Origin of the sequence: Pseudomonas reactans (assembly GCF_013387025.1) — a bacterium.
GTDB classification, from domain to species: Bacteria; Pseudomonadota; Gammaproteobacteria; order Pseudomonadales; family Pseudomonadaceae; genus Aquipseudomonas; species Aquipseudomonas reactans.
The window spans coordinates 176,447-220,343 of sequence record NZ_JACAQP010000027.1; the positions used below are offsets into that span (position 1 = coordinate 176,447).

General features: G+C 59.7%; 36 protein-coding genes, 4 tRNA genes and 1 riboswitch. Of the genes, 14 read left to right on the forward strand and 26 right to left on the reverse strand.

The window, feature by feature from the left end:
- Nucleotides 1-35 precede the first annotated feature (35 nt).
- Nucleotides 36-863, reverse strand: coding sequence for a protein-glutamate O-methyltransferase CheR (cheR, locus tag HX793_RS22675; RefSeq protein WP_016979774.1), 828 nt, complete (start codon nt 861-863; stop codon nt 36-38).
- A gap of 43 nt (nt 864-906) precedes the next feature.
- Nucleotides 907-1,839 (reverse strand): chemotaxis protein CheV, encoded by a 933-nt coding sequence (locus HX793_RS22680; protein ID WP_177052384.1) that lies wholly within the window; start codon nt 1,837-1,839, stop codon nt 907-909.
- 94 nt (nt 1,840-1,933) lie between these two features.
- On the opposite strand from HX793_RS22680, the gene flgA reads away from it, so the two are divergent.
- The 4 genes from flgA (at nt 1,934) to HX793_RS22700 (ending at nt 4,527) form a co-directional block, all read left to right on the forward strand.
- Entirely contained in the window at nt 1,934-2,698 is a 765-nt protein-coding gene (gene flgA / locus HX793_RS22685; RefSeq protein WP_095017310.1) for a flagellar basal body P-ring formation chaperone FlgA, read from the forward strand.
- Nucleotides 2,699-2,839: 141 nt separating this feature from the next.
- Nucleotides 2,840-3,163, forward strand: a complete 324-nt coding sequence (gene flgM / locus HX793_RS22690) for a flagellar biosynthesis anti-sigma factor FlgM (protein ID WP_016979779.1) — start codon at nt 2,840-2,842, stop codon at nt 3,161-3,163.
- Nucleotides 3,164-3,211: 48 nt separating this feature from the next.
- Nucleotides 3,212-3,682, forward strand: coding sequence for a flagella synthesis protein FlgN (locus HX793_RS22695; RefSeq protein WP_177095796.1), 471 nt, complete (start codon nt 3,212-3,214; stop codon nt 3,680-3,682).
- A gap of 95 nt (nt 3,683-3,777) precedes the next feature.
- On the forward strand, nt 3,778-4,527 hold the full coding sequence (locus HX793_RS22700; protein ID WP_016979782.1) for a flagellar brake protein: 750 nt from the start codon (nt 3,778-3,780) through the stop codon (nt 4,525-4,527).
- Between the two features lie 60 nt (nt 4,528-4,587).
- On the opposite strand, the gene HX793_RS22705 is transcribed toward HX793_RS22700, so the two are convergent.
- Nucleotides 4,588-5,973: an MFS transporter gene (locus tag HX793_RS22705; RefSeq protein ID WP_177052385.1), complete on the reverse strand. Its 1,386-nt coding sequence runs from the start codon at nt 5,971-5,973 to the stop codon at nt 4,588-4,590.
- Nucleotides 5,974-6,242: 269 nt separating this feature from the next.
- Nucleotides 6,243-6,319: transfer RNA gene (locus tag HX793_RS22710), tRNA-Arg, on the reverse strand.
- A gap of 325 nt (nt 6,320-6,644) precedes the next feature.
- Here HX793_RS22710 and HX793_RS22715 point away from each other — a divergent pair.
- The 3 genes from HX793_RS22715 (at nt 6,645) to HX793_RS22725 (ending at nt 7,769) form a co-directional block, all read left to right on the forward strand.
- Nucleotides 6,645-6,872, forward strand: a complete 228-nt coding sequence (locus HX793_RS22715; protein WP_016979784.1) for a hypothetical protein — start codon at nt 6,645-6,647, stop codon at nt 6,870-6,872.
- 10 nt (nt 6,873-6,882) lie between these two features.
- Nucleotides 6,883-7,062, forward strand: coding sequence for a PA3371 family protein (locus HX793_RS22720; RefSeq protein ID WP_016979785.1), 180 nt, complete (start codon nt 6,883-6,885; stop codon nt 7,060-7,062).
- 380 nt (nt 7,063-7,442) lie between these two features.
- Nucleotides 7,443-7,769: an Arc family DNA-binding protein gene (locus tag HX793_RS22725; protein ID WP_003175643.1), complete on the forward strand. Its 327-nt coding sequence runs from the start codon at nt 7,443-7,445 to the stop codon at nt 7,767-7,769.
- 169 nt (nt 7,770-7,938) lie between these two features.
- On the opposite strand, the gene mgtE is transcribed toward HX793_RS22725, so the two are convergent.
- The 8 genes from mgtE to ltaE form a co-directional block, all read right to left on the reverse strand.
- Complete coding sequence (gene mgtE, locus HX793_RS22730) at nt 7,939-9,381, reverse strand: magnesium transporter (protein ID WP_016979786.1); 1,443 nt, start codon at nt 9,379-9,381, stop codon at nt 7,939-7,941.
- 340 nt (nt 9,382-9,721) lie between these two features.
- Nucleotides 9,722-9,798: transfer RNA gene (locus HX793_RS22735), tRNA-Arg, on the reverse strand.
- A gap of 72 nt (nt 9,799-9,870) precedes the next feature.
- Nucleotides 9,871-9,947: transfer RNA gene (locus tag HX793_RS22740), tRNA-Arg, on the reverse strand.
- Nucleotides 9,948-10,055: 108 nt separating this feature from the next.
- A tRNA-Ser gene (locus HX793_RS22745) sits at nt 10,056-10,146 on the reverse strand.
- Between the two features lie 62 nt (nt 10,147-10,208).
- Nucleotides 10,209-10,397, reverse strand: coding sequence for a carbon storage regulator CsrA (gene csrA, locus HX793_RS22750; protein ID WP_003175645.1), 189 nt, complete (start codon nt 10,395-10,397; stop codon nt 10,209-10,211).
- A 175-nt stretch (nt 10,398-10,572) separates the two neighbouring features.
- Nucleotides 10,573-11,814 carry an aspartate kinase gene (locus HX793_RS22755; protein ID WP_010208327.1) on the reverse strand — a complete coding sequence of 414 codons (1,242 nt, stop codon included), beginning with the start codon at nt 11,812-11,814 and terminating at the stop codon, nt 10,573-10,575.
- Between the two features lie 95 nt (nt 11,815-11,909).
- Nucleotides 11,910-14,528 carry an alanine--tRNA ligase gene (gene alaS / locus HX793_RS22760; RefSeq protein WP_016979787.1) on the reverse strand — a complete coding sequence of 873 codons (2,619 nt, stop codon included), beginning with the start codon at nt 14,526-14,528 and terminating at the stop codon, nt 11,910-11,912.
- A gap of 146 nt (nt 14,529-14,674) precedes the next feature.
- On the reverse strand, nt 14,675-15,679 hold the full coding sequence (gene ltaE / locus HX793_RS22765) for a low-specificity L-threonine aldolase (RefSeq protein WP_177052386.1): 1,005 nt from the start codon (nt 15,677-15,679) through the stop codon (nt 14,675-14,677).
- 191 nt (nt 15,680-15,870) lie between these two features.
- Nucleotides 15,871-16,040: riboswitch (FMN riboswitch) on the forward strand.
- A gap of 96 nt (nt 16,041-16,136) precedes the next feature.
- On the opposite strand from ltaE, the gene HX793_RS22770 reads away from it, so the two are divergent.
- The gene (locus HX793_RS22770; protein WP_016979790.1) at nt 16,137-16,646 is read left to right on the forward strand and encodes a 6,7-dimethyl-8-ribityllumazine synthase; all 510 of its coding nucleotides are present in this window, start codon (nt 16,137-16,139) and stop codon (nt 16,644-16,646) included.
- A 41-nt stretch (nt 16,647-16,687) separates the two neighbouring features.
- Here the strand turns inward: HX793_RS22770 and astE are convergent, their stop codons facing one another.
- The 7 genes from astE to HX793_RS22805 form a co-directional block, all read right to left on the reverse strand.
- Entirely contained in the window at nt 16,688-17,692 is a 1,005-nt protein-coding gene (astE, locus tag HX793_RS22775; RefSeq protein WP_177052387.1) for a succinylglutamate desuccinylase, read from the reverse strand.
- Nucleotides 17,693-17,703: 11 nt separating this feature from the next.
- Nucleotides 17,704-17,994 (reverse strand): hypothetical protein, encoded by a 291-nt coding sequence (locus tag HX793_RS22780; protein WP_003214319.1) that lies wholly within the window; start codon nt 17,992-17,994, stop codon nt 17,704-17,706.
- A gap of 24 nt (nt 17,995-18,018) precedes the next feature.
- On the reverse strand, nt 18,019-19,365 hold the full coding sequence (gene astB / locus HX793_RS22785) for an N-succinylarginine dihydrolase (protein ID WP_177095798.1): 1,347 nt from the start codon (nt 19,363-19,365) through the stop codon (nt 18,019-18,021).
- Nucleotides 19,366-19,412: 47 nt separating this feature from the next.
- Nucleotides 19,413-20,882, reverse strand: a complete 1,470-nt coding sequence (astD, locus tag HX793_RS22790) for a succinylglutamate-semialdehyde dehydrogenase (protein WP_177060166.1) — start codon at nt 20,880-20,882, stop codon at nt 19,413-19,415.
- The gene (gene astA, locus HX793_RS22795; protein WP_016979796.1) at nt 20,879-21,904 is read right to left on the reverse strand and encodes an arginine N-succinyltransferase; all 1,026 of its coding nucleotides are present in this window, start codon (nt 21,902-21,904) and stop codon (nt 20,879-20,881) included. Before astA ends, astD begins: the two co-directional genes overlap by 4 nt.
- A 51-nt stretch (nt 21,905-21,955) precedes the next feature.
- Nucleotides 21,956-22,975, reverse strand: a complete 1,020-nt coding sequence (gene aruF, locus HX793_RS22800) for an arginine/ornithine succinyltransferase subunit alpha (protein ID WP_003175655.1) — start codon at nt 22,973-22,975, stop codon at nt 21,956-21,958.
- A 200-nt stretch (nt 22,976-23,175) separates the two neighbouring features.
- Nucleotides 23,176-24,396, reverse strand: a complete 1,221-nt coding sequence (locus tag HX793_RS22805; RefSeq protein ID WP_016979798.1) for an aspartate aminotransferase family protein — start codon at nt 24,394-24,396, stop codon at nt 23,176-23,178.
- Nucleotides 24,397-24,682: 286 nt separating this feature from the next.
- On the opposite strand from HX793_RS22805, the gene HX793_RS22810 reads away from it, so the two are divergent.
- Nucleotides 24,683-30,601: a dermonecrotic toxin domain-containing protein gene (locus HX793_RS22810; protein ID WP_177095800.1), complete on the forward strand. Its 5,919-nt coding sequence runs from the start codon at nt 24,683-24,685 to the stop codon at nt 30,599-30,601.
- Nucleotides 30,602-30,607: 6 nt separating this feature from the next.
- Here the strand turns inward: HX793_RS22810 and HX793_RS22815 are convergent, their stop codons facing one another.
- The 7 genes from HX793_RS22815 to acs form a co-directional block, all read right to left on the reverse strand.
- Nucleotides 30,608-31,588, reverse strand: a complete 981-nt coding sequence (locus tag HX793_RS22815) for a GlxA family transcriptional regulator (protein WP_016979802.1) — start codon at nt 31,586-31,588, stop codon at nt 30,608-30,610.
- 216 nt (nt 31,589-31,804) lie between these two features.
- Nucleotides 31,805-32,569 (reverse strand): ABC transporter ATP-binding protein, encoded by a 765-nt coding sequence (locus tag HX793_RS22820; RefSeq protein ID WP_016973723.1) that lies wholly within the window; start codon nt 32,567-32,569, stop codon nt 31,805-31,807.
- A 27-nt stretch (nt 32,570-32,596) separates the two neighbouring features.
- On the reverse strand, nt 32,597-33,709 hold the full coding sequence (locus HX793_RS22825) for a succinylglutamate desuccinylase/aspartoacylase family protein (protein WP_177052392.1): 1,113 nt from the start codon (nt 33,707-33,709) through the stop codon (nt 32,597-32,599).
- A 1-nt stretch (nt 33,710) separates the two neighbouring features.
- The gene (locus HX793_RS22830; protein ID WP_016979807.1) at nt 33,711-34,409 is read right to left on the reverse strand and encodes an ABC transporter permease; all 699 of its coding nucleotides are present in this window, start codon (nt 34,407-34,409) and stop codon (nt 33,711-33,713) included.
- Nucleotides 34,406-35,095 (reverse strand): ABC transporter permease, encoded by a 690-nt coding sequence (locus HX793_RS22835; RefSeq protein ID WP_010208305.1) that lies wholly within the window; start codon nt 35,093-35,095, stop codon nt 34,406-34,408. Before HX793_RS22835 ends, HX793_RS22830 begins: the two co-directional genes overlap by 4 nt.
- Nucleotides 35,096-35,186: 91 nt before the next feature.
- The gene (locus HX793_RS22840) at nt 35,187-35,972 is read right to left on the reverse strand and encodes an ABC transporter substrate-binding protein (RefSeq protein ID WP_033901307.1); all 786 of its coding nucleotides are present in this window, start codon (nt 35,970-35,972) and stop codon (nt 35,187-35,189) included.
- A 696-nt stretch (nt 35,973-36,668) separates the two neighbouring features.
- On the reverse strand, nt 36,669-38,624 hold the full coding sequence (acs, locus tag HX793_RS22845; protein WP_028617621.1) for an acetate--CoA ligase: 1,956 nt from the start codon (nt 38,622-38,624) through the stop codon (nt 36,669-36,671).
- A 417-nt stretch (nt 38,625-39,041) separates the two neighbouring features.
- Between acs and HX793_RS22850 the strand changes: the two genes are divergently transcribed.
- From HX793_RS22850 to HX793_RS22870, 5 genes are all read left to right on the forward strand, one after another.
- A complete protein-coding gene (locus HX793_RS22850; protein ID WP_177097469.1) occupies nt 39,042-39,311 on the forward strand; it encodes a DUF2790 domain-containing protein in 270 nt (89 codons plus the stop codon).
- A 140-nt stretch (nt 39,312-39,451) separates the two neighbouring features.
- Nucleotides 39,452-40,315, forward strand: a complete 864-nt coding sequence (locus HX793_RS22855; RefSeq protein ID WP_177052393.1) for a helix-turn-helix domain-containing protein — start codon at nt 39,452-39,454, stop codon at nt 40,313-40,315.
- Between the two features lie 132 nt (nt 40,316-40,447).
- Nucleotides 40,448-41,704 carry a DUF1479 domain-containing protein gene (locus tag HX793_RS22860; RefSeq protein ID WP_177052394.1) on the forward strand — a complete coding sequence of 419 codons (1,257 nt, stop codon included), beginning with the start codon at nt 40,448-40,450 and terminating at the stop codon, nt 41,702-41,704.
- A 51-nt stretch (nt 41,705-41,755) separates the two neighbouring features.
- Nucleotides 41,756-43,039: an ABC transporter substrate-binding protein gene (locus tag HX793_RS22865; protein WP_177052395.1), complete on the forward strand. Its 1,284-nt coding sequence runs from the start codon at nt 41,756-41,758 to the stop codon at nt 43,037-43,039.
- A 446-nt stretch (nt 43,040-43,485) separates the two neighbouring features.
- On the forward strand, nt 43,486-43,897 hold a 412-nt coding region (locus HX793_RS22870; protein WP_177052396.1), incomplete at its 3' end, for a ribonucleotide-diphosphate reductase subunit beta.

Sequence of the window (43,897 nt, forward strand, 5' to 3'; positions counted from 1 at the left end):
GCAAGCCCCCTCCCACATTTTTGACCACGTAAGCCTTATTTGGCCTGGTAGATGATCCCCGGACTGCACTGCACCATCTGATAGTGATCCGGCAGGCCGTTCAGCGCTTCCGAAGCACCGAGGAACAGGTAGCCGCCACGCTTGAGCGTGCCATGGATGCGCAACAGGATGTCTTTCTTCACTTCGGCCGAGAAGTAGATCAGCACGTTGCGGCAGAACACCATGTCGAACTTGCCCAGGCTGGCGTAGCTGTCGAGCAGGTTGAACGAGCGGAATTCCACGCGGCTCTTGATCGGCGCCTTGACCGCCCAACGCCCCGCCCCTTTCGGGTCGAAGTAACGTTGCAGGCGCTCTTGGGACAAACCACGACCCAAGGCCAGGCTGTCGTACTCGCCAGTCTTGCAGTTGGTGAGCATGGTGCCGGACAGGTCGGTGGCGACGATTTGCGCACCGGCCTTCAACTGGCCCATGTTGGTCCGCTCGAACTCATCGATGGACATCGAAATCGAGTACGGTTCCTGCCCCGAAGAGCAAGCGGCCGACCAGATGCGCAGGCGCTGGCCAGGGCTGGCCTTGATGGCCTCCGGCAACACTTTGCTCTTGAGCACTTCAAACGGGTAGGTGTCGCGAAACCACAGGGTTTCGTTGGTGGTCATGGCATCGACCACCATCTCCTTGAGCCCGCTGCGCGGCTGCCCCTGGATGCGCTGGACCAGCTCGCCCAACGACTTGATGCCCTGCTGCTCCATCAGTTTGTTGAGACGGCTGGATACCAGGTACTGCTTGTTTTCACCGAGCAATATGCCACAGGCCTTTTCCAGGAAGACCCGGAACTGTTCGAAATCCAAATTACCCGTAGACAATGATACCGCCTCTTAAATCGTGTGACCGCCAGGGGAAATCCCCCTAGCCGTGATCTGCTGCCTTGATCCGGTCGACTACCCGGGATGCCAGGTCATCAGGACGGAATTTGGCCAGGAAGTCATCGGCACCGACCTTCTTGACCATCGCCTGATTGAATACACCCGACAACGAAGTATGCAGGATGATATGCAATTTTTGCATGCGTGGATCGTTGCGTATCTCGGCCGTGAGGGTGTAGCCGTCCATTTCCGGCATCTCGATGTCGGAGATCATCATCAAGAATTCTTCTTCCGGCTTCTTGCCGTCGTCCACCAGCTTGCGCAGGTAATCCAGCGCCTGGCGACCATCGTTGAGGGCCACCACTTCCACGCCGACCGTTTGCAGGCAACGGGTCACCTGCTTGCGCGCCACCGAGGAGTCGTCCACGGTCAGCACGCGCAGGGAGACCGCCTTGTGCGCGGTTTCGGCGTCTACCACCCCCACGGAAATCGATTCCGAGGTGGGGGCCACTTCGGCGAGGATCTTCTCCACGTCGATGATTTCCACCAACTGATTATCCACCCGCGTCACCGCCGTGAGGTAGTGATCGCGACCAGTGCCCTTGGGCGGCGGATGGATCTCTTCCCAGTTCATGTTGACGATGCGCTCCACCGAGCGCACCAGAAAACCCTGGGTCTTGGTGTTGTACTCGGTAATGATGACGAACGGGTTCTCGCGGTCCTGTAAACCCGCCGAACCGGTGGCCAGGGCCAGGTCAAGAATCGGTATCGTCGCGCCACGGATGTTGGCGACGCCACACACCACCGGGCTGGACTTGGGCATGATCGTCAGCTTGGGGCATTGCAGCACTTCCCGCACTTTGAACACGTTGATGCCATACAACTGCTTGCCATCCAGGCGAAAAAGCAACAACTCCAGGCGATTCTGCCCTACCAGCTGTGTGCGCTGGTTTACTGAATCCATTACTCCTGCCATGCCTTGACTCCCACGCTAAAACCTTTGGCCATACCTATAAGGGCAGTGACGCGCACCCAATGCTAAACGGCACGGCCTTTGCTATTTATTGGTCATGGATATTAAAACGACAGTTTCCCGACGCCCCGTCCTGACACGGTTTCGCAGATCGCTCTGCGCACCGCTGGTGTTGCTTGCCCTGGGCCTGGGCGCCACGGCCCGCGCAGACAACGTCACCTTGCCTGATCTACTTATCGGCGTCACCCAAGGCTTTCTTGAGTTCACTGTAGAAGATTATCTGGCGACCACCCAGACGCCGGGGCGCTATGAAATCCAGGTCAACCAATTGGACCCGCGCTTGCGCATGCCCATGTGCGACAAGGAATTGACAGCCACCCTGGAAAGCCCCGCCCAGCCGATCGGCCGTGTGACGGTCAAGGTCCGCTGCGATGGCGCCTCGCCCTGGACCGTGTTCGTGCCGGCCCAGGTCAAGCTCTTCCGTGATGTGGTGGTGGTTGCCCGCCCCCTCAAACGTACCGGGATCATCGGTTTCGAGGACGTGGTCCTTCGCGAACGCGACATCAGCATGATCAGTCAGGGCTACCTGACCTCTCTCGACCAGGCGGTCGGACAGAAGTTGACCCGACCAGTGGTCACGGACCAAGTCATCACCCTGGTGCATCTGGAGCAAGCCGAAGTGATTCGCAAGGGCGACCAAGTGGTGATTTCCGCCAGCAGCGGTGCGCTGCAGGTGAAAATGCCGGGGGAAGCGTTGTCCAACGGCGGCATGAGCGAACAGATACGCGTGAAGAACCTTAATTCCAACCGGGTGATCAAGGCGCGAGTCACCGCACCGGGCCAGGTAGAGGTGGCTCTATAGATTACTGGTATCAAGCGCCTGCTTTTCCTACACTGTTGGCTGGATGCCGGCCTGTAGGTTTTATTGTCAATCGAGCCTAAAGTTTGTCCGGGTATGGCCGAAAACATGGCAAGCGTCCAAATACCCAGAGGTTTTTTGATCATGGTCATCGATTTCAGTCGTTTAAATAACACCCCGACCCCGTCGGCCCCTACGCGAGCCACTGGCACCAAAGACAGCGTAGAAGCCAAGGCCCAGCCACTGCCCGCCAAGGCAGAACAGGCCAGCGTCAGCCAGAGCGGGGAATCCGTACACCTGAGCAACGAGGCTCAACAGTTGCAGAAGGTCACTGACTCGCTGCGCGATCAACCGGTAGTCAATAAAGCCCGCGTGGCCGAATTGAAACAGGCAATCGCCGATGGCAGCTATAAAGTCGACAGCAACCGTGTAGCCAGCAAGCTGCTTAATTTCGAAGCCGAGCGCTAGGCAAAGGCCTGCGCAGGGCTTTTGGACGCTTAAACCCCAAGGCCAGCCATGCATCACGACGAAAATCTGCTTCAACTGATCATTGATGATCTAGCCCCGACCCAACAGCTGCTTGAGCTGCTTCGGGAAGAAACCCTGGCCCTCTTCGGTCGGGACATGCCCCTGCTCGAAGAAATTCTGGCGCGCAAGCAGTCGCTGATTATCCTGCTGGAACAGCACGGCAAAAAACGCAGCGAGATCCTCATCAACCTGGGCCTGCCGGCGGACCATGATGGCCTGGCGCAACTGGCCAGCCACTCCACGGTCGGCGATCAGTTACTGGCGCAGAGTAAGGAGCTCAATCAGTTGCTCAGCCAGTGCCAGGAAACCAACCTGCTCAACGGTCAGTCGATCCAGCTTCAGCAAGCCACGACCGCCAACCAGTTGCGTATACTTCACGGCGGAGAGCCTCCGGCGCTTTACAACGCCCAGGGTTCCACCTCGCGCCTGGTCAAGCCAAGCACCCGCAGCCAAGCCTGACGCCTGTTTACAGCGCACCTATCCAAGGCGCGCCACATACTGGCAGAATGCCTGCTCTTGCGTGTTGTCGTATTTTGTCTGGAGATGGAAGAACCGTGTTCAACGCCCTTAATGCGGAAGATGCCCCGCAGCCACCCAAGGTCCTCACCACGCCTCTGGAAATCGCCAGCACCTTGCGGATGCTGCAAGACAGCCATGACCCGCTGATCATCACCTTTCATGAGCGAAGCCAGCGCTTCCAGAGCTACCTGGTGGACGTCAATCGCGACAGCGGCACCCTGGCCCTGGATGAAATGATCCCCCGCGACGGCGAACGCTACCTGGAAAACGGCGAACCCTTCCGCATCGAAGGCTTCCACGAAGGCGTACGCGTTGCCTGGGAAAGCAACGGCAGCCTGAGCATCAGCGAACAGGACGGCCACCGCATCTACACCGGCAGCCTGCCCGACGAAGTGGTCTACCATCAGCGCCGCAATGCCTTCCGCGCCGCCTTGAAGCTGGCCCAACTGGTCAACATCGAGCTGGGTGGCGAGAAGCTCAAGGCGCCTATCAGCGGCAAGCTGCTGGATATTTCCGCCACCGGCTGCAAACTGCGTTTTGAAGGCGATATCTCCGAGCGCTTGCAACTGGGCCAGGTCTACGACCGCTTTATCGCTGCCCTGCCCTTTGGCAGCATGACCACCTCGGTCGAACTGCGCTACTTGCACTTCGAAGAGAAGATCAACACCACCTTCGCCGGCGTGCGCTTCCATAACATGAGTGGCTTGGTGCAGCGCCAGGTCGAGCGCTTTGTGTACCAGTTGCAACGCGAAGCACGACGCTTCGACAAAGACGACGATTTTTAAAGCTTAAAGATCTCGGCAAAAAAAACGGGCAGATCCTGATGGAATCTGCCCGTTTTGCATTCAGGGGCGCGCCCTGCTCAAGTCGTGAGGGTGCTCGTCCGGCCCCGCGGGCGCAGGCGGTCCTACAAAGGGCGGCTCGTCCGCTTCGGGGCTCAACGCCGCTTCCGGTTCAGGTTCAGGGGCGGCGGTTTGCATTTGTTCCTGCACCACGGCCTCGTCTACCCGCGGATCGAGACAAGCCACCAGCGGCGAACTGGACATGCTGTCGGGCATTGCCACGTGGTGCAACGGTGCATCATCCACCTGATGCAGGTTGGTCACCGCTTTCGGTCGGATGCGCCATACCAGGATCAACGCACACAGGCTGAAAAACGCATACAGCATGTGGCTGCCGAACAGCTTCATCACCACGCCGGCGAGCAACGGCCCGACACTGGCGCCGACGCCGTAGGTCACCAACAGCATGGCCGTCAGCGACACGCGTCGATCGCCTTCCACGTGGTCGTTGGAGAACGCCACCGCCAGCGGATACAGACAGAACTGCACCAGAGAGCAGACAAAACCTGCCACGAACAACACTTCCAGCGGCACCTGGGTCAGTATCGCCAACGGCAACGCCGCCACGGCCAGGCACAGCGCGAAGCAGCGGATCAGCAGCGCGCGATCATAGCGGTCAGACAGCCAGCCCAATGGCCACTGCACCACTAGCCCGGCAAAAATGCAGCTACCCATGAACAGACCCACTTGCTCGGTGGTCAAGCCCTGCTGAGAGGCATACAACGGCGCCAGACCGTAGAACGAGCCGACGATCAGCCCCGCGCCAAGCACGGTACTCAGGGACTGCGGCACGCGTTTGATAAAGAAGCGCGGCTCCATCGGGGCAGGATGCAGAGGCGCCGGGTGAATGCGCCGCGTCATGGCCACCGGCACCAGGCACAGCGCAAAACACAGCGCGACCAGCATCAGCAACTCAAGACCCAATTGAGGGTGCATGACCAGAATCAGTTGGCCGAGCACCAGGCCCAGGTAAGACGCAATCATATAGCCGCTGAACACCACGCCACGCTGCTTGGCATCGGCCTGCTCATTGAGCCAGCTCTCGATGACCATGTACTGGCACATCATGCCCAGGCCGACGATCATCCGCAGCACGATCCACGCCGGCAGCCAATCGATCAGCCCGTGGCCCAACACCGCCGCGCCGACGATCCCGGCGCAGGTCGCATAGGCGCGAATATGCCCGACCCGGGCAATCAGGCGATGCCCGATCTTGCCACCCAGCACCAGGCCAAAATAGTTGGCCGCCATCAACGCGCCGACCCACAGGCTGTCGACATGATCGGCCGCCAGGCGCAGGGCCAGGTAAGTACTGAGCAGGCCGGAGCCGATCAGCATCATCAAGGAGGCGAAATAAAGGGCTCGAAAAGATTTCCAGATCTGGCGCATCGGCGTTCCGAGCGGCTCCTTGCGGTGAGAGACAGGGCTATCGGCATGATAGTCCGGGGTGGCCGGGTCCGGACAGGCGGTATGCGCTGTTTCCGGGGATTATTTTGCTTAAAGGTTCAGACGCTGTCCGGCTGCTCGCGGGATACACGAATCGCTATAAATACACGATGCCAGGGCTGTGAACCCATAACCCCGGCAAGGTTCGACCCATCTTCGGAAAACACCCACAAAAAAGCCCCGCCAGACGGATCTGTGCGGGGCTTTGGATCTGGTGTCCCAGGGCCGGTTCGAACGGCCAACCTTCCCCTTAGGAGGGGGATGCTCTATCCAATTGAGCTACTGGGACAAATGACAGCCGCTACGCTAAAGGCGCGGCGACGGACGGCGTGCATGTTAACGGCCGAGGTGGGTTTTGTCATGTCGTCCGTGGGCTTTTTGAGTGTAGGTCGATGCCGGCCTTATTTATCCTACCTTGAGCCCGCAAACACGGGCTAGTGAGGCTATCGTGCAAAATGCACTCCCCCAAAACGCCATCATTGCAAATTGCAACCTTGCAGCACCTTAAATCATACTCAACTTGTTGATTTTATTGAATTAATAGATTGGCACGACACCTGCAATACTTCTCCTACAAACCCAATAAGCCACGGCGTTAAGCGGAGAACATAACCATGAACAGTGCCCTTCTGTTAGCCCTCAACACCGTAGCCTTTGCTGCACTGCTGATGTTTCATTTTCAATCGACCGGCAGCAATGACCCTGCGCAGATCAGCCAGGCTGTGCCACATCACCTGCAACAACGCCCGCAACTGGCGGTGATGAACCCAAACGCGCAATCGCCGGTACGCGTGACCCAAGAGGCTCAGTCCACTTCTGCTTCTGAACATTGGGTTTTCTGAGGACATTCTGATGAACAAATTTGCCTGGCTGTTTTTGTGCCTGACCGCGCTGGCTGCTGTCCTGGGCATGAGCACCGAATCCTATGACGGCCAGACCACCGCATTTGTTAGCAGCGGCGTGTTCGCCTGTCTATTGCTGCTCACGTTGATCGTCGGTCGACGCATCAAATTCGACCCCATCCTGCGCTAATCTCCTCTCCCTACCTTATGTCGCCTCCCCCTCGCTAATCGGCAAATTGCCACTAGTCTTAAACTTAAGGGCAAAAGGCCACTTTGCTATAGGATGTGCGGCCTCAAACCCTGTGGTGGCCTGGACTGACGGGAAGTTCCATCGCGGATTTACGCGTTGAAAAGTTTTCCAACCAGTCCGCAAAAATGCAAATGAGTGCTGGCATAAAGCCTTTAGGCAGTTCAATATTTGTCACAGAATTGACGCCAAGGAAATGTCAAATCTGAGGCATGATGCGGCCTCTTTGCAATTCAGGTTGAACTTTGGTCGTGAGCCTTGTCTTAACACTCATCTTGCGGCCAATTCCAAAAACCGCTCCCCTGAACTAACCGGTTAAATATATGCGCCCATTGAAACAGGCAATTTATTCCAGCCGTACGGCTGACAAGTTCGTCGTACGTCTGCCAGACGGAATGCGGGAACGCATTGCCGAGGTGGCTCGCAATCATCACCGCAGCATGAACTCCGAAATCATCGCGCGCCTGGAACAAAGCCTCATTCAGGAAGGTGCGCTGGGCGACGAGTTGAGCATGCGCCTGGACAGCCCCGAGCTGTCGCTGCACGAACGCGAACTGCTGCAGCGTTTTCGTCAGCTCTCCCATCGCCAGCAAAATGCTCTCGTCTCGCTTATCGCGCACGACGTTGAGGCGGCCGCAGAAGCCAATTGATCTGCTACTGAAAGCCGAAGCCAGCCATGTGCTGGCTTTTTTTTGCGCGGGATTTTTTGTAGGAGCCGGCTTGCCGGCGATCCGAGCGATGCGGTCTATCAGTTAAACCGAGGGGATACAATCGCTGGCAAGCCAACTCCCACAGAGGGAGCCGGCGCGCCATGCAAGATCAGAGCAGGAAGATCGTTGCCAAGCCCAGGAAGATGAAAAAGCCACCGCTGTCGGTCATGGCCGTGATCATCACACTGGCGCCCATCGCAGGGTCACGCCCGAGGCGAGCCAGAGTCATCGGGATCAACACCCCCATCAACGCCGCCAGCAGCAGATTAAGGGTCATTGCGGCGGTCATCACCACACCGAGCGACCAACTGCCATACAGCAAGTAGGCCACCACACCGATCACCCCACCCCACACCAGGCCGTTTATAAGGCCTACCGCCAACTCTTTGCGCAGCAGGCGCGACGAGTTCGCTGTACTCACCTGGTCCAGCGCCATGGCGCGCACGATCATGGTAATCGTCTGGTTACCCGAGTTGCCGCCGATCCCGGCCACGATCGGCATCAGTGCGGCGAGCGCCACCAGCTTCTCGATCGACCCTTCGAACAATCCAATCACACGCGACGCGATAAAAGCGGTGATCAGGTTAATGGCCAGCCACGCCCAACGGTTATGCAGTGAACGCCAAACCGAGGCAAAGATATCTTCCTCTTCACGCAAACCCGCCATGTTGAGGACTTCGGTCTCACTCTCTTCACGAATCAGGTCGACCATTTCATCGATGGTCAAACGACCGATCAGCTTGCCGTTCTTGTCGACCACCGGCGCCGAGATCAAGTCATAACGCTCAAACGCCTGGGCAGCCTCGTAGGCGTCTTCATCTGGGTGAAAGCTCACCGGGTCACTGGCCATGACGTCGGCAACTTTCTTCTCTGGGTCGTTGACCAGCAGGCGCTTGATCGGCAGCACACCCTTGAGAATGCCCTCGTAATCGACCACAAACAGCTTGTCGGTATGGCCTGGCAGCTCTTTGAGACGACGCAGGTAACGCAAGACCACTTCCAAACTGACGTCTTCGCGGATGGTGACCATCTCGAAGTCCATCAGGGCGCCGACCTGATCCTCGTCATAGGACAGCGCGGAGCGCACACGCTCACGCTGCTGGCCGTCGAGAGCCTCCATCAGCTCATGGACAACATCACGGGGCAGCTCGGGGGCCAGGTCGGCCAGTTCGTCGGCGTCCATCTCCTTGGCCGCAGCCAGGAGCTCGTGATCGTCCATGTCGGCGATCAGGGTTTCACGGACCGAGTCGGACACTTCGAGCAGGATGTCGCCGTCGCGGTCAGCCTTGACCAACTGCCAGAGGGTCAGTCGATCGTCCAGCGGCAAGGCTTCAAGAATGTAGGCGACGTCGGCGGAGTGAAGGTCGTCGAGCTTGCGTTGCAGCTCAACGAGGTTTTGCCGGTGAACCAGGTTTTCGACCAGATTGTTATTCGGACCATCCTGGCGGTGCGTGAGGTCTTCGACCACACGTTGGCGCTGCAGCAGCTCGATGACTTGAGCCAGGCGATCCTGCAGGCTTTCCTGTGTTTTCTTTACTTCTACTTCGGTCATAGGCGAACTCCACTCCCAGCAGCGGGGCACGCCGGAAGGATCAATCAGTCAATTCATGATTGGTAAAACGGGGTACTGAGCAACTACTGGGTAAGTCCATGGAGGTATTCCACAAGCCCCGGCGGGGCTGACGGGCGCAATGATACACCGCCCGGCCACTTTAAACGTCAAAAAACTGGGAAGAACAAGTGCTTGCGAGCCAAAGCTGAGTATTGGCTGCATCTATGAACTGCGACGCCGCAGTGGGGAAGGAAAACACATGGAGGCGAGAGAAAAAGAAAAAATCCTACACAAACCCCAGACGGCAAAAAGCCCGCACTAGGCGGGCTTTTTGTTTGTATGGTGCACTCGACAGGATTCGAACCTGTGACCGCTCGGTTCGTAGCCGAGTACTCTATCCAGCTGAGCTACGAGTGCAGATTGTGTTTTTAGACCAGATCACAACTGGTTGTAACCGAATCACCTGCATTACTGCAACTGACTCTTAAATGGTGCACTCGACAGGATTCGAACCTGTGACCGCTCGGTTCGTAGCCGAGTACTCTATCCAGCTGAGCTACGAGTGCATTTGTTGCCGCGCATTATAGGCCGTTCAATCTCTATGTAAAGCTATTTTTTCGTTAATTTTCAACAACTTAGCGAAAAAACCAGATTGCAACGTACTAAGCAAATAATGGCGGAGAACGGGGGATTCGAACCCCCGACACCCTTTTGAGGTGTACTCCCTTAGCAGGGGAGCGCCTTCGGCCACTCGGCCAGCTCTCCGCAACACGGGGCGTATATTAACCACGTTCATCCCCGTTTGCAAACATAAAAAACGATAAAAATTAAAGGCTTGGTTCTTCGTCCTTCTCTTTCTTGATCCGCAGGTAGATTTCCTCGCGGTGTACCGCTACCTCTTTCGGAGCGTTAACCCCGATACGCACTTGATTGCCTTTGACGCCGAGCACGGTCACGGTGATTTCGCCATCACCGATAATCAGGCTTTCTGCGCAACGACGAGTCAGAATCAGCATACCTTTCTCCTCACGCATTTCAGTTCAGGAACAACAGTCTGCAAAAAAAAGGCCTTCGACCTACAACCCAAAGGCCATAGCCCTACCCGCCTAAGTATTGTCGAGCGCACGCAAAAGAACATGCGCCCTACAAAAAAAGGAAAGGCGCGGTAAACCGCGCCTTCCTGGCACTACGTCACTCGCCCTGTCGGGCCGGAGCGTCCAGCTCAAAAGCGGTATGCAGCGCGCGTACAGCCAGTTCCAGGTACTTCTCTTCGATCACCACCGAGACCTTGATTTCCGAGGTGGAGATCATCTGGATGTTGATGCTTTCCTTGGCCAGGGCCTCGAACATGCGGCTGGCAACGCCCGCATGAGAGCGCATGCCCACACCCACGATCGACACCTTGGCGATCTTGGTATCGCCGACCACTTCACGGGCGCCGATTTCCTTCGCCGTGTTCTGCAGGATCCGCTCCGCCGCATCGTACTCGTTGCGGTGCACGGTGAAGGTGAAATCGGTGGTGTTATCGTGCGAAACGTTCTGCACGATCATGTCGACTTCAATGTTCGCGCCGCTGATCGGGCCCAGGATCTTGAACGCCACACCCGGGGTATCCGGCACGCCACGGATAGTCAGCTTGGCTTCATCACGGTTGAAAGCGATACCGGAAATGATCGGCTGTTCCATGGATTCCTCTTCATCAATAGTAATGAGGGTGCCCGGACCCTCTTTGAAGCTGTGCAATACGCGCAGCGGAACGTTGTACTTGCCGGCGAACTCCACCGCACGAATCTGCAACACCTTGGAACCGAGGCTGGCCATTTCCAGCATCTCTTCAAAGGTGATCTTGTCCAGGCGCTGGGCCACGGACACCACACGCGGGTCAGTGGTGTAGACGCCGTCCACATCGGTGTAGATCTGGCATTCATCGGCCTTCAGCGCCGCTGCCAGCGCCACGCCGGTGGTGTCCGAACCGCCACGCCCGAGGGTAGTGATGTTGCCCTGCTCGTCCACACCCTGGAAGCCTGCTACAACTACCACGCGACCGGCCTTCAGATCCGTACGAATTTTCTGATCGTCGATCTGCAGGATGCGCGCCTTGGTGTGCGCGCTGTCGGTGAGGATGCGCACCTGACTGCCAGTGTAGGACACCGCCGGCACACCGCGCTTGTTCAGCGCCATGGCCAGCAAGGCGATGGTCACCTGCTCACCGGTGGACACGATCACATCCAGCTCACGAGGGAGCGGCTGTTGATCACCACTGATTGCCTTGGCCAGATCGATCAGGCGATTGGTCTCGCCGCTCATGGCCGACAGCACCACCACCAGGTCGTCGCCGGCATCGCGGAATTTCTTAACCTTGTCGGCCACCTGCTCGATTCTTTCGACAGAGCCGACCGAGGTGCCTCCAAATTTCTGTACGATCAAAGCCATTTCTAAGCCGCCTCAGCCCGTAAAGGGGCGCCTAATATCCAATCAACCAGCACCGAACAGGCCCGTGACTAGACCACGGGCCGGTTAACAGTGCCTTAAATACCTGCCTCGACAAACGGCACGGTCAGGGCCAGGGCTGCGTCCAGGCTGCCGGCGTCTACACCACCGCCTTGCGCCATGTCCGGACGACCACCGCCCTTCCCGCCCACTGCCGCGGCGGCTTGCTTCATCAAATCACCAGCCTTGAGTTGGCCAGTCAGGTCCTTGGTTACACCGGCAACCAGAACGACCTTTTCCTCATGGACACCGCCGAGCAGGATCACTGCGCGGCCGAGCTTGTTCTTCAACTGATCGACCAAGGCCAACAGCGCCTTGCCATCCTGACCGTCCAGGCGTGCGGCCAGAACTTTCACGTCCTTGACGTCCACCGCAGAAGCCGACAGATCGTCGCCTGCCGCGCTGGCCGCCTTGGCTTGCAACTGCTCCAGCTGTTTCTCCAGTGCGCGGTTGCGCTCCAGCACAGCGGACAGTTTGTCGATCAGGTTGTCGCGGCTGCCCTTGACCAGGCTGGCCGCTTCCTTGAGTTGTTCTTCAGCCGCATTAAGGTAGGCCAGGGCCGCAGCGCCGGTCACCGCTTCAATACGACGTACACCGGAGGCCACACCGCCTTCGCTGATGATCTTGAGCAAGGCGATGTCGCCGGTACGGTTGGCGTGGATACCGCCACACAGTTCCACCGAGAAATCGCCGCCCATGCTCAGTACGCGCACGCTGTCGCCGTACTTCTCGCCGAACAGCGCCATGGCGCCCTTGGCTTTTGCAGTCTCGATATCGGTTTCTTCAGTTTCGACGGCGGTGTTCTTGCGAATCTCGGCGTTGACGATGTCTTCCAGGGCCTTGATCTGCTCCGGCTTGATCGCTTCAAAATGGCTGAAGTCGAAACGCAGGCGCTGGCTGTCGACCAACGAACCCTTCTGCTGAACGTGCTCGCCCAGTACCTGGCGCAGGGCTGCGTGCAGCAAGTGCGTGGCCGAGTGGTTCAGCGAGGTGGCGTGGCGCACATCGGCGTCTACCTGGGCATCCACCGGCGAACCGACGGTGAGGCTGCCCGAGGCCAACACGCCGTGGTGCAGGAACGCGCCGCCGGTCTTGGTGGTGTCGCGTACATCAAAACGACCGGACGCGGCTTTCAGGAAACCGCAGTCGCCGATCTGGCCACCGGATTCGGCGTAGAACGGCGTCTGGTCCAGGACCACGACACCGTCGTCACCTTCATTCAATACGTCAACCGACTGGCCGTCCTTATAGAGGGCAACCACTTTGGCCGCACCGCTGGTGGCCTTGTAGCCGGTGAACTCGGTGGCCACGTCAACCTTGACCAGGCTGTTGTAGTCCATGCCGAACGAGCTGGCCGAACGTGCGCGCACGCGCTGGGCTTCCATCTCGCGCTCGAAACCTTCCTCGTCGAGGGTCAGGTTGCGCTCACGGGCGATGTCGCCGGTCAGGTCCATCGGGAAACCATAGGTGTCGTAGAGCTTGAACACCACGTCGCCCGGCACCACGGTGCCTTGCAGGTTGGCGAGGTCTTGTTCGAGAATTTTCAGACCCTGTTCCAGGGTCTTGGCGAACTGCTCTTCCTCAGCCTTCAGCACGCGCTCGATGTGCGCCTGATTCTGCTTGAGTTCCGGGAAGGCTTCGCCCATCTCGGCCACCAGCGCCGCAACGATCTGGTAGAAGAAGCTGCCGTTGGCGCCCAGCTTGTTACCGTGGCGGCAAGCACGACGGATGATGCGACGCAGCACATAGCCACGGCCTTCGTTGGACGGCAACACGCCATCGGCAATCAGGAAGCCGCAGGAACGGATATGGTCAGCCACCACTTTCAGCGAAGCCTGGTCTTCATTGGTGCAACCAATGGCCTTGGCTGCTGCGGCCAGCAGGCTTTGGAACAGGTCGATCTCGTAGTTGGAATGCACGTGCTGCATCACCGCACTGATCCGCTCCAGGCCCATGCCGGTGTCTACCGACGGCGCTGGCAACGGATGCAACACGCCATCAGCGGTGCGGTTGAACTGCATGAACACGTTGTTCCAGATCTCGATATAACGGTCGCCGTCTTCTTCTGGCGAGCCCGGTGGGCCACCCCAGATGTCGGCGCCGTGGTCGTAGAAGATCTCGGTGCAAGGACCGCATGGGCCGGTATCGCCCATGGTCCAGAAGTTGTCGGACGCGTACGGTGCGCCTTTGTTGTCACCGATGCGCACCATGCGCTCGGCCGGCACGCCGACTTCTTTGGTCCAGATGTCGTACGCCTCGTCATCGCTGGCGTAGACGGTGACCCAGAGTTTTTCCTTCGGCAGCTTCAGCACGCCAGTGAGGAAGGTCCAGGCGAAGTTGATCGCGTCTTGCTTGAAATAATCGCCAAAGCTGAAGTTGCCGAGCATTTCGAAAAAGGTGTGGTGACGGGCGGTGTAGCCGACGTTTTCCAGGTCGTTGTGCTTGCCACCGGCGCGCACGCACTTCTGGCTGCTGACGGCGCGGGTGTACGCGCGCTTTTCCTGGCCCAGGAAGCAGTCCTTGAACTGGTTCATCCCCGCGTTGGTGAACAGCAGGGTGGGGTCATTGCCTGGGATCAAGGAGCTGGAGGAGACACGGGTGTGACCTTGCTCTTCGAAGAAGCGAAGGAAGGCTTCACGGATTTCTGCGCTTTTCATTAGGTTCTTCCACGGAGGCTGCGGCCAAAGGCCAGTGCGCAACATCATCAGACGGAGCGACGGCAAAGGGCCGCATTATATCGGCCCTTTGCCGGTGGTACAGCGTGTTTATACGATTGAAACGTTCAATTAGACGGTCTGCACTGTCATTTCCGCGAAAATTCGACGAATGTCTGCGCGACCTGCTCGATCTGCGCCCGGCTGACATCCAAATGCGTGACCATGCGCAGGCGCGGGGCGGCGCTCAACGTGATCCCGCGCTCGGCGGCAAACGCCTTCAAGGCCTGGGCCTGGTCACCGATCTGCACGTAGACCATGTTGGTCTGCACCGACTCCACCTCATAACCGGCCTGGCGCAACGCATCGCCCAGCCATTGGGCATTGGCGTGGTCGTCAGCCAGGCGCTGCACCTGGTGATCCAGGGCATACAGCCCCGCCGCCGCTAACGAGCCGGCCTGGCGCATGCCACCGCCGACCATTTTGCGCAGGCGCCGGGCCTTGGCGATCAACGCCGTGGAGCCGCACAACACTGAGCCAATCGGCGCGCCAAGGCCTTTGGACAGGCACACCGACACCGAATCGAAATGCTGGGCAATCTCGCGTGCATCCACACCCAGCTTGACCGCTGCGTTGTAGAGCCGCGCGCCATCCAGATGCAGGGCTAGGTCATGCTCGCGGGTGAACGCCCGGGCCTTTACCAAGTAGTCCAGCGGCAATACCTTGCCTTGCATGGTGTTTTCCAGCGCCAGCAAGCGGGTGCGGGCGAAGTGGAAGTCGTCGGGCTTGATCGCCGTCAACACCTGATCCAGGTCCAGGGAACCATCGGCCTGCACTTCCAGCGGTTGCGGCTGGATCGAGCCCAACACCGCCGCGCCACCGCCTTCGTATTTGTAGGTATGGGCCTGCTGGCCGACGATGTATTCCTCGCCGCGTTCACAGTGGGCCATCAACGCCAACAGGTTGCTCATGGTACCGGTCGGCACGAACAACGCGGCGGCAAAACCCAGGCGCTTGGCCAGTTCGGCTTCCAGGCGATTGACGCTGGGGTCTTCGCCGTACACGTCATCACCGCTGGCGGCAGTGGCCATGGCGTCCCGCATGCCGGGGGTGGGTTGGGTCACGGTGTCGCTGCGCAGGTCGATCACAGACATGAAACAAGCCTCTCAAGGTTTACGTAAGTTCCTTTTGTGAGTGATTACTGCGGGCAAAGCCACGGAATATCAAGCCCCCAATGCATTCAATCGAATACCAACCAAACAAACCGATATAGCTTATCGATACGGCGGTCGTGCAGTTTTCGAAAAACCGTGTTAAAAACTCTCCGCCGCCAGGGTTCTGGTGGCAACGTTCTCAGGGCGGGGTGCAATTCCCCACCGGCGGTAATTACACGCAATGTGTATAGCCCGCGAGCGCTTGGCGCCTCGAACTGCTCCGGCAGGACGGCGACAAGGTCAGCAGACCCGGTGTGATCCCGGGGCCGACGGTCATAGTCCGGATGAAGAGAGAACGGGATTGGCACCTAAGGGCCGCGCACGAATTGTGCTTGCGTACCCTTAAATCCCATTCGATTCATATCGCCCTGTTTTTTTCTTAAACAGGAGTCAGAACATGCAACCCACCGCAATCGACAGCAAAAGCAAAAACCACCACGGCGAGCGCGTCGCGTTTATCCAGGCCTGCTGGCACAAGGATATTGTCGACCAATCGCGCAAAGGTTTCCTCGCCGAAATGATCGCCCAGGGCTACCAGGAATCGGACATCGATTTCTTCGAAGTCGGCGGCGCCTTTGAAATGCCCCTGCACGCCAAGCTGCTGGCCAAGACCGGCCGTTACGCCGGTATCGTCGCCGCCGCGCTGGTGGTGGACGGTGGCATCTATCGCCACGAATTCGTCGCCCAATCGGTGGTCAGCGGCCTGATGCAGGTTCAGCTGGAAACCGAAGTGCCGGTGTTCTCGGTGTCGCTGACACCGCATCACTTCCATGCGGGCAGCGAACACCACGCGTTCTTCCACGATCACTTTGTGCACAAGGGCCAGGAAGCCGCGCGCACCTGCGCCGACACCCTGCACAAGGTGCGTGCGATCCGTCGCAGCGAGCCACGGGCTGTAGCCGTCTAAGAGACACAAAAAACCCGGTGTAAAAACCGGGTTTTTCTTTTTCAGGCCAGGCCAGCGTCCGTGGTCGGCACAATCAGTATCCCCGCTCGCAAACCATTCTTCACCTTCGGGTTCGGGAAGATGATGCGCGCACCCTCCTCCTCAATCACCCAACGGGTCTTGGCCACATCCTCGGCCAGCAGATAGCCTTGCGCCAATGGCGAGAAGTTCTCCACATCCGCCGGCAGGTGCATCAGGAACGAATCGCTGTGCTTGATGACTTCACGGGACACGGCAAACAATTGCAGACCATCCAGGCTCTCGGTTTCCGGCTCGGAGCCTTCGATGATCTGTTTCAGGCGGGTTTCCAGCCGCGAGACGTCCACGCCTTGGTTCTGCCCGAACGGCCGCGCCTTGCCCAACTCCAGGGTGAAGGCTTCGGCCTCCAACTGCTCGTAGGTAAACGCGGTGAAGGTGATCGAGGTCTTGTTTTGCAACAGCACCGCTTCCATACCGGCGGCACGCAAACGGGCCAGTTCATGGCGCGAATGCTGACGACCTTCCTTCCAAGGGTACAGGGCGAACTGTTCGATCTTCGAACCACGAATGGCCGTGTGCAGGTCGTAATGCAGGCGCGAACGGCCAGGCTGGCTGAAGAAGCTGCGAGCCAGTTGCTCAAGCTCGGCGGCACGCATGGCCTCGGGACCGATGTTTTTTTCGTGTCGGCCGTTGAACAGCCGGTTGACGTCCAGTTCGAGGTAACGCTCGCCGCGGCGCATGGCCTCGGGGTTGCCGAACAGGAACAGAATACGGGTACGGGGTTTGATCTCCCCACGGGCAATACCATGCAACAGGCGGTCGAGCAGTTCGATCGGCGCGGTTTCGTTGCCATGGATGCCGGACGACAGCAGCAGGTCGCTGCCGTTGTCTTTCGCTTCAGGTGGGCGCACTTCAAGCGCGCCCTCGCTGAGCCAGCGCATCTGCACGCCGTCGACAGTCAGTTGAATTTTTTGCGCCGGTTCGCGACCGGCGAGGGTCAGTTCAAGCAGTTTGCCGAGGGCGAGCATACGCAGCTTCCTTAGTGGTTGCAGCCTGGGCCGTGGACGTGATCGTCGTCGTCACCTTCAACGTCGGCCGGTTCCATTTCCAGTTGCAGGCTCATCAGGTTGGTGGCCAGTGGGCGCATCAGCAGATTGGCGTATTCGGCATCGCCTTCTTCCACGTCCACGCCGATCAGCAGTTGGCCACGGCCATCGTGCTGGATCCAGATTTCCTTGCCCTGCCAGACCACGGCGACGCGGGTGCAGGAAGTTTCCAGCTGGGTGCCGTCGGTGTCTTCAAGAATCAGTTTCAGGGTGTCGGTGGTCATAAATAGCTCTCAGCCATGCGGCGTTTAATTGATCTGGAAAGGATAAACCGAGCCCAGTTTAAGGATTTGCGTCAGTTCATCCAGTGCCGTCCGGCATTCAAGCAGCAACTGCGGGTCAGCCAGGTCGCTTTCACGCAGGCTGTCGCGGTAGTGTTTGTCGACCCACTGGGTCAACGTCTCGTACAACGGCGCGGTCATGATAACGCCTGGATTCACCGCCGCCAGTTCCGTTTCGTTCAACGCCACACGTAAACGCAGGCAGGCCGGGCCGCCGCCGTTCTGCATGCTTTGCTTGAGGTCGAATACCTTCACTTCGCGGATCAGGCCACCGGCCGCGGTCAGGCCTTGCAGGTACTGCCAGACGCGCTCATTGGCACGGCACTCTTCCGGCACAATCAGCAGCATCGAGCCGTCAGCGCGACTCAACAATTGGCTGTTGAACAGGTAGGAACGTACCGCGTCTTCGACACTGACCTGGGCGCGGGGCACGCAGACGGACTGGAAGTTGCCGCCCAACTTGCCCAATTTTCCTTGCAGCTCGGCGAGGATCTGTTCGGTATTGAGGAAGGCATCTTCGTGATAGAACAGCACTTCGCCATTACCCACCGCGATCACATCGTTGTGGAATACGCCCGCATCGATCACCGCCGGGTTCTGCTGGGCGTAGACCACGCCGTCGTCTTTCAGGCCGTGCAGGCGTGCGACGGCCTGGGACGCTTCGAGGGTCTGACGTGCCGGGTACTTCTGCGGCGCCGGGTAGCGAGGGTCGAACGCACTACGGCCGAACACGAAGAACTCAACGCCTGCGTCGCCGTACTCACGGCAGAAACGTGTGTGGTTGGCCGCGCCTTCATCGCCAAACTGCGCCACTGCTGGCAATGCGGCGTGATGGGCGAAGTGTTTCGCGTCGGCAAACATCGCCCCCAGCACGCGGCTGGTGGTCGGGTGTTCGATGCTGCGGTGGTATTTGCAGTTGAGGTTGGCGGCGGTGAAATGCACACGGCCGTCAAAGGTGTCGGCGCTTGGGCTGACGGTGGCGGCGTTGGCCACCCACATGCTCGACGCCGAGCAACTCGCGACCAGCAACGGCATCGCATCCTTGGCCGCTTGCTGGATTACTTGGGCATCGGTGCCGCTGAAACCCAGGTTGCGCAAGGCGGCCACATCAGGACGCTCCTGAGGCGCCAACACGCCTTGCACAAAACCCATGTCCATCAGGGCTTTCATCTTCTGCAGGCCCTGCAACGCCGCTTCCTTGGGGTTGGAATGCTGCTGGCTGTTGCTTTGGGACGCGACGTTGCCGAAGGACAAACCGCCGTAGTTATGGGTCGGCCCCACTAGACCGTCAAAATTGACTTCATAGGATTTCATCGGCGAGGCTCCACGAACATCTGTATTTTTATAGGCATCAATAGCAATCAGGGCAATCGCACGCCGGGTGTCAGCGCGGCTGGCAACACCAGGCTCGGGGTCTCAAGCGAGGCCACCGGGTACGCGCAATAATCCGCCGCGTAATACGCACTGGCGCGATGGTTGCCCGACGCCCCTACTCCACCAAACGGCGCGGTACTGGCGGCGCCGGTCAGCTGTTTGTTCCAGTTGACGATGCCCGCGCGGCTTTCCAGCCAGAACTGCTGGTAGCGCGCTTCGGAGTCCGACAACAGACCTGCGGCCAAACCGTATTGGGTGTTGTTGGCCTCGGCAATCGCCGCTTCAAAATCAGCGTAGCGGATCACCTGCAACAACGGGCCGAACAGCTCTTCGTCTTCGCGCTCGCTCACGCCGGTCACGTCGATGATGCCCGGAGTCAGCAAGGCGGCCTGGTCCTGAGGCTGAGTCATTTCCAGCAGCGCCACGGCGCCGTTGGCGAGCATCAGTTCCTGGGCGTCCATCAAGGCTTTGGCCGCCGCGAGGGAGATCACCGAGCCCATGAACGGTGCCGGCTGCTGATCAAAAGCGCCCACCTCGATCGTCGCGCTGACCGCCACCAGGCGCGCCAGCAACGCATCACCCCACGCGCCTTCCGGCACCAACAGGCGACGGGCGCAGGTGCAGCGCTGACCGGCGGAGATAAACGCCGACTGGATAATGGTGTAGACCGCCGCATCCACATCGGCCACTTCATCGACCACCAGCGGGTTGTTGCCACCCATTTCCAGCGCGAGGATCTTGTCCGGGCGCCCGGAGAATTGCTGATGCAGATGATTGCCGGTGCGGCTGGAACCGGTGAAGAACAACCCGTCGATACCGGGGTTGGCCGCCAGCGCGATACCGGTTTCCCGCGCGCCTTGCAGCAGGTTCAACACACCTGCCGGCAGGCCAGCTTCGATCCAGCATTGTACGGTCAGCTCGGCAACCTTGGGGGTCAGCTCGCTCGGCTTGAACAGCACGGTGTTACCCGCCAGCAAGGCCGGCACGATATGCCCGTTCGGCAAGTGGCCAGGGAAGTTGTACGGGCCGAACACCGCCACCACACCGTGGGGCTTGTGGCGCAACACGGCGGTGGCGTCGCCCAGCGGGCCGCTCTTCTCACCGGTGCGCTCGCGGTAGCTTTGCACCGAGATCGCGATCTTGTTGGCCATGCTGGTCACTTCGGTGGCCGATTCCCACAGCGGCTTGCCGGTTTCCTCACCGATGCAACGAGCGATTTCGTCGGCACGGCTTTTCAGGGTGGCGGCGAAGGTTTCCAGCACGCCGATGCGTTCTTCCAGCGGGCGCTTGGCCCAGGCTGGGAACGCCTGGCGCGCAGCCTGCACGGCGGACTCGACCTGCTCGGCCGTGGCGCCATTGCCGGCCCACAGCACCTGCTGAGTCACCGGGTTGCGCGATTCAAACAGTTCACCCTGGCCAGTCAGCCACTGACCTGCGATATACAGCGAATTCATTATTTCGACTCCCGAGCAGCGGACAACGGAACGGCACGCACTTGATCACCCACCACCAGTTGCAGGCGCTTGGCGGTCTGTGGATCGACTACCAGCGTGCCTGCCGCCAGACGAGCCGGGGCGGCGGTGATGCGGCATTCTTCGCGCTTGCGGTTATGGATCAGGAACGGCGTAGCATCGTCCCCCGGCGTGCCGATCGCCAACACCAGCGACTGGCTGTCGCGCACGGCACGGATCTTGGTGGTTTCACATTCCACTGCCGGGCCGGCGTCGAAGATGTCGACATAGCCCTGGTAGCTGAAGCCTTCGCTCTTGAGCATGCTCAGCGCCGGCTCGGTGTCCGGATGGACCTTGCCGATCACATTGCGCGCATCCTCGGACAGGAAGCAGCTGTACAGCGGAAACTTCGGCATCAGTTCGGCGATAAACGCCTTGTTGCCCACGCCCGTGAGGTAGTCGGCCTGGCTGAATTCCATCTTGAAGAAGTGCCGGCCCAGGCTTTCCCAGAACGGCGAACGTCCGGCGTCGTTGGACACACCGCGCATCTCGGCGATGATCTTGTTGCCGAACAGTTGCGGGAATTCAGCGATAAACAACATGCGCGCCTTGGCCAGCATGCGACCGTTGAGGCCGGTGCGGTAATCGGCGTGCAGGAACAACGAGCACAGCTCGGAGTTGCCGGTGAGGTCGTTGGCCAAAAACAGCGTCGGAATCTCGCGGTAGATATTCAGCTCCTGGGAGGCGCTGACCGTCAGGCCGACCCGGAAGTTGTACCAGGGCTCACGCAGGCCAACGGCGCCAGCAATGGCAGAAATCCCCACCACGCGGCCTTCGTCGTTTTCCAGCACGAACAGGTAGTCGGCATCGCCGCGCCCGGCGTCGCCGCGAAAGGTTTTCTCGGCCCAGCCCACGCGGTGGGTCAGGCGCTCTTCGTTGGCCGGCAAGGTGGTGAGGCCGGTGCCGGTGCTGCGCGCCAGATCAATCAGGGCCGGTAAATCGCTGCTGCGTACGGGACGAACGATCATGCTATCTCCTCGAACGGGCCGCTGTTGTCAGCCACCCGCGAAACTCTCTTTTTAAACCGCTACCAGGCGCACACTCGCGCCTTCGCCAACGCCCAGGGCTTCGGCGGCTGCCAGGTCCAGGGTCACCGGTTTACCCGGCGCATAGTCCAGCTCCAGCATCACCGCGCGGTAATCCTGCAACTGCGCGTTGCTCACCAGGTACTGGCGACCGACACCCTTGACCATCTCACCGATCTTCACCGGCACCACGCGGCTCTGGGCGATCGAGCGAATGCCCGACACCCGTGCATGCAGCGTCGGGCCACCGTCGAAGATGTCGATGTAATGGTCAGTCTCAAAGCCTTCGCGCATGAGGATGTCGAAGGTGATTTGCGCACGCGGGTGCACCTGGCCCATGGCTTCCTGGGCTTCGTCCGGCAGCAGCGGCACGTAGATCGGGTAATGCGGCATCAGCTCGGCGAGGAAGGTGCGGCTTTTCAGCCCACACAGGCGCTCGGCGGCGGCATAGTTGAGGTCGAAGAAGTTGCGACCGATGGCGTCCCAGAACGGCGAGTCACCGTTCTCATCGCTGTAGCCGACGATCTCGGTCACCACCGAGTCGGCAAAGCGCTCGGGATGGCTGGCGACGAACAGCAGGCGGCCACGGGAATTGAGTTCCGACCACGGCGAACCGACCAGCTCAGGCACCACGTAGAAACTGGTGAGCAGGCTGTTGCCGGTGAGGTCGTGGCACTGGGAGAGCACGTGGATCTTGTTGTGGATCTTCAGCTCGCGGGAGGCGTGCACGAAGGTCTCGTTACGGAAACTGTAGAAGGGTTCCGAGTAGCCGGCCGAGGCGACGATGGCCGAGCAACCGGCGAGCTTGCCGGTCTCGGTGTCTTCAAGCACGAAGAAATAACTCTCTTCGCCATTGAAACTGACCTCGGCCGCGAAGGACGCTTCGCTGGCGGCGATCTTGTCGCTGAGGCGTTCCACATCGTCCGGCAAGGAGGTGACACCAATCGGGCTGTCCGCAGCCAGACGCTGTACCTCGCCCAGATCAGCCATTTGCGCGGGGCGCATCACCAGCATGGTGTCACTCCTTAACTCGAAAAACTCATAGAGGGAAAAATGCCGGACACGGAATTTTGATTCACACAGATCCAATGTGGGAGCGGGCTTGCTCGCGAATGCAATCTGTCAGTCAATACATCTAGCGACTGAACCACCGCTTTCGCGAGCAAGCCCGCTCCCACATTTGGAAACGGTCCGACCAGCAAAATATGTCGCTATCAGGCTTGCGTCAGTGTTTTTACGGCACGCTCAAACCGGTCCAAACCTTCCTTGATATCCGCCTCTTCCACCACCAGGCTCGGTGCGAAACGCACCACATCCGGGCCGGCTTGCAGGATCATCAGGTTTTCTTTCTCGGCCGCGTTGAAAACGTCCTTGGCCTTGCCCTTGAACGCATCGCTTAGTACGCAACCGAGCAACAGGCCCATGCCGCGCACTTCGGTGAAGATGCCGTACTGCTTGCCGATCTGCTCCAGGCGCGCCTTGAACAGGTCGTGCTTGGTGTTGACGCCGGCCAGCACTTCAGGGGTGTTGATCACGTCGATCACCGCCTCGGCCACCGCGCACGCCAGCGGGTTGCCGCCGTAGGTGGTGCCGTGAGTGCCGACGACCAGGTGCTTGGCCAGCGCTTCAGTGGTGAGCATCGCCGCGATCGGGAAACCGCCGCCCAGGCTCTTGGCGCTGGTGAGGATGTCCGGGGTCACGCCGTAATGCTGATAGGCGAACAGGTGGCCACTGCGGCCCATGCCGGTCTGCACCTCGTCGAATACCAACAGCGCGTTGTTCGCGTCGCACAGCTCGCGGGCACCTTGCAGGTAAGCCAGCTCGGCCGGCAGTACGCCGCCTTCGCCCTGGATCGGCTCCAGTACAACGGCGCAGGTCTTGTCCGACACAGCGGCTTTCAGCGCAGCCAGGTCGTTATAAGGAACGTGCGTGATACCAGTGATTTTAGGACCGAAACCATCGGAGTACTTGGACTGGCCACCGACGTTGACGGTGAACAGGGTACGGCCGTGGAAGCTGTTCAGCGCGGCGATGATCTCGTATTTCTCGGTTCCGAAACGGTCGAAGGCAACGCGACGAGCCAGCTTGAACGCGGCCTCATTGGCCTCGGCGCCGGAGTTGCAGAAGAACACGCGCTCGGCAAAGGTGGCGTCGATCAGCTTGTGGGCCAGGCGCAACGCCGGCTCATTGGTGAAGACGTTGGAGACGTGCCACAGCTTGTTGGCCTGCTCGGTCAGTGCACCGACCAGCGCCGGGTGGGCGTGGCCCAATACGTTGACCGCAATGCCGCCGGCAAAGTCGATCAGCTCGCGACCCGCCTGGTCCCACACGCGCGAACCTTCGCCACGTACAGGAATGAATGCGGCCGGTGCGTAGTTAGGCACCATGACCTGGTCGAAATCGGCACGTTGCACCGGGGCTTGCTCAACGGACATCGGAGTCTCCTGAAGAGGAACGCCTGCCTGGAACTGGCGGGCGATGCAGGGATTGTAAGGACAGTTTTCAGCGCGGCCTTGCCGCCAAGCGACAACTTCTTATAGCGCCAACCCGCGATTTTGGCGGGTTTACGCCAATGCGACAAATAGCGTCGCAATGGCGCAGTTTAAACCCTGTGCCCGCCCAGCGGCAGGGTAAACGCGCATCGATCTAATTATCTAACCCGGATCGTCACCGACGAGCTGTTCTGCTGATGGGGTTATCCAACACCCAGGAAGCTTTGCAATGAGTCCACAACCCACCGCGCTCCTCCAGGAACGCCTGATCCCGCTGCGCGACCTGCATCATGAGGTGCTCACCCGCACGATCCCCGACTGGCTCGGCAATGCCTCGACACCCCGCCGCCTTGCCCTCAAGAACATCGCACCGGCCTGGCCCTCCCACGCCTCGGCTGAACACGACGCTACCCTGAAACCGTTGATCCGCCAGGCCTGGATCACTCAGAACCAACTCGATAGCGCCATGGAGAAGCTTCAGTCGCCCAGCGATTTCGCCGCGCCCTTGCTGCAACAAGCGCTCAAACAGCGCTTTGGCGTAGAACGGGATGTGCGCACGACTTACTTGCGCCTGTACGTGCCCGCCACGATTACCTGGTTTGCGGTCCGCGCCGGTGCTGCGCGCGCCTGGACCGTGTCATTGCTGGACGCGGCCCTGCACAACTTTGAAGCCTCCGAAACCGCCGATGACGCCTACGAGCCCCACTCCACGTTCATCACCCGTCCCACCGCCAGCGGCCACTTCGAGACCCTGCCTGGCGTCGGCACGCGCATCAGCGTCGCCGACTTTACCCGCCTGTGCCGCGAACTGGACCTGGGCGGCCAATACAGCGCCTACCTCGAGCGTTACCTGGACCTCGACAACCCCGTGGCCAAAGCGCGCCTGCGCCAGCACTTCGACGCCAGCCAAACCGCCAGCCTCAAGGTGGCGATGCACATGGCGCGCATCCAGGGGGACCTGTCCGAAGCCAACTTCCAACGCCTGCAACACCTGCTGAATGACCCGGTGGACTGCTACCCTCTGCATTGTCACAGCCTGAGCATCATGAACAGCACACTGACCGGCATCGTGCTGTTTACCGCCGCCGACCTTGAGCGCGCGCGACATACCGTACCGGTCATCGCCTACATCCCGGATGACCCACAACACCCCCTAAAGGAGTACGGCTCCAGTGTGCTGTTCATGCAGGCCCTGACTGCCAACCTGCGCCAGCCCGCGTATCAGCAGTTTTTCAGCCGTTTTGTGAACCACGACGAGCGTGGTGTGTTTTTCGCCGACCTCGGCCAACGCCTCGCCAACGTCACTTGGCATCCTCACACCCGTGGCGACCCGCGCCCCAGCTGGCGGGAAACACCGGTCGACAACCCGCGTATGCAGTTCTCCGTCATCCCGGTGCGTGGCTCGGTGCTGGTGCATCTGTTCGAGACCAAAGTCAGCAAGCTGTTCAACGACGCCCGCACCCAAGCCGTTTCCACCGCCAGCGCGGACCAGAAAACCCGCTGGGAACGCTGGAGCCTGTTCGAAAAAATCGGCTCGGCCCTGCTGCAGATTGCCGCGATGATCGCCGCCCCCTTCGTACCGCCCCTGGGCTTGTTGATGCTCGGCTACAGCGCCTATCAACTGCTGGACGACGCGTTCGAGGGGATCATCGATTGGGCCGAAGGCCTCAAGCTACAGGCCAAGGAACACCTGCTGGCAGTGGCGGAGCAAATGATCCAACTGGGCCTGTTCGTGGTCGGCGTGCCGATTGCCCAAGGCTTGTTGCGCAAGCATTTGCCGGCCGAAATCTGGCAGTTTTTCGACCGTCTCACCCCCGTCGCCCTGCCCGACGGCCAAGCCCGTCTGTGGCAACCGGACCTGGCACCGTATGCCCGCGATGTGACACTGGCTAACGGTTTACGTGCCAACGCACTGGGCCTGCACCCCCTGGGCGAGGAAGAAATCCTGCCGCTCTCGGGCAAGCACTACGCCGTGACCACAGACCCCGCCACCGAAACCCACTACCTCAAACATCCCACACGCCCCAACGCCTACCGCCCGAAGGTGACCGGCAATGGCCAAGGCACCTGGGTGAGTGAACTCGACCACCCTTTGAGCTGGGACAGCGCCACACTGATGCGACGCCTGGGCCATCAAGTCGATGGATTTACCGACGTACAACTGGAACAGATTCGTCAGGTCAGCGGCATTGACGACAGCACGCTGCGCAAGCTCTACGTCAACCATGAAACCTTGCCACCACTGCTGGCCGACAGCCTCAAGCGCTTTCGGATCGACCAGAACCTGAACGACCTTATCCACCAGTTGAATAGCGATGACCCTGCTGTTCAGGCACTGGCCGACCCGCATACCCAGTTGCTGTTGCTGACCAACTACGGCCTGTGGCCCCGTAGCAAAACCCTGCGTTTGATCGACAATTCCGGACGAACCCGCTGGGAAATTCCCGGCAGCAACGGTTCGGCTGTCTTTCAGATCCACGAAAGCCAGCTGCACAACGGCGACTTGCTCAAGACCCTCTTGGAGGCGCTTGATGAGTCACAGCGCAAAGCAATGCTGGAAGAGGAATTCGGCCAGCCCGTCACTTCACTCTTGGCCCGCACACGGGTGCTGCGAAAAAAACTCGGAAAATTGGCACAGGACAAACGCTGGGCGTTGTTTGACTCGATGTATCGCGGCGTCGAGCGTACAAACGATACCCAACTGACCACGCTGATCGACGCGTCGCCCGGCTTGCCGGTCAGCGCCGCCGAGGCCTTGCGCGCCGTCGCTACACCCTCAGAACTGCGCGCTATCGACCAGGGCCGCGCACCACGCCGCCTGATCGAACTGGCCAGCGAAACCCTCAAGGAAGTCCGTACCTCCCGCGCCTACGAAGGGTTGTACCTGGACAGCGTGGATAACCCAGACACTGACCGACTGGCCCTGCACACCTTGCCTGATTTGCCGGGCTGGCCCGCCGGGCTGCGCCTCGAAGTCAGGAGTGAGACGGCTGATGGCACGCTGCGCGATGCGATCGGTGAGCCGGCTGCGGCCACCCAACGTACACTGATCTACACCGCCGACGACCACTATGTGCCCACCGACAACGGCGTCCTGTTTGGTGAAACCGACTTCTATACCGCCGTACTCCAGGCCCTGCCCGACTCCGCACGCAATGCGCTGGGGATTCATATCGCACAAGGCCCAACCTTGCGCCAGGCCATCGCCCGTCATGCGTTGCATCCTTCACATCTGCGTGCGCTGCTCGGAGAAATCCCCAGCGGAAAACCGGCCTACGACCCCAGCACCATGCGCCTGCGCGGCGGCATGCAGGGCTATCGTCCGGCGGTTCCTGGCCCGCACCGCGCACCGACTCCTCATGAACAAACCCAACAATTGTTCCCGTCTCTGCCGCCTGCGCACATCAACAACATTGTCCGAAGCCTGGAGAGCACCGAGGGCGGCATCACCACTGCACTAACCTTTCTGCGCAACGAATATCGCCAACTGGACCTCGACCTGCGCGCCTGGGTCACCGCCACGCCGCGCCTGGCCACTGATTCAGAGGTGCGCATCGGTCGCCAGGAGTTCGCTTATGCCAAACGCAACCGCCAACTCTGGTCCGATGAATTGCGCCGCGCCTGGCGCCTGGAAACCCCACTGGATACCTATTTCGAACATCCCACGCGCAACGGCCACCAACTGCATCTGCGCGTGCCGATATCCGGTAACCCGCCTGTGCTGGCGGCGCGGTTCTCGCATATTTCCTACCTGTCGCTGGAGGGCGAAAATGGGCCACTGGAGATTGATGAGTTTTTGTCCCACTTTCCCCTGCTGCGCCATCTGAATGTACGCAACATTGCGCTGGGCACCTTGCCACCAAGGCTGGCCTCAATGCCCAGGCTCAACGAACTGGTGCTCAGCGATTGCAACATCACCCTCACGGCGCAAAGCCAGGCGGCGCTGTCGAACATGAACGAGCTTGTCGCCCTGGACCTGTTCAACAACCCCCTGGGACGGGTGCCCAGCGTCGAAAACATGCCGGGCATGCACTTTCTGGACTTGAGCAGCACCGGCATTACCGAGCTGCCCGCTGGCGTCCTGCAGCGTGAGCATCTGGCAACTGCTGTGTTCAGGGACAACTTGATTCACACACTCCCCGCCGAGCTTTTCGAACTCCCCGTGCACACCAGCCACGCGTTCGATCTCTCTGGCAACCCGCTGTCAGGGCCGACCCTGGAACAGATCAAGACCTACTTCCAGCGCACCGGCAGTTACTGGGAAGCCAGCGCGGCACCGGTGGACGTCGCCAGCACAAAAGCGCTGTTTCCACGATTCAGTAACGACGACATCAATCGCTTCGTGTTCGGCTTGCCAGGCAATCTGGAAAGGGGGCGAATCGAACTGGCTCGCCTGGCGCAGGAGTACGAACACTTGGGCACCGAGCTGGACGATTGGGCCGACACCGAAGGCCTCGACGAGTCCGAGTCCAACAGACGTCAGGCCTTCAAACAGGAACTACTGGCCGGCTGGCGTCGGGAAATCAAGGAGGATGACTACAGCAGCGGCCACCCGCCCACCTACGAACTCGACATCCACTCCCCCATCAGCGGCGAGTTGCCGACACTCAGTGCGCGCCTCAACCACGTGTCGACACTCAATCTGAGGGGGGATCAAAGCCCCCTGCAACTTGCACGCCTGCTGGAAAGCTTCCCCACGCTGCAAGCCTTGGGCATCGAACACTACTCGCTGGGTGAAATCCCCGAGTCGATCTTCGGGTTGCCGACAGTCAAGTCCCTGAGCCTTGACCACTGCGACCTGCGCTTTTCAGCCCGCGCCATAACGGCCTTGGAAGGCATGACCCAACTTGAGCAACTGAACCTGAGCGACAACCCCCTGGCGCACCTCCCGAACTTCGAAGCAATGACCGCCCTGACCCGGATCAGGCTGCAGAACACCGGCCTGGGCGAGATACCGGCAAGCCTGCTGGGCAATCGCGAACGTGACCTGATAGACCTCAGCCACAACCGGATCACAGAGATACCCTCCGCTCTGCTGCAACACCCTGCATCTGTGACAAAAGCATTCGACCTGTCTGCAAACCCGTTGTCCCGGACCTCCCTGCAAGCACTCAAACGTTATTGCCAACGCACGGGCGAACACTTGCGAGCTGACGCCCTCGACGCCGATAACGCGCGTATTGCAGCGCTCTATCCAACCTTCATCAACTCAGAGGTCAACCGTTTCATCTTCGGGCTCCCCGGCGACCTTGAGGCCATCCCCACCGAAATCAGCCGCCTGGAAAACGAGTACGCCACCCTCAGCGCAGATCTCACAAGTTGGGCACTCAACGTCCCGGAACGCCATGCCGTGCTGGATATACCGCTGGACGAACATACCCGCGCCGAAGAGCAGTTGGCGCGCTCTGCTATCAAGCAGCAGTTGGAGGAAGGCTGGCGTCGTGAAACCGAAATCGACGAACTCAACGGCGGCGAGGAAGTGACGCACAAACTGGTACTGAATACGCCGATCCTGGGAGAGCTGCCTACGCTGAGCACGCGCTTCGAACACGTATCGATGCTGGAATTAAAGGGCGAAGAAACCACCACGAATGTCCAAGGCCTGGTGCGCGCCTTCCCCAAACTGAGAACGCTGCTTGTGGAGAAATACACACTGGGCGACATCCCCGAGGTGGTGTTCAACCTGCCCCGCTTGACCAGCCTGAGCCTGACACAATGCAGTATCCGCCTGAGCGCAGAGGCCGCCGCCAACCTGCGAGATATGCGCAACCTGATTTACCTGGACCTGAGCGACAACGACCTGGGCCGCGCACCCGCCCTGGACAACATGCCCAAGCTTGAAGGCCTGTACCTTGAAAACTGCGGACTCGGCGAACTGCCTGCCGGCGTGTTCACTCGCCCGGTGCTCAGCACCGTGGACCTGAGCGACAACCTGATCAGCGACATCCCGGACGACATCCTGCACATGCCCAGCGAGTGGGACGCTGAATCGGACCTCAGCGGCAACCCACTGTCAGAAGAAAGCCTGGACAACCTGCGGCAGTATTTTCGCCAGAGCCACAATGACCTGGGGGTCGACCAAGCCGCCGTGGACGCAGAGGGGCGCCCAGTGACACCACCGCCCACACCCGAATCAACGGAGGACTAAGAACGGTCAACCGCGCTCGGACGGCACCGACGACAACTCGAACGGGCTGCTGCTGCGGCGTTGGTTGCGGTCTTCACGCGGGGTGGCGCCGAAGAAATTGCGGTAGGCACTGGAGAAATGCGGCCCCGAGGAGAAGCCGCACGACAAGCCGATCTGGATGATCGACTTGCTGGTTTGCATGAGCATCTGACGGGCCTTGTTCAGGCGCAGTTCCAGGTAGTACTGGCTGGGGACGCGGTTGAGGTACTGCTTGAAGATCCGTTCGAGCTGTCGTCGCGACACGCATACATGTTGGGCGATTTCGTCGGTGGTCAGCGGTTCTTCGATATTCGCCTCCATCAACAGAACAGCCTGGGTCAGTTTTGGATGGCTGGAACCCAGGCGGTTTTGCAGCGGAATGCGCTGGCGCTCGCCGCCTTCGCGGATGCGTTCTACCACCAGTTCTTCGGAGACCGCACCGGCCAGTTCGGCGCCGTGGTCACGGGCCAATACCGCCAGCAGCAGGTCGAGTACCGACATGCCACCGCAGGCAGTGAGGCGGTCGCGGTCCCAGTCGAACAGATGGCTGGTGGCGATGACCTTGGGGAAACGCTCGGCGAAATCGTCCTGCCAGCGCCAGTGCACGGCGGCGCGGTAGCCGTCGAGCAGGCCGAGTTGGGCCAGTGGGTACACACCGGCCGACAAGCCGCCGATCACACAGCCGGCGCGAACCAGCTGTTTGAGCGCGGTACTCAGTTGGGAAGCGATGACCGTCGGCGGTTCATCTGCCAGCAGGAACAGCTTCTGGAACCCTTCCAGTTTGCCAGCCCATGGCTCGCCCGGCAGTTGCCAGGCACCTTCGGTCGCCGGCTCGGCTTGCAGGAACGACAGCTCGTAAACCACGTCCGGATGCACCCGCTGGGCAACGCGCAAGGCCTCCTCAGCCAGCGCAAGCGTCAGGGCTTTTGTGCTGGGCCAAATCAGGAAACCAATTTTGTGGGCGGTCATGGAGTGCTATCCGAAGCCAGTAACAGTAATGAAGACAAGGGCTAATGCTAGCCCGTAAACCAACACAAATCTCAAAACAATGAAGATCCGCTCTCCTGTAGGAGCGAGCTTGCTCGCGAAAAACCGGAGAACGCCACGGGGTATCTGGTTTCCCGCGTTATCGTTAACGACCTTCGCGAGCAAGCTCGCTCCTACAGGGGTGAGTAGCAGGCTGGACTATTTCAGGCTGCCTGACAGGAACTGCTGCAAACGCTCGGACTGCGGGTTCACCAGCACTTCACGCGGGTTGCCGCGTTCTTCGACGATGCCTTTGTGCAAAAACACAAGCTGGTTCGACACTTCACGGGCAAAGCCCATTTCGTGGGTCACCACCACCATGGTACGGCCTTCCTGGGCCAGGTCCTGCATCACCTTGAGCACTTCGCCAACCAGTTCCGGGTCGAGCGCCGAGGTGGGTTCGTCGAACAGCATCACTTCCGGTTCCATCGCCAAGGCTCGGGCGATGGCTACGCGCTGCTGCTCGCCGCCAGACATGTGACCAGGGAACGCATCCTTGCGATGGCCCACACCGACCTTGGCCAGGTAGTGTTCGGCCTTTTCACGGGCCTCTTTCTTCGACACGCCCAGCACGTGCACCGGCGCTTCCATCACGTTTTCAAGCGCGGTCATGTGTGACCACAGGTTGAAGTGCTGGAATACCATGGACAGGCGCGAACGCATACGTTGCAACTGTTTAGGGTCGGCAGCCTTCATGGCGCCATCCTTGTTGGCCACCAGCTTCAGCTCTTCGTTGTTGAGCAGGATCTTGCCGGCGTGGGGTTGCTCCAGCAGGTTGATGCAGCGCAAAAAGGTACTTTTGCCCGAACCGCTGGAACCGATGATGCTGATCACATCACCGGCCGCGGCGGCCAGGGACACGCCTTTGAGCACTTCATGACTGCCATAGCGTTTATGCAGGTCTTGGACTTCAAGTTTGTACATGCGGTCGGTTCTCACAAAAACAGGTGGTCAGTCGTTGAGCAAGCGCCCGTGACGCAGCGCTTCGCGCCCCGCCACCTTGGCCAGCCAGAAACCCGCTTGGGCATAACGTAGCCGTTCAACGGCAAACAACACCCCCGAAGTACCTGCACAGATGGTGCTGACGCGGTCTTCCAGGGGATCAATCACTTCAAAAATCGGCTCACCTTTTTCGATCCATTCACCGGCTTTACGCAGGTAACTGATCACCCCGGCGTGGGGCGCAAACAGCAATTCGGTACCCTCGAAAGGCACGCCTTCACAAGGTTCAAATTGCGGCGCAGGCCATTCGCCCTTGATCAAGCCCTGCTCGGCGAGGAACGCGAGAATACCTTCGGCGTGGAAGATCGCCTCGTCACGCCCGGTATCGGCCTGACCGCCCAGCTCCAGCGTAGTCGCCAGGCAGGCCAACGGGATCTGCGACTCAGGAAACGCCTGAGACAAACGCAACCACGGCAGCGAACAGGCCTCATCGAACGAACTGCCGCCGGAGTCTTCCGCCAGCAGACCGACCTTCACATTCAAATGCGCCGCCAGCGAACGCCACTGCGGCCAGTGCTGCGGCAGTGCGTACATATGCAGTGCGGCTTCGGCGTCGCAATGCAGGTCGAGCACCACATCGGCGGTGCAGGCGTGGCTCAGCAAGATGCGCTGCATGCCTTGCAACTGACTGCTTGGCTCGGGCAACGCGTTGAGTACATCGCTCATCGCATGACGGATCAAACGCACATTGGCGTGAGGATCATCGCCCAGCTTGCCGTTGAGCAACTCGGCAACCGGCTCGCTCAACTCTACGAAGTCGCGATTGAAATTCTTGCCACTGCCCACCTCGAAGCGCCCTTGGTGACTGCCTTGCAGCAGTTGGCCCAGGCCCATCGGGTTGGCCACCGGCACCAGCTCGATCACGCCATTGAGCGCCCCTTGCTGTTCCAGTGCGGCGAGGCGCTTTTTCAGCTCCCAGGCTGCGCGCATGCCCGGCAGTTCATCGGCGTGCAGGCTGGCCTGGATATAGGCCTTGCGCTCGCCCTGGCCGAAACGGAACACGCTCAGCTGACGCTCGCAGCCCAGGTGACCCCAAGGCAACAGGTGATCGATACGTTCCATATCAATGCTTCCGTGGAGCCAGGTAGCTCAACCAGCGGCGCTCGGCCAACTTGAACAGGCGCACCAGGATGAAGGTCAGGCACAGGTAGAACGCACCGGCGGTGATGTAGGCTTCGAACGGCAGGTAGAACTGGGCGTTCACCGTTCGCGCGGCACCGGTGATGTCGATCAGGGTGACGATGGAGGCCAGGCTGGTGGTCTGCAGCATCATGATCACTTCGTTGCTGTACTGCGGCAGCGCCCGGCGCAGGGCCGACGGCAGCAGGATGCGGCGGTACAGCTTGTAGCGCGACATGCCCATGGCCTTGGCCGCTTCGATCTCGCCGTTGGGCGTGGCCTTGAGGCTGCCGGCAATGATCTCGGCCGTGTAGGCGCTGGTGTTGATCGCAAACGCCAGGCACGCACAGAACGTCGCGCTGGACAGCAGCGGCCACAGGAAGCTTTCGCGCACGGCGTCGAACTGGGCCAGGCCGTAGTAGATCAAAAACAGCTGCACCAGCATCGGCGTGCCGCGGATCACGTAGGTGTAAAGCCAGGCCGCGCCATTGACGATCGGCTGCTTGGACACGCGCATCAGACCCAAAGGCAAGGCGGCAAGCAGGCCGAAGAACAGCGAGATGGCGAGCAGTTTCAAGGTGGTCAGCAGGCCGCCAAGGTACAGCGGCATGGCCTCCCAGATGACGTTGTAGTCGAAGATCATAGATCAGCCGCCCTTACGCCTACCGAGTAGCGCTTCTCAAGATGACGCAAGGCCAGCAACGACACGCTGGTGATCACCAGGTACATCGCCGCCACTGCGAGGAAGAAGGTAAAAGGTTCGCGGGTGGCATCTGCCGCCTGCTTGGCCTTGAACATCATGTCTTGCAAGCCCACCACCGAAATCAGCGCAGTCGCCTTGGTGAGGACCAGCCAGTTGTTGGTGAAACCGGGGATCGCCAGACGGATCATCTGCGGCACCATCACCCGGAAAAACACCTGGAAACTGCTCATGCCATACGCAAGGCCGGCTTCGGCCTGGCCCTTGGGAATGGCCATGAAGGCGCCGCGGAAAGTTTCCGACAGGTAGGCGCCAAAGATGAAACCCAGGGTGCCGATACCGGCGGCCAAGGGGTTCAAGTCGATATAGTCGTCGTAGCCGAGCATCGGCGCGACGCGGTTGAGCAGGTCCTGACCGCCGTAGAAAATCAGCAGGATCAGCACCAGGTCGGGGATCCCGCGGATCACCGTGGAGTACAAGTCACCCAGCCAGGCCAACCAGCGCACCGGCGACAGGCGTAACGCGACCCCGATCAGACCCAGAACAATGGCCAAGGCCATGGACGACAAGGCGAGCTGAAGCGTCAACCATGCGCCATCGAGGATGACGGCCCCGTAGCCTTTCAACATGATTCAGGTCCTCGAAAAGGGGGATGAAAAAATGGCGCAAACCTCAGGAATTCTGTTGCTTGCGCCATTTCGGACAGACAGCTGCGACGATTTACTTGGCGTCAGCGCCGTAGATATCGAAGTCGAAGTACTTGTCCTGGATTTTCTTGTACTCACCGTTGGCACGGATCGCGGCAATGGCTGCGTTGATGCGGTCGAGGTTTTCCTTGTCGCCTTTGCGTACCGCGATGCCGATGCCGTCACCGAAGTATTTGGCGTCGGTGAACTGCGGGCCCACGAACGCGTAGCCTTTACCGGCCGGGGTTTTCAGGAAGCCGTCTTGCAGCAGGGTCGCGTCAGCCACGGTGCCGTCGAGACGACCGGCTTCCACGTCCAGGTAGATTTCGTTCTGCGAGCTGTAAGGCACAACCGTAGCACCTTTAGGGGCCAGGACTTCCTTGGCGAAGCGATCGTGGATCGAACCGCGCTGCACACCGATCTTCTTGCCCTTCAACTCATCCAGGCTGTCGCTGACGGTGGTGCCTTCCTTCATCACCAACTGCGCTGGGCTCAGGTAGTAGCGGTTGGTGAAGTCCACGGACTTCTTGCGGTCTTCGGTGATGGACATGGACGACAGGATCGCGTCGATCTTGCGCACTTTCAGTGCAGGGATCAGGCCGTCGAACTCTTGCTCGACCCAGGTGCACTTCACGTCCATCTGCTTGCACAGGGCGTTGCCGATGTCGTAGTCAAAACCGACGATGCTGCCATCGGGCGCTTTGGAGGCAAACGGAGGGTAAGCCGCTTCGATACCAATTTTCAGGGGCTTGCCTTCAGCGAAAGCCTGCATGGACAGCACGGACAGCGCCAGGGCGCCCAACAGCACGAGTTTCTTCATCTTGGGACTCCATCGGTATAGGGCAAAACAGCAGTATGAGCCATGGCCCACGATGCGACTTAAGGGAAACCGAATTGCGGTGCTGCGTCCTACACCAGCTACACACTGGAGACGACGAGCGAGTGATCGGCATTCTAACGACAGGCCGGAAGCCGATATTTCCTCAATGCGACAACAATTTACAGAAGCACCGAGAAAGCGGTTCCAGCTCATTGACAGCCTCTGTATTTTATGCAGAGACAAAAGACATTAAACCTGTAGACGCTGCAAATTGCGGGCCTATTATTCGCAAACCCTTCTAGGACGGCAAGTCTGGCGTTTAATCTTATTTGCTGGGGTGTCTAAAACGCGGTTTTTCGGGGCATGGGCGTAGCGCTTTGCCTCATGTTTGGGCTGCGGGTTACACATTTGCGCCTGAGGGTAACATTCAGAAACTTCCTACAATAGAAACCGATATTTATTGGCTTGGTGGTTATGGCCATCTGTCAGATCAGCTCCGATGCTCACCTTGTAATACATTCCAAATGTGGGAGCTGGCTTGCCTGCGATGGCGGACTGTCAGCCAACCCACATGAAACTGACACGCCCTCATCGCAGGCAAGCCAGCTCCCACAGTTGATCTTCATCGGTTTTGAGACTGCATGAAAAAGCCCCGCCTGGCTTGCACCGGTCGGGGCTTGGGATGACCTGAGCGCCTTACGCGACGTTCATGGTCTTGTGCGTCTCGATCAAATGCGCGACCACACCTGGATCCGCCAGAGTGGAGATATCGCCCAACCCGTCATACTCGGCCGTGGCAATCTTGCGCAGGATACGGCGCATGATTTTCCCCGACCGCGTCTTCGGCAAGCCCGGCGCCCACTGGATCACATCCGGCGAAGCGATCGGTCCGATTTCCTTGCGCACCCAGTTTTTCAACTCCAGGCGCAAGGCTTCGTTGGGCTCTTCACCATTTTTCAGGGTGACGTACACGTAAATGCCCTGCCCTTTGATGTCGTGCGGCACACCGACGACGGCGGCCTCGGCGACTTTCGGGTGGGCAACCATGGCGCTTTCGATCTCGGCGGTGCCCATGCGGTGGCCGGACACGTTCAACACGTCGTCCACGCGACCAGTGATCCAGTAGTAACCGTCTTCGTCACGACGCGCACCGTCACCGGTGAAGTACATGCCACGGAAGGTCTTGAAGTAGGTGTCGACGAAGCGGTCATGGTCACCGTACAAAGTACGCGCCTGGCCTGGCCACGAATCGAGGATCACCAGGTTGCCCTCGGCAGCGCCTTCGATCAGGTTGCCCAGGTTATCCACCAGCGCCGGCACCACACCAAAGAATGGCCGTGCTGCCGAACCCGGCTTGAGCGCATGGGCGCCCGGCAGCGGGCTCATCATGTTGCCGCCGGTTTCGGTCTGCCACCAGGTGTCGACAATCGGGCAACGGGATTGGCCGACGTTCTTGTAGTACCAGTCCCACGCCTCAGGGTTAATCGGCTCGCCCACCGAACCGAGTAGACGCAGGCTGGAGCCGTCGGCGCCTTCGCACGCAGCGGTGCCGGATGCCATCATGGCGCGGATTGCGGTCGGTGCGGTGTAGAGGATATTGACCTTGTGCTTGTCGACGATCTTCGCCACCCGGGTGATATCCGGGTAGTTCGGCACGCCTTCGAACAGCAGCGTGGTCGCGCCATTGGCCAGCGGGCCGTAGACGATATAGGTGTGGCCGGTGACCCAGCCGACGTCGGCGGTGCACCAGTAGATTTCGCCTGGGCGGTAGTCGAACACGCGCTCGTGGGTCAGGGACGCATACAGCAAGTAGCCGCCGGTGGTGTGCTGCACGCCCTTGGGCTTACCAGTGGAGCCGGAGGTGTAGAGGATGAACAGCGCTTCTTCGGCGCCCATCTCTTTTGGCGCACACACGGTGCCCGCCACTTTCATCAGGTCTTCGTACCAGATGTCGCGATGCTGGTTCCACTTGATGTTGCCATTGGTGCGTTTGCACACAATAACCTTCTGAATGCTACTGGTTTCCGGGTTGGTCAGGGCGTCGTCGACGTTGGCCTTCAGCGGAATCTTCTTACCGGCGCGGATGCCTTCGTCGGCAGTGATCACCACCTTCGACTTACAGTCGATGATGCGACCGGCCAGGGCCTCCGGAGAGAAACCGCCAAACACCACGGAGTGAATCGCACCGATGCGGGTGCAGGCCAGCATGGCGACCACGGCTTCGGGGATCATCGGCATATAGATAGTCACCACGTCGCCGCGGTGCACATCCTGGCCGCGCAGGGCGTTGGCGAACTTGCAGACTTCTTCATGCAGCTCGCGGTAAGTGATGGTGCGGCTCTCGGAAGGGTCATCGCCCTCCCAGATAATGGCCGCCTGGTCGCCGCGCTCGGCGAGGTGACGGTCCAGGCAGTTGTAGGAAACGTTCAGGGTGCCATCGGCGAACCACTTGATGTCGACATGGTGATCGTCGAACGAGGTCTGCTTCACCGTGGTGAAAGGCTTGATCCAGTCAAGGCGCTTGGCTTGCTCGCGCCAGAAGCCATCGGGGTTGACCACCGACTGCTGGTACATGGCCTTGTAGGTCGCCTCGTCGGTCAGCGTGTTGGCTGCTACTTCGGGGCGAACGGGGTACAGGGAAGCCGCACTCATCTTTCTTACCTCGGTGACATAGTTGTTTTTGTATGGCCCTGTTGTAGCCGGGGCTGACCTATAGAACCATTCGACGATGGTAGTAACAAGCCCCTACAAATTGCCCTGATATCCCCATTCGCACCTCTAGCCCGCGGGCTGCGGCGCTTCGCGGCTTTGTGAAAAAAGCTTTACCACGGGATTGTTACAAAAACCGCCAATAGTGTTTATCAAAAGTACGGGTATATGAATATAACCTGAGGGCCTAAAATCAACTCCGCCAACAAGGCACTTTGGTTACATACCGCAGTGATTAACAACGCAACAGCCCCCACGAAGGCAACGTTAATCCGAACTTCCCAACTCTTAAGTAAGTTACACACGCGGCCTCACAAGGGCCCCGTGACCCCACTCGCCCTGAATAAGGTAAATAGAGAAATGAAAGCTTTAGTAGTTATGGCCCTCAGCAGCTTGTGCGCCACCGCTGCCCTGGCCGACGAAGCCCCGACTGACGTGGTCAGCCGTAATACCCCGATCGTTGAAGACTATACTTACAGCACCCACTTGGATGTTGCCAAAGTATTGTCCATGAGCAGTATTCCGGAAGTGTGCGAAGTTGTACCGGTGAAGATGGAATATGAAGACTCGCAAGGTCAGCGTCATATTCTTAATTACCACGTGATGGGTAATGGTTGCTCTAACGGGTAATAACCTGATGCGTTCTATCTGAACCTGATCTTATTCGCCGCAAGAAATCGTTCTTGCGGCCAAGAGCTCGCCTTCTCCCTGCCTGATTCGAATGCTACGATTGTGGCGCCGCCATCTTCCCTGTACGGCAGGATGCATTCATGCGAGCCAGTTTCGAAAAGATCCCCACCGAGGCCGCCACTTCCTGGACCCTGCTGAACAGGCGTCTACCGGAGGCAATCCCGTTTGAGTGGCACCATCACCCCGAATACGAGCTGACGCTCACCCTCAACAGCCGAGGGCATCGTTACATCAGCAACGATGTAGCGCTGTATGACGATGGCGACCTAGTGCTGGTCGGCCCGAACGTGCCGCACAGCTGGTCTTCCGTCGAACGCATCGACCTGGCCAAACCCCATGTAGCACTGGTGATCTGGTTTTCGGAAGCCTGGGCGGAATCGCTGGTGCAGTTGTTTCCCGAAATGACCTCGACCCGCACGTTGTTGGCGGCGGCGCAACAGGCGCTGAGTTTCAGTGACAGCACATCAAGGTCACTGCGGCCACTGATCGAAGCCATGGTTGAGCAAGACGCCGCGCAGCGGTTGATCTCGCTGCTGACGGTGCTCACCACCCTGTCGCGCGACGTGGCGGCGCAACGCATCGCCGTGGAAAACGCGCCGCCTCAGGTTGCTGAGGATGCCCGCATCCGCCGCGTGCTGGACTACGTGCATGGCCACTACGCGCAACCCTTGAGCATGCCCGAGTTGGCCCAAATGGCCTGTGTCAGCGTTTCTGCCTTCCATCGCATGTTCCGCAAGCACACCCGCTGCACGGCGCTGGACTACATCGTCCGCCTGCGTATCGGACACGCTTGCGCCCTGTTGATGCAGGGCAACCTGGCGATCAATACGATCGCCGAGCACGTGGGTTACGCCTCTCAGGCGCTGTTCAATCGACAGTTCAAGGCGCAAAAAGGCATCACTCCCACGCAGTTTCGAGAGCAACACGGGCACCACTTCCAGTAGTCAGCCTGATTCTTCTACTCATTCAACGACAAACGCCACAATCGTACTGCTCAACGCGCCTAACAAGGCTGCCATCCGGGCCTGCCTGGGTGATTTCATACCTGTATGCATAACAACAATACAGGCCACCCCATGAGCAACTACCCCACCTTCGAAAGTGCCGAACTGCCAAGCGATTACAAGCGCAACATCGTCAACATGAAAAAGGCCCTGCGCGCGCAAATCGGCGATGTGAACCGCCTGTTTGCTGAGGTCAGTGCGTTCATTGCCGCCGAAATTGAATCAATCAAAGCAGCGGGCAGTGGCGCCTGGCCTGAACTCGAGTTTGAAAGCATCGCCAACGGCCAAGTTACCGACGAACAACGCGCACTGATCAAACGTCGCGGCTGCCTGGTGATTCGCAACCACTTCCCACGCGAGCACGTGCTCGGCTGGGACAAAAGCCTGCTGGACTATCTGGACACCAACCAATTCGACACGGTGTATCGCGGGCCCGCCGACAACTTCTTCGGCAACCTGGAGGCCTCGCGCCCGGAAATCTTCCCGATCTATTGGTCCGATGCCCAGATGCAAGTGCGCCAGCACCCACGCATGGGCGCCGCGCAATCCTTCCTCAACCGCCTGTGGACCACCCACTCCCACGGCCAGCAATGGTTCGACCCGGACACCAACGCGCTGTACCCGGACCGCGTGCGCCGTCGCCCGCCGGGCACCACCTCTAAGGGCCTGGGCCCACACACCGACTCCGGGGCGCTGGAGCGCTGGCTGCACCCGGCCTACCTGAAGGTGTTCGACAAGATCTACCGCAACGACTTCAAGGCGTATGACCCGTGGGACGCCGCGTATCGTACAGAGGTCGACGAATATGCCTACGAAGGCACCAAATGCTCGGCCTTCCGCACCTTCCAGGGCTGGACGGCCTTGTGTGACATGCGCGCCGACCAAGGCGTACTGCATACGCTGCCGATCCCCAAGGCCATGGCCTACATGCTGTTGCGCCCGCTGTTGGACGACGTGCCCGAGGATGAGCTGTGCGGCGTAGCGCCAGGCAAGGTGTTACCGATCCTGGAGCAGTGGCACCCCCTGCTCATCCAGGGCATGACGCCCATACCCGACGTGCAAGCCGGCGATTCTGTGTGGTGGCACTGCGACGTAATCCACAGCGTCGCACCGGTCAAAAACCAGCAGGGCTGGGGCAATGTGATGTACGTGCCCGCCGCGCCCATGTGCCCGAAAAACCTGCGCTACGCCGAGGACGTCTTCCGGGCGTTCGAGCAAGGCGTCTCGCCGGACGACTTTCCTCGCGAAGACTACGAACAACACTGGAAAGACCGCTTCACCTCATCACAACTGAACGCCCTGGGCCGCAAAGGCCTGGGCCTGAAATAACCCCACGCCCATAAAAACAACTACCCCTATAAAAACAAAAAGGTATCCCCTATGAACCGCCTGAATCGCCATGCCGTCGCCGTCTCTTTCGCCAGCCTCTGTACGATTACCGCCCACGCAACCGACAGTAAAGGCAGCGTTGAAGTTGTCCACTACTGGACCTCGGGCGGAGAAGCCAAATCGGCAGACGTGCTCAAGCAGTTGATCGAAAAAGACGGCTTCACCTGGCAAAACAGTGCCGTGGCAGGTGGCGGAGGCGCGGCCGCTATGACCGTGCTCAAGACGCGCGCCGTCTCCGGCAATCCGCCCTCCGCCGCCCAGATCAAAGGCCCGGATATCCAGGAATGGGGCAAGCTTGGCCTGTTGACCAGCATCGACAACGTCGCCCAGGCCAACCACTGGGACAGCCTGCTACCGCCCAGCCTCGCAGAGCTGATGAAGTTTGACGGCCATTACGTCGCCGTGCCGCTGAACATCCACCGCATCAACTGGCTGTGGACCAACCCCGAAGTGCTGCGCAAAGCCGGGGTCGCACATGCCCCCACCTCACTGGAGGAACTCTACACCGCTGGCGACAAGCTCAAGGCCGCCGGTTTTATCGCCATCGCCCACGGCGGCCAACCCTGGCAGGACACCACCCTGTTCGAAGGCCTGGTGCTTGGCATTCTCGGCGCTGACGGCTTCAAGAAAGCGTTTATCGACAACGACGAAGCTACCTTCAACAGCGCAAAAATGACCGAAGTCTTCGTCGCCCTGCGCAAGTTGAAGAGCTACCTGGACCCCAACGGCGCAGGGCAGGACTGGAACATGGAAACCGCCAAGGTCATCAACGGCCAGGCCGGCATGCAACTCATGGGCGACTGGGCCAAAAGCGAATGGAGCGCAGCCGGCAAAAAGGCCGGTGTCGACTATGAATGCGCGCCCTTCCCCGGTTCCCAAGGCATTTATAGCTACACCATCGACTCACTGGCGATGTTCAAGCCTTCGAGCAAAAACGACACCCCCGGCAACAATGCCGCCCGCGACGACTTGGCCAAGATCGCCCTGGAGCCGCAATTCCAATCTGTATTCAACCAGAACAAAGGCTCGATCCCGGTGATCAAGGGCCTGGACATGAGCCAGTTCGACAGCTGCGCCCAAGCCTCCGCCAAGGACTTCGCCGATGCCGAAAAGGCCGGCACGCTCGCGCCGAGCATGGCATTCAATATGTCGACATCGCAGGCGGTGCAGGGCGCGGTGTTTGATGTAGTGAGTAACTTTATGAGTAATAAAGACGCTGATCCGGCGAAGGCTGGCAAACAGATGTTTGCCAGTATTAAAGCGGCCGCTCAGTAAGCACCCGCGACCGGTTCTTGCCCATGAAGGGGCAAGAACCGGCGCGCCAAAAACCCCGCCTACCGCCCGTCAAAAAAAACCAGGCCAGGCAAAGCCTTGCAAACACACGCTTTGGCCGAAAACCACGCCATTGTGGCGCTCAATCGTGACCATCCGCCGCAACACAAAGTCGTTTTTTTCCCTATAATGCGCGGGTAAACCGGGCCTGCAATATCCCTTTACACTGGGATGAAGAGCCAGACCTGAGGCCTCCCGCTGGAGCAAGCACCTACCGCTCCGCACCTCAAGCCTCACGCAGACCACCCGTAACCCTATTCCGTTTAATGCGTGCGCTAGCTGCAACAAACGATTCCTTAAGATCCACCGCGGCCTCAGGGCCGTGTGAACACCCAACCATCCGGTTTCACACGGGCACCTTTGAGCCCTCACGCAGGAGACGACACGTCATGCTGAGCTGGGACGAATTCGACAAAGAAGAAGAAGGCGAAGTAGCCACCAAAGGCGCCAACGCCGGCCACGCCACCGAAGCCAACATGGACCGCCTCGACGGCGACGGCGCCAAAGCCGCCCTCGAAGCCCGCGCCGTCACCGCCAGTGACTCCGCCGCCATCGTGCGCGCCAAGGCCGCCCTGGACAAACTCGACGTCGCCGAAGGCCTCGCCGAGCTGGAAGGCTCCGCTGCCCGCGTCGCCGTTGACGAAAAGCGCATGATCAACTGCCGCGCCGACCTCAACCAGCTCGTACCCTTCAAGTACGACTGGGCCTGGCAGAAGTACCTCGACGGCTGCGCCAACCACTGGATGCCGCAAGAGGTCAATATGACCGCCGACATCGCGCTGTGGAAAAACCCCGAAGGCC

Excerpts from the sequence above, each read along its gene's own strand:
- HX793_RS22680 (WP_177052384.1), bottom strand. The coding sequence starts at position 1,839 with ATGGCAGGAGTAATGGATTCAGTAAACCAGCGCACACAGCTGGTAGGG.
- flgA (WP_095017310.1), top strand. The coding sequence starts at position 1,934 with ATGGATATTAAAACGACAGTTTCCCGACGCCCCGTCCTGACACGGTTT.
- flgM (WP_016979779.1), top strand. The coding sequence starts at position 2,840 with ATGGTCATCGATTTCAGTCGTTTAAATAACACCCCGACCCCGTCGGCC.
- HX793_RS22695 (WP_177095796.1), top strand. The coding sequence starts at position 3,212 with ATGCATCACGACGAAAATCTGCTTCAACTGATCATTGATGATCTAGCC.
- HX793_RS22705 (WP_177052385.1), bottom strand. The coding sequence starts at position 5,973 with ATGCGCCAGATCTGGAAATCTTTTCGAGCCCTTTATTTCGCCTCCTTG.
- HX793_RS22715 (WP_016979784.1), top strand. The coding sequence starts at position 6,645 with ATGAACAGTGCCCTTCTGTTAGCCCTCAACACCGTAGCCTTTGCTGCA.
- HX793_RS22720 (WP_016979785.1), top strand. The coding sequence starts at position 6,883 with ATGAACAAATTTGCCTGGCTGTTTTTGTGCCTGACCGCGCTGGCTGCT.
- HX793_RS22725 (WP_003175643.1), top strand. The coding sequence starts at position 7,443 with ATGCGCCCATTGAAACAGGCAATTTATTCCAGCCGTACGGCTGACAAG.
- mgtE (WP_016979786.1), bottom strand. The coding sequence starts at position 9,381 with ATGACCGAAGTAGAAGTAAAGAAAACACAGGAAAGCCTGCAGGATCGC.
- csrA (WP_003175645.1), bottom strand. The coding sequence starts at position 10,397 with ATGCTGATTCTGACTCGTCGTTGCGCAGAAAGCCTGATTATCGGTGAT.
- HX793_RS22755 (WP_010208327.1), bottom strand. The coding sequence starts at position 11,814 with ATGGCTTTGATCGTACAGAAATTTGGAGGCACCTCGGTCGGCTCTGTC.
- alaS (WP_016979787.1), bottom strand. The coding sequence starts at position 14,528 with ATGAAAAGCGCAGAAATCCGTGAAGCCTTCCTTCGCTTCTTCGAAGAG.
- ltaE (WP_177052386.1), bottom strand. The coding sequence starts at position 15,679 with ATGTCTGTGATCGACCTGCGCAGCGACACCGTGACCCAACCCACCCCC.
- HX793_RS22770 (WP_016979790.1), top strand. The coding sequence starts at position 16,137 with ATGCAACCCACCGCAATCGACAGCAAAAGCAAAAACCACCACGGCGAG.
- astE (WP_177052387.1), bottom strand. The coding sequence starts at position 17,692 with ATGCTCGCCCTCGGCAAACTGCTTGAACTGACCCTCGCCGGTCGCGAA.
- HX793_RS22780 (WP_003214319.1), bottom strand. The coding sequence starts at position 17,994 with ATGACCACCGACACCCTGAAACTGATTCTTGAAGACACCGACGGCACC.
- astB (WP_177095798.1), bottom strand. The coding sequence starts at position 19,365 with ATGAAATCCTATGAAGTCAATTTTGACGGTCTAGTGGGGCCGACCCAT.
- astA (WP_016979796.1), bottom strand. The coding sequence starts at position 21,904 with ATGATCGTTCGTCCCGTACGCAGCAGCGATTTACCGGCCCTGATTGAT.
- aruF (WP_003175655.1), bottom strand. The coding sequence starts at position 22,975 with ATGCTGGTGATGCGCCCCGCGCAAATGGCTGATCTGGGCGAGGTACAG.
- HX793_RS22805 (WP_016979798.1), bottom strand. The coding sequence starts at position 24,396 with ATGTCCGTTGAGCAAGCCCCGGTGCAACGTGCCGATTTCGACCAGGTC.
- HX793_RS22810 (WP_177095800.1), top strand. The coding sequence starts at position 24,683 with ATGAGTCCACAACCCACCGCGCTCCTCCAGGAACGCCTGATCCCGCTG.
- HX793_RS22815 (WP_016979802.1), bottom strand. The coding sequence starts at position 31,588 with ATGACCGCCCACAAAATTGGTTTCCTGATTTGGCCCAGCACAAAAGCC.
- HX793_RS22820 (WP_016973723.1), bottom strand. The coding sequence starts at position 32,569 with ATGTACAAACTTGAAGTCCAAGACCTGCATAAACGCTATGGCAGTCAT.
- HX793_RS22825 (WP_177052392.1), bottom strand. The coding sequence starts at position 33,709 with ATGGAACGTATCGATCACCTGTTGCCTTGGGGTCACCTGGGCTGCGAG.
- HX793_RS22830 (WP_016979807.1), bottom strand. The coding sequence starts at position 34,409 with ATGATCTTCGACTACAACGTCATCTGGGAGGCCATGCCGCTGTACCTT.
- HX793_RS22835 (WP_010208305.1), bottom strand. The coding sequence starts at position 35,095 with ATGTTGAAAGGCTACGGGGCCGTCATCCTCGATGGCGCATGGTTGACG.
- HX793_RS22840 (WP_033901307.1), bottom strand. The coding sequence starts at position 35,972 with ATGAAGAAACTCGTGCTGTTGGGCGCCCTGGCGCTGTCCGTGCTGTCC.
- acs (WP_028617621.1), bottom strand. The coding sequence starts at position 38,624 with ATGAGTGCGGCTTCCCTGTACCCCGTTCGCCCCGAAGTAGCAGCCAAC.
- HX793_RS22850 (WP_177097469.1), top strand. The coding sequence starts at position 39,042 with ATGAAAGCTTTAGTAGTTATGGCCCTCAGCAGCTTGTGCGCCACCGCT.
- HX793_RS22855 (WP_177052393.1), top strand. The coding sequence starts at position 39,452 with ATGCGAGCCAGTTTCGAAAAGATCCCCACCGAGGCCGCCACTTCCTGG.
- HX793_RS22860 (WP_177052394.1), top strand. The coding sequence starts at position 40,448 with ATGAGCAACTACCCCACCTTCGAAAGTGCCGAACTGCCAAGCGATTAC.
- HX793_RS22865 (WP_177052395.1), top strand. The coding sequence starts at position 41,756 with ATGAACCGCCTGAATCGCCATGCCGTCGCCGTCTCTTTCGCCAGCCTC.